This window comes from Sphingobium sp. FW305-3-2-15-F-TSA7 (assembly GCF_058787155.1).
This window is the reverse complement of the sequence record NZ_JBYSZM010000044.1, coordinates 1-55211: the sequence shown is the minus strand read 5'-3', so window position 1 is coordinate 55211 and position 55211 is coordinate 1. Positions and strand designations below refer to the sequence as shown.

The 55211-nt window shown below is 66.2% G+C and carries 56 protein-coding genes and 2 tRNA genes; 23 read left to right on the top strand and 35 right to left on the bottom strand.

Annotation, left to right across the window (positions count from 1 at the left end; translation table 11 throughout):
* The 9 genes from AC3WN8_RS26705 to AC3WN8_RS26665 form a co-directional block, all read right to left on the bottom strand.
* Nucleotides 1-527 (bottom strand): hypothetical protein (locus AC3WN8_RS26705; protein ID WP_492672549.1); only part of this gene is annotated, 527 nt, incomplete at its 3' end.
* Complete coding sequence (locus tag AC3WN8_RS26700) at nucleotides 524-1081, bottom strand: GspMb/PilO family protein (protein WP_492672548.1); 558 nt, start codon at nucleotides 1079-1081, stop codon at nucleotides 524-526. The genes AC3WN8_RS26700 and AC3WN8_RS26705, both read right to left, overlap by 4 nt.
* Nucleotides 1078-2163, bottom strand: a complete 1086-nt coding sequence (locus AC3WN8_RS26695; RefSeq protein WP_492672547.1) for a hypothetical protein — start codon at nucleotides 2161-2163, stop codon at nucleotides 1078-1080. Before AC3WN8_RS26695 ends, AC3WN8_RS26700 begins: the two co-directional genes overlap by 4 nt.
* 59 nt (nucleotides 2164-2222) lie before the next feature.
* Nucleotides 2223-2810: a prepilin-type N-terminal cleavage/methylation domain-containing protein gene (locus AC3WN8_RS26690; RefSeq protein WP_492672546.1), complete on the bottom strand. Its 588-nt coding sequence runs from the start codon at nucleotides 2808-2810 to the stop codon at nucleotides 2223-2225.
* Nucleotides 2807-3190, bottom strand: a complete 384-nt coding sequence (locus AC3WN8_RS26685) for a prepilin-type N-terminal cleavage/methylation domain-containing protein (protein WP_492672545.1) — start codon at nucleotides 3188-3190, stop codon at nucleotides 2807-2809. Before AC3WN8_RS26685 ends, AC3WN8_RS26690 begins: the two co-directional genes overlap by 4 nt.
* Nucleotides 3180-3575, bottom strand: coding sequence for a prepilin-type N-terminal cleavage/methylation domain-containing protein (locus tag AC3WN8_RS26680; RefSeq protein ID WP_492672552.1), 396 nt, complete (start codon nucleotides 3573-3575; stop codon nucleotides 3180-3182). The genes AC3WN8_RS26685 and AC3WN8_RS26680 overlap by 11 nt, the downstream gene beginning before the upstream one ends.
* Nucleotides 3550-3993, bottom strand: coding sequence for a type II secretion system major pseudopilin GspG (gene gspG, locus AC3WN8_RS26675; protein WP_492672544.1), 444 nt, complete (start codon nucleotides 3991-3993; stop codon nucleotides 3550-3552). Before gspG ends, AC3WN8_RS26680 begins: the two co-directional genes overlap by 26 nt.
* A complete protein-coding gene (locus AC3WN8_RS26670) occupies nucleotides 3990-5201 on the bottom strand; it encodes a type II secretion system F family protein (RefSeq protein ID WP_492672543.1) in 1212 nt (403 codons plus the stop codon). Before AC3WN8_RS26670 ends, gspG begins: the two co-directional genes overlap by 4 nt.
* On the bottom strand, nucleotides 5198-6853 hold the full coding sequence (locus AC3WN8_RS26665) for a GspE/PulE family protein (protein WP_492672542.1): 1656 nt from the start codon (nucleotides 6851-6853) through the stop codon (nucleotides 5198-5200). Before AC3WN8_RS26665 ends, AC3WN8_RS26670 begins: the two co-directional genes overlap by 4 nt.
* A 151-nt stretch (nucleotides 6854-7004) precedes the next feature.
* On the opposite strand from AC3WN8_RS26665, the gene AC3WN8_RS26660 reads away from it, so the two are divergent.
* Nucleotides 7005-7895 carry a hypothetical protein gene (locus tag AC3WN8_RS26660; RefSeq protein ID WP_492672541.1) on the top strand — a complete coding sequence of 297 codons (891 nt, stop codon included), beginning with the start codon at nucleotides 7005-7007 and terminating at the stop codon, nucleotides 7893-7895.
* A 322-nt stretch (nucleotides 7896-8217) separates the two neighbouring features.
* On the opposite strand, the gene AC3WN8_RS26655 is transcribed toward AC3WN8_RS26660, so the two are convergent.
* The 5 genes from AC3WN8_RS26655 to AC3WN8_RS26635 form a co-directional block, all read right to left on the bottom strand.
* On the bottom strand, nucleotides 8218-9615 hold the full coding sequence (locus AC3WN8_RS26655; RefSeq protein WP_492672540.1) for a sensor histidine kinase: 1398 nt from the start codon (nucleotides 9613-9615) through the stop codon (nucleotides 8218-8220).
* Nucleotides 9616-10302 carry a winged helix-turn-helix domain-containing protein gene (locus tag AC3WN8_RS26650; RefSeq protein ID WP_492672539.1) on the bottom strand — a complete coding sequence of 229 codons (687 nt, stop codon included), beginning with the start codon at nucleotides 10300-10302 and terminating at the stop codon, nucleotides 9616-9618.
* Between the two features lies 1 nt (nucleotide 10303).
* Nucleotides 10304-10714: a PDZ domain-containing protein gene (locus tag AC3WN8_RS26645; RefSeq protein WP_492672538.1), complete on the bottom strand. Its 411-nt coding sequence runs from the start codon at nucleotides 10712-10714 to the stop codon at nucleotides 10304-10306.
* A gap of 2 nt (nucleotides 10715-10716) precedes the next feature.
* Nucleotides 10717-11277, bottom strand: a complete 561-nt coding sequence (locus AC3WN8_RS26640) for a DUF1003 domain-containing protein (protein ID WP_492672537.1) — start codon at nucleotides 11275-11277, stop codon at nucleotides 10717-10719.
* Between the two features lie 66 nt (nucleotides 11278-11343).
* Nucleotides 11344-11565, bottom strand: coding sequence for a hypothetical protein (locus AC3WN8_RS26635; RefSeq protein WP_492672536.1), 222 nt, complete (start codon nucleotides 11563-11565; stop codon nucleotides 11344-11346).
* Between the two features lie 243 nt (nucleotides 11566-11808).
* Between AC3WN8_RS26635 and AC3WN8_RS26630 the strand changes: the two genes are divergently transcribed.
* From AC3WN8_RS26630 to AC3WN8_RS26600, 7 genes are all read left to right on the top strand, one after another.
* Nucleotides 11809-12177, top strand: a complete 369-nt coding sequence (locus tag AC3WN8_RS26630) for a DUF6491 family protein (protein WP_492672535.1) — start codon at nucleotides 11809-11811, stop codon at nucleotides 12175-12177.
* Between the two features lie 46 nt (nucleotides 12178-12223).
* The gene (locus AC3WN8_RS26625) at nucleotides 12224-13687 is read left to right on the top strand and encodes an AcvB/VirJ family lysyl-phosphatidylglycerol hydrolase (protein ID WP_492672534.1); all 1464 of its coding nucleotides are present in this window, start codon (nucleotides 12224-12226) and stop codon (nucleotides 13685-13687) included.
* Nucleotides 13684-14502 (top strand): AcvB/VirJ family lysyl-phosphatidylglycerol hydrolase, encoded by an 819-nt coding sequence (locus tag AC3WN8_RS26620; protein ID WP_492672533.1) that lies wholly within the window; start codon nucleotides 13684-13686, stop codon nucleotides 14500-14502. Before AC3WN8_RS26625 ends, AC3WN8_RS26620 begins: the two co-directional genes overlap by 4 nt.
* A 35-nt stretch (nucleotides 14503-14537) precedes the next feature.
* A complete protein-coding gene (locus AC3WN8_RS26615) occupies nucleotides 14538-14918 on the top strand; it encodes a DUF2147 domain-containing protein (protein WP_492672551.1) in 381 nt (126 codons plus the stop codon).
* A gap of 4 nt (nucleotides 14919-14922) precedes the next feature.
* Complete coding sequence (gene mprF / locus AC3WN8_RS26610; protein ID WP_492672532.1) at nucleotides 14923-17529, top strand: bifunctional lysylphosphatidylglycerol flippase/synthetase MprF; 2607 nt, start codon at nucleotides 14923-14925, stop codon at nucleotides 17527-17529.
* 61 nt (nucleotides 17530-17590) lie between these two features.
* A complete protein-coding gene (locus AC3WN8_RS26605; RefSeq protein WP_492672531.1) occupies nucleotides 17591-19246 on the top strand; it encodes a SulP family inorganic anion transporter in 1656 nt (551 codons plus the stop codon).
* Complete coding sequence (locus tag AC3WN8_RS26600) at nucleotides 19236-19850, top strand: ParB-like protein (protein WP_492672530.1); 615 nt, start codon at nucleotides 19236-19238, stop codon at nucleotides 19848-19850. Before AC3WN8_RS26605 ends, AC3WN8_RS26600 begins: the two co-directional genes overlap by 11 nt.
* A 19-nt stretch (nucleotides 19851-19869) precedes the next feature.
* Here the strand turns inward: AC3WN8_RS26600 and AC3WN8_RS26595 are convergent, their stop codons facing one another.
* On the bottom strand, nucleotides 19870-20733 hold the full coding sequence (locus tag AC3WN8_RS26595; protein ID WP_492672529.1) for a MipA/OmpV family protein: 864 nt from the start codon (nucleotides 20731-20733) through the stop codon (nucleotides 19870-19872).
* 112 nt (nucleotides 20734-20845) lie between these two features.
* On the opposite strand from AC3WN8_RS26595, the gene AC3WN8_RS26590 reads away from it, so the two are divergent.
* From AC3WN8_RS26590 to AC3WN8_RS26565, 6 genes are all read left to right on the top strand, one after another.
* Complete coding sequence (locus tag AC3WN8_RS26590; RefSeq protein WP_492672528.1) at nucleotides 20846-21052, top strand: hypothetical protein; 207 nt, start codon at nucleotides 20846-20848, stop codon at nucleotides 21050-21052.
* Between the two features lie 26 nt (nucleotides 21053-21078).
* Nucleotides 21079-22281: a M20 metallopeptidase family protein gene (locus AC3WN8_RS26585; RefSeq protein WP_492672527.1), complete on the top strand. Its 1203-nt coding sequence runs from the start codon at nucleotides 21079-21081 to the stop codon at nucleotides 22279-22281.
* Nucleotides 22282-22386: 105 nt separating this feature from the next.
* The gene (locus AC3WN8_RS26580) at nucleotides 22387-23985 is read left to right on the top strand and encodes a DUF4403 family protein (protein WP_492672526.1); all 1599 of its coding nucleotides are present in this window, start codon (nucleotides 22387-22389) and stop codon (nucleotides 23983-23985) included.
* A 332-nt stretch (nucleotides 23986-24317) separates the two neighbouring features.
* On the top strand, nucleotides 24318-25463 hold the full coding sequence (locus tag AC3WN8_RS26575; protein ID WP_492672550.1) for an efflux RND transporter periplasmic adaptor subunit: 1146 nt from the start codon (nucleotides 24318-24320) through the stop codon (nucleotides 25461-25463).
* A gap of 4 nt (nucleotides 25464-25467) precedes the next feature.
* Nucleotides 25468-28656: an efflux RND transporter permease subunit gene (locus AC3WN8_RS26570; RefSeq protein WP_492672525.1), complete on the top strand. Its 3189-nt coding sequence runs from the start codon at nucleotides 25468-25470 to the stop codon at nucleotides 28654-28656.
* A complete protein-coding gene (locus AC3WN8_RS26565; protein ID WP_492672524.1) occupies nucleotides 28653-30068 on the top strand; it encodes an efflux transporter outer membrane subunit in 1416 nt (471 codons plus the stop codon). Before AC3WN8_RS26570 ends, AC3WN8_RS26565 begins: the two co-directional genes overlap by 4 nt.
* Nucleotides 30069-30092: 24 nt before the next feature.
* On the opposite strand, the gene AC3WN8_RS26560 is transcribed toward AC3WN8_RS26565, so the two are convergent.
* Both AC3WN8_RS26560 and AC3WN8_RS26555 read right to left on the bottom strand, forming a co-directional pair.
* Nucleotides 30093-31559, bottom strand: coding sequence for an NCS1 family nucleobase:cation symporter-1 (locus AC3WN8_RS26560; RefSeq protein ID WP_492672523.1), 1467 nt, complete (start codon nucleotides 31557-31559; stop codon nucleotides 30093-30095).
* Between the two features lie 286 nt (nucleotides 31560-31845).
* Nucleotides 31846-31922, bottom strand: a tRNA-Arg gene (locus AC3WN8_RS26555).
* Nucleotides 31923-32042: 120 nt separating this feature from the next.
* On the opposite strand from AC3WN8_RS26555, the gene AC3WN8_RS26550 reads away from it, so the two are divergent.
* From AC3WN8_RS26550 to AC3WN8_RS26540, 3 genes are read left to right on the top strand one after another with little or no spacing between them, the layout of a single operon-like run.
* Entirely contained in the window at nucleotides 32043-32777 is a 735-nt protein-coding gene (locus AC3WN8_RS26550) for a queuosine precursor transporter (protein ID WP_492672522.1), read from the top strand.
* Between the two features lies 1 nt (nucleotide 32778).
* On the top strand, nucleotides 32779-33114 hold the full coding sequence (locus tag AC3WN8_RS26545; protein ID WP_492672521.1) for a hypothetical protein: 336 nt from the start codon (nucleotides 32779-32781) through the stop codon (nucleotides 33112-33114).
* A complete protein-coding gene (locus AC3WN8_RS26540; protein WP_492672520.1) occupies nucleotides 33111-33404 on the top strand; it encodes a hypothetical protein in 294 nt (97 codons plus the stop codon). Before AC3WN8_RS26545 ends, AC3WN8_RS26540 begins: the two co-directional genes overlap by 4 nt.
* Before the next feature lie 487 nt (nucleotides 33405-33891).
* Here the strand turns inward: AC3WN8_RS26540 and AC3WN8_RS26535 are convergent.
* The 7 genes from AC3WN8_RS26535 to AC3WN8_RS26505 form a co-directional block, all read right to left on the bottom strand.
* Nucleotides 33892-33967: transfer RNA gene (locus AC3WN8_RS26535), tRNA-Pro, on the bottom strand.
* Between the two features lie 146 nt (nucleotides 33968-34113).
* Nucleotides 34114-34545 carry a GFA family protein gene (locus AC3WN8_RS26530; RefSeq protein ID WP_492672519.1) on the bottom strand — a complete coding sequence of 144 codons (432 nt, stop codon included), beginning with the start codon at nucleotides 34543-34545 and terminating at the stop codon, nucleotides 34114-34116.
* An 82-nt stretch (nucleotides 34546-34627) separates the two neighbouring features.
* Entirely contained in the window at nucleotides 34628-35293 is a 666-nt protein-coding gene (gene purQ, locus AC3WN8_RS26525; RefSeq protein WP_492672518.1) for a phosphoribosylformylglycinamidine synthase subunit PurQ, read from the bottom strand.
* Nucleotides 35290-35526, bottom strand: a complete 237-nt coding sequence (gene purS, locus AC3WN8_RS26520; RefSeq protein WP_492672517.1) for a phosphoribosylformylglycinamidine synthase subunit PurS — start codon at nucleotides 35524-35526, stop codon at nucleotides 35290-35292. Before purS ends, purQ begins: the two co-directional genes overlap by 4 nt.
* A gap of 73 nt (nucleotides 35527-35599) precedes the next feature.
* Nucleotides 35600-38476, bottom strand: coding sequence for a M16 family metallopeptidase (locus AC3WN8_RS26515; protein WP_492672516.1), 2877 nt, complete (start codon nucleotides 38474-38476; stop codon nucleotides 35600-35602).
* Between the two features lie 304 nt (nucleotides 38477-38780).
* Entirely contained in the window at nucleotides 38781-39560 is a 780-nt protein-coding gene (gene purC / locus AC3WN8_RS26510; RefSeq protein ID WP_492672515.1) for a phosphoribosylaminoimidazolesuccinocarboxamide synthase, read from the bottom strand.
* A 114-nt stretch (nucleotides 39561-39674) separates the two neighbouring features.
* Nucleotides 39675-40586: a DUF4349 domain-containing protein gene (locus AC3WN8_RS26505; protein WP_492672514.1), complete on the bottom strand. Its 912-nt coding sequence runs from the start codon at nucleotides 40584-40586 to the stop codon at nucleotides 39675-39677.
* A gap of 157 nt (nucleotides 40587-40743) precedes the next feature.
* Between AC3WN8_RS26505 and AC3WN8_RS26500 the strand changes: the two genes are divergently transcribed.
* Nucleotides 40744-41682 (top strand): glutaminase, encoded by a 939-nt coding sequence (locus AC3WN8_RS26500; protein WP_492672513.1) that lies wholly within the window; start codon nucleotides 40744-40746, stop codon nucleotides 41680-41682.
* Here AC3WN8_RS26500 and AC3WN8_RS26495 read toward each other — a convergent pair.
* Nucleotides 41663-41842, bottom strand: coding sequence for a hypothetical protein (locus AC3WN8_RS26495; protein WP_492672512.1), 180 nt, complete (start codon nucleotides 41840-41842; stop codon nucleotides 41663-41665). The two genes, AC3WN8_RS26500 and AC3WN8_RS26495, sit on opposite strands and share 20 nt — an antisense overlap.
* Nucleotides 41843-41959: 117 nt before the next feature.
* Here AC3WN8_RS26495 and gcvA point away from each other — a divergent pair, with 117 nt between their 5' ends.
* Entirely contained in the window at nucleotides 41960-42859 is a 900-nt protein-coding gene (gene gcvA / locus AC3WN8_RS26490) for a transcriptional regulator GcvA (protein WP_492672511.1), read from the top strand.
* Nucleotides 42860-43026: 167 nt separating this feature from the next.
* Here gcvA and AC3WN8_RS26485 read toward each other — a convergent pair whose 3' ends face one another.
* The 5 genes from AC3WN8_RS26485 to AC3WN8_RS26465 form a co-directional block, all read right to left on the bottom strand.
* Nucleotides 43027-43545, bottom strand: a complete 519-nt coding sequence (locus AC3WN8_RS26485; RefSeq protein WP_492672510.1) for a CAP domain-containing protein — start codon at nucleotides 43543-43545, stop codon at nucleotides 43027-43029.
* Between the two features lie 117 nt (nucleotides 43546-43662).
* Nucleotides 43663-44709, bottom strand: coding sequence for an aldo/keto reductase (locus tag AC3WN8_RS26480; protein WP_492672509.1), 1047 nt, complete (start codon nucleotides 44707-44709; stop codon nucleotides 43663-43665).
* A 110-nt stretch (nucleotides 44710-44819) separates the two neighbouring features.
* Nucleotides 44820-45182, bottom strand: a complete 363-nt coding sequence (locus tag AC3WN8_RS26475; protein WP_492672508.1) for a hypothetical protein — start codon at nucleotides 45180-45182, stop codon at nucleotides 44820-44822.
* Nucleotides 45183-45295: 113 nt separating this feature from the next.
* Complete coding sequence (locus AC3WN8_RS26470; RefSeq protein ID WP_492672507.1) at nucleotides 45296-45601, bottom strand: type II toxin-antitoxin system RelE/ParE family toxin; 306 nt, start codon at nucleotides 45599-45601, stop codon at nucleotides 45296-45298.
* Complete coding sequence (locus AC3WN8_RS26465) at nucleotides 45598-45867, bottom strand: CopG family ribbon-helix-helix protein (RefSeq protein WP_492672506.1); 270 nt, start codon at nucleotides 45865-45867, stop codon at nucleotides 45598-45600. The genes AC3WN8_RS26470 and AC3WN8_RS26465 overlap by 4 nt, the downstream gene beginning before the upstream one ends.
* Nucleotides 45868-45991: 124 nt before the next feature.
* Between AC3WN8_RS26465 and parC the strand changes: the two genes are divergently transcribed.
* Both parC and AC3WN8_RS26455 read left to right on the top strand, forming a co-directional pair.
* A complete protein-coding gene (gene parC, locus AC3WN8_RS26460; RefSeq protein ID WP_492672505.1) occupies nucleotides 45992-48241 on the top strand; it encodes a DNA topoisomerase IV subunit A in 2250 nt (749 codons plus the stop codon).
* Nucleotides 48242-48370: 129 nt separating this feature from the next.
* Nucleotides 48371-50122, top strand: a complete 1752-nt coding sequence (locus tag AC3WN8_RS26455) for a putative bifunctional diguanylate cyclase/phosphodiesterase (RefSeq protein WP_492672504.1) — start codon at nucleotides 48371-48373, stop codon at nucleotides 50120-50122.
* Here the strand turns inward: AC3WN8_RS26455 and AC3WN8_RS26450 are convergent.
* The 4 genes from AC3WN8_RS26450 to AC3WN8_RS26435 form a co-directional block, all read right to left on the bottom strand.
* The gene (locus AC3WN8_RS26450; RefSeq protein WP_492672503.1) at nucleotides 50098-51303 is read right to left on the bottom strand and encodes a CCA tRNA nucleotidyltransferase; all 1206 of its coding nucleotides are present in this window, start codon (nucleotides 51301-51303) and stop codon (nucleotides 50098-50100) included. The two genes, AC3WN8_RS26455 and AC3WN8_RS26450, sit on opposite strands and share 25 nt — an antisense overlap.
* Nucleotides 51291-51893: a CoA pyrophosphatase gene (locus tag AC3WN8_RS26445; protein ID WP_492672502.1), complete on the bottom strand. Its 603-nt coding sequence runs from the start codon at nucleotides 51891-51893 to the stop codon at nucleotides 51291-51293. Before AC3WN8_RS26445 ends, AC3WN8_RS26450 begins: the two co-directional genes overlap by 13 nt.
* Nucleotides 51890-52441 carry a DUF1285 domain-containing protein gene (locus tag AC3WN8_RS26440; protein ID WP_492672501.1) on the bottom strand — a complete coding sequence of 184 codons (552 nt, stop codon included), beginning with the start codon at nucleotides 52439-52441 and terminating at the stop codon, nucleotides 51890-51892. The genes AC3WN8_RS26445 and AC3WN8_RS26440 overlap by 4 nt, the downstream gene beginning before the upstream one ends.
* A gap of 67 nt (nucleotides 52442-52508) precedes the next feature.
* On the bottom strand, nucleotides 52509-53051 hold the full coding sequence (locus AC3WN8_RS26435) for a GNAT family N-acetyltransferase (RefSeq protein ID WP_492672500.1): 543 nt from the start codon (nucleotides 53049-53051) through the stop codon (nucleotides 52509-52511).
* 128 nt (nucleotides 53052-53179) lie between these two features.
* On the opposite strand from AC3WN8_RS26435, the gene AC3WN8_RS26430 reads away from it, so the two are divergent.
* Both AC3WN8_RS26430 and AC3WN8_RS26425 read left to right on the top strand, forming a co-directional pair.
* Nucleotides 53180-53551, top strand: a complete 372-nt coding sequence (locus tag AC3WN8_RS26430; RefSeq protein ID WP_492672499.1) for a dihydroneopterin aldolase — start codon at nucleotides 53180-53182, stop codon at nucleotides 53549-53551.
* Between the two features lie 7 nt (nucleotides 53552-53558).
* Nucleotides 53559-54323, top strand: a complete 765-nt coding sequence (locus AC3WN8_RS26425) for an SDR family oxidoreductase (protein WP_492672498.1) — start codon at nucleotides 53559-53561, stop codon at nucleotides 54321-54323.
* Nucleotides 54324-54408: 85 nt separating this feature from the next.
* On the opposite strand, the gene AC3WN8_RS26420 is transcribed toward AC3WN8_RS26425, so the two are convergent.
* Nucleotides 54409-55211, bottom strand: an 803-nt coding sequence (locus tag AC3WN8_RS26420; protein ID WP_492672497.1) for a hypothetical protein, incomplete at its 5' end; no start/stop codon positions are given.

Here is a 55211-nt window from a genome sequence, read left to right as displayed (position 1 = left end):
GGTATGGGTGGGGGCATGATCGATGCCGGTGGCGACGGCGGCGGCGATCCATCGGTCTTGTTCTTGAAATCGAGCGTGGCGACGTGGGTCTCGGCGCCCAGGGCAAAGGTCACCTGATCCTGCCCGATCCTGGCCACGCGCCAGCCGTCGACGGTATCGCCCGGCCCCGCGGTAACCGTCGATCCGTCCGCCAACCTGACCAGCGCGACGCCGCGTCCGCGCGCGCGCATGGCGATGCCGACCAGCGCGGGCGCCGCGGCGGGCGGCGGCGGTGACGCCTGCTGCGCATCGGCGCTTGTCGCAGGGGCCTCCGCGGCAGAGGCCACCGGCATACGATCGCGGGTGAACAGCCCCGTCGAATAGGCCAGGCCCAGCGCCGGCATCGGATCCGCCCGGAACGGAGTCACGATCAGGTCCGGCGTCTCCAAAACCATATCGGGCGCGCGCGTGAGCAACCGGTACGGCACCGCCGCCGCCAGCACACCCGCGCCGGCCAGGATCAGCCAATGGCTCTTGATCAGGCTCATTGTCCCTTGCTCCAGCCGGCGATCAGCACGCCGTCCAGGATCAGGCCGGCAGGCTGGCCGGTCGCGGGCGCGGTGTCCGCCGTCACGGACCAGCCGCGAAAGCGCAGCATCGGCTCGGCGCGTTCGATATCGTTGACGAACGCCAGCACCGCGTCGTGATCGCCCTTCACCGCGATCGCCAGCGCGATCTGTCCGTTGCCGTTCTGCCCATTTCCGTTCTGGGCCGGCGGCAACACGCTCAATCCGGTCACTTGCACCTGCGTCCGCGCGACGATCGCGTTGACCGTCGCCATGGCCTGTTCGGCCGCGGCGTCGCCATTGGGCGCCTTGATCAGCAGTCCGGGCGGCACCGGATTGCCCGGTTCGGCAACCGGCTGGTTGCGCAGCGCCTCGACGCGGGCAAGCCCGAAACGCGCATCGGCCAGTTCGGACAGGCTGGTCGACAGCAGCGACAGGGTGGGGGAGATCACCAGGCCGATCAGCCCGAAGATCGCCAGGATCAGCATGCCGACCGCCAGCACCTTGCGCGTGAAGGGGGAGAATTGCTCGATCATTGCGCGGCCTGCACCGTCATGATCGTGCGCCCTTCCTCGCCGGCGGTCTGATCGGTCACCTGCGCCCGTCGCAGCGTTTTTGCGTTGGCGATCGCGGCTTCGACCGCGCCGGAATCGCCGGCATCGATCGTCAGCTTCAGGGTGCGGCCCGCATCCTGTTCGATCGCGCGCAGATAGGCGCTGGCCGGCAGCAATGCGGCGACTTCCTCGATCGCCGCGCTCGCGCTTGGCCGCAACGATATGGGGCGCAGTGCCCGCCGCACCGTTTCCGCCTGTCGTGCGCGGCGATTCGCCTCGATCCTGGGCTGGATCTCACGCTCCAATACCGCGATGCGCCCCTCGGTGATCGAGGTCAGCAGCTTCGCGCCCGCGATCGTGGTGAAGGGAATCGTCGCGATCAGCGCCAGGGATCCGGCGATCGCCAGGCGCTGCGGGTTCGCCATGCTGCGCGCGCCGCGGTTGCGTGCCTTCAGGATGCATATCGGCCCATCGGGCGTCTTGACGTCGATCGAGGGAAGGGCCAGGCCGTTCTCGACGAACAGGCATCGCAGCTCGTCGATGGTGCGCCGACGCACCATCGCAACGCGGACGTCGATATGATCGGCGCCCGCGCCCGCGATTTGCGCGGTCCATTCCAGCAGTTCGGGATCGATGGGCGATGCCTGGTGCAATTGCAGCCCAACGGCAGCGCGCACCCGTGCGCGTGCGGCCTTGGGCAGGGTCAGCCGCATCGAATGGGCCGTGGGCGAACCGATCAGCAGCCGGGTGCGGCAGCCCTCGGTCAACGCGTTCAGTTCCGCCCAGCCCAGATCGTCGAACGCGGCGATCGGTCGTTCGTCGATGAAGCGCTCGCCGATGCCGTCCGCGACTCGCTCGATCTCGACGCGGTCGCGCTCGACCCGGATCTGCGCGGCGGGGGCCGGCTTGCGCCGCAGCAGCCGGTCGGGGACCAGGCCCGCCATCTCCTCCACCCACCAGGCCCAGATGGCCGCGGCGTTCCGGCTCAGGCGGGAATCGCGAACGGCCGTCAGCATCCTTTCCGGCAGGACGGACTCGTCCTCCGGGGCGAGCGGGCGTCCCATCTCGATATCCGGCGCGCTTCCGGGCCGAAGGGCTGGTGCCCATTTTTCCTGGAGATGCTCTAGGGTCTGCATGACATCGAGATCGGATCGAAACGGCAGGCGGCCTGCGCGTTCAGTTTCGGCGCCGCGGCGATGCGGGTGGTGCGCCCCTTGCTGTCGGTGAATCGGATCGTCACCAGCCTGGGTGGCAGATCGGGCTTGTCGGCGGGCAGATAGTCCATCCGGATATCGGCCAGCTGCGCGGCCAGGATGCGCGGCTGCGTGACCGCCGCGGAAAGCCGTATGGCGAGATCGGCCGGTGCCATCGCGATCTCCAGCGCCGTGCCGTCGGTCAGGCGGCGGACCGACAGCGTCATGCGCATCGGGCCCGCCGCGCCCAGCGCTGCGGGTGCGCGTGTCACCGCCTGATATCGGTCGCGCTCGGCGACGATGCCGGCGCCGCCAGGGCGTACCGGATGGCTGCTTTCGATCAGTTCGGTCAGTATCGGGGCGATGGCCTGGATCTCCTCGAACGGCTTGGCGCTGCGTTCGGCGCGAAGCTCGCGCCCGAGCGATGCGACGCTCCAGCTGAGCGTGGCGAGCAGCAGCGCGCCGGCGACCATCGCGACGAGCAGTTCGACCAAAGTGAAGCCGTTCTCTCGCCTCATCGGCCGGGTGCCGGCTTCAGCTTGCGCGTCGTGCCGACGAACAGGCGCGCACCCTGGGCGTTGCGGATCGTCACGACGATCTCCGACAGGATGAAGAATCCGCGCGGGTCGCTTGCCACGATCTGTTCGGAGACCGACCAGGCCAGGCTGCCATCCTTCCCCTTCGCCTCGGTCGGGCTGAAAGGGGCCACCACATGTTCGGTCGCCAGCGTCCCGGCCAGCTGGACCGCGGCGGCCCGCTCGGCGGCGCGCACCGACCGTGTCTTGGCCGTGATCGCGGCATTCATGACGATCGCCAGCAACAGGCTGGTGACCACAAGCGCCACCAGCACTTCCACCAGCGTGAATCCCTGATCGTGCGTGCGGCATCTATCGGCCATCGCGCGCGATTCCGGTCAGCCAGTCGATTTCGGCCAGCACGATGCCGTCCTTTTCGATGCGCCCGCCCGTCGACGATCCGTCGGGATGGAATGTCAGCGCGCCGCCGTCCGCGCTGACGGGCAGGGCGGGGCGATATGTGGCGCCGGGAATGATCTTGGCGGGATCGACCGATGCGGCCGAGCCCTTCGCGAAGGCGTCCGCGCGCGCGCGTTTCAGCGCGTCGGCCAGCTTCGCGCTGTCCTGCTGGCGGACGATCCCCGCCGATGGACGGCCGATATTCGGCACGAAGATGACGGCGAGCAGGCTGAGGACCGCCAGGACGACGAGCAGTTCGATCAAGGTGAATCCGGCCCTGCGATTATTTGATGGCGCTAAGGTCGGCATCATCGCCCGTGCCCCCTTCCACGCCGTCCGCGCCCAGCGTCACCAGCTCATAGGGGCGGCCCGTTCCCGGCGATCGATAGACGAAAGGCTTGCCCCATGGGTCGAGCAACTGGCGTTCCTGGCGGACATAGGGGCCGTTCCATGCCGGCGCGTCCGCCGGGCTCGTCCACAGTGCGGCCAGCCCCTGCTCGGTGGTCGGATAGCCGTCCATGTCGAGCTGGTAGAAATTGAGGCTCTGCGTCAGCGTTTCGAGCTGGATCTTCGCGGCCTTGTGCTTGGCGCTTTCCAGCAGGCCCATCACCTGCGGGATGGCGACTGCCGCGATCAGCCCGATCACGACGAGCACGACCAGCATCTCCATCAGGGTGAAGCCGCGCTCTCCGGCCTTTCCTGGCATGTCGCGCGTTTCCAAGCTCATTCCGCAAAATCTCCCAGCGCGAATATTCCGAGCATCACGCCCGCCACCAGCGTTGCGACCACCCCGCCCAGCACGACGATCGCGATCGGATTGGCGAGCGTCACGATCCGCTCGATCCGGGCCTTGGCCGCGTCGCCCATGATCATGCTTGCCTTCAGGCAGGTATCGGCCAGGCCGCCCGATCGCTCGCCCACCTCGATCAGGCGGACGGCGGTGCGCGGTACGAAGCTGCCCGCCGCCAGCGCGCGCGACAGGCTGAAACCCTCGCGCACGCGCTGCTCGACATCCTCGATATGGCGCTGCCAGCGGCGGCTGCCGATGGTCGATCGCGCCAGCGGCAGGGCCTTCACCACCGCGACGCCGTTTTCGATGAGCGTGCCCAGCACGCCCGTGAACTGCGCCGCCAGATATTGGTCGCGCAGGCCCAGGCCGGGGATATGGTCGCGATAGCGCTCGATCACGGCACCGCCGACGCGTGAACGCAGCGCGATCATGCCCGCCAGCGGCAATGCCGCCAGCATTGCCAGCAGGACGAAGCCATATTGGTTCACCACCGCCGCCAGCGCGAGGACGGCGCGGGTCAGCGCGGGCAGCCGCGCCTCCTCGCCCAGGAAGACCGGTTCGAACTGCGGGACGACGACGGTCAGGACCAGCACCAGTGCCAATATCGTCGCGGTCAGCACGGCGGCGGGATAGGTGAGCGCCGTCACCAGCTGGCGCCGGGTCGTCGCGACGGCGGTCAGCCTTTGTGCCACGGCTTGCAGTGCGTCGCCGAGATTGCCCGATCGTTCGGCGGAACGGATGACGCCGATCACATAGTCCGGAAACGCCTTTTGCCGCGCCAGCGCCTGTGCCAGGCCATGCCCGGAGCGGACCTGGGCCAGCATCTGCGCCAGCAGGTCGCGCTGAGCGGGCTTGATCGATTGTTCGCGCAGCAGGTCGATCGATCGATCGACCGGCAGGCCCGAGCGGATGAGCATGGCAAGCTGGGTCAGGATCAGCGACTGCTCGCCGATTCCAAGCGACCGGCCGATCCGGATCGGCTGGTTCAGCCGCTCGAACAGGCCCATCCGGCCGGTCTTGATCTCGATCGGCGTGACACCGTCCGCCAGCAGATGCGCGATCGCCTTTTGCTCGCTCAGCGCATCGACGACGCGCCAGGCACTTCGGCCTTCCGCCGACAGGACCAGGCATCGATATTCGGTCATCCCAGCTGCACCGCGCGCTGGACTTCGACCAATGTGGTGCGGCCCGCCGCGACCAGTGCCAGCCCGTGATCGTAGAGCGTTTCCCCCGATCGGTCGTCGCTGGTCAGCGATTCGGTGTTCCCGTCGCGGATATGCTGGCGCAGCCTGTCATCGACCTCGAGGACCTCGATCAGCGGCGTGCGCCCGCGAAAGCCGCTCTGGTCGCATCGTGGGCAGCCAGCCGGATCGTGGATCTGCGCCGGTGCCGCCATGCCCGCCTGGATGAAGATGTCGCGTTCCGCGTCGCTGGGCGCGCGCGGCGTCCGGCAGTCGGCGCACAGCGCGCGGATCAATCGCTGCGCGATCGTCGAGATCACGGTGGAGGCGGTCAGATAGGGTTCGATGCCGATATCGGCCAGTCGGGTGAAGGCGCCGAGCGCGCTGTTGGTGTGCAGCGTCGAGAGCACCAGATGGCCGGTCAGCGCCGCGCGCATCGCGATCTCCGCGGTTTCGTGATCGCGGATTTCGCCGATCATCAGAATGTCCGGATCCTGGCGAAGAAAGGCGCGCAGCGTCGCGGCGTAGCTCAGGCCGATCTCGGCACGCACCTGGACCTGATTGATCCCCTCCAGCAGCACTTCCACCGGATCCTCGACCGTCAGGATCTTCACCTCGGGGCGTCGCAGCCGGTTGATCGCGGCGTAGAGCGTCGTCGTCTTGCCGCTGCCGGTGGGGCCGGTCAGCAGGATGATGCCATGCGGGCGGTCGAGTGCACGCTGGAGTTTGGCGAGCGCCGATTGCGGCAGCCCCAGCCGGTCGAGATCCAGCGGCACCTCGCTGCGGCCGAGCAGCCGCATCACGATGCTTTCGCCATAGGCGATCGGCGACGTCGCGACACGGACGTCGACGTCGCGGCCGCGTACCGTCAATTTGAGCCGGCCGTCCTGAGGGAGACGCGATTCGGCGATGTCGAGTCCGGCCATCACTTTTACACGCGATGCGATCGGGCCGGCGACGCTGTCCGGGTGGCGTTCGATCTCGATCAGCCGTCCGTCGATGCGGTAGCGCACCGAAAGATAGCGGGCCATCGGTTCGATATGCACGTCGGATGCGCGGCGGTTGACCGCATTGGTCAGTACGCGCTGGACCAGCCGGATGATCGGCGCGTCGGATTCGCCCTCCAGCAGCCGTTCCATATCCTCGATCGATCCGGCACCGGACATTGCGTCGAAGGGGGCGGCATCGTCCTCGTCGAACGCTTCCGCGCCCAGCGCCGTCTCGATATCGGAGAAAGTGGCGAGCATCGGCTCGACCGTGTCGGCGTCCGCGGCGAAGCGCAGCGCCTCGATCGCGTCGTCGTCCTCCGGATCGGCCATAGCCACGGTCAGCCGACCGGCGTCCAGCGCAAGCGGAACGATGCTGTGACGGGCGAGAAAGCGCCGGTTCAGCCCCTCGATCGCTATCGGAGTGGCGGGGAAATCGTCGCGGCCGGCGATGGCGCGACCCGTGATCGCGGAAAGGATTTCGACCAGGTCGGTTTCCGAAAGAAAACCAAGCCGTGTCAGCGTTGCGGGCAATCGTCCGCCGGTGTGGCGGCGCACGTCCTCGGCACGCGCCAAGTCGTTGGGACCGAGTATGCCGCGCTCGATCAACAAGTCTGAAAACGCGACCATTTACTCTTGATTCTTGCCCTATCCCTGTGCTCCGAACGTATCGGAGCCAATTGATGGCAGCGAGATATTTTCTTGGGTTCGGAGCGGCAGTTTGCTTCAAAATGGATGTAAATCCGGAGCGGATCCGATCCGTGATGTCGAGGTGATTTGAGTGGGCTTCGCGCGCGTCGATACATGGTCTGAACCACCGGCGTTGCGATGGTCGCTGCGCGTTTCGGATAGCGCACCGATCGCATCCGCAACGGTCACCGGCGTCTATGTCGAAAGGCAATTGCTGCGCGTCGCGGCGTGGGCCGGCACCGCTGTCATCCATTGTGTGCTGATCTGGTTTCTGCTGTCTCGCCTGGGCGCCGATGTGGCGATCGATGGCGGTACGCGCAACGATAGCGCGATTGCCGTATTCGGCCTGGCGCCATCCAGCCCGGCCGATGCCGCTCCCAGTCGTGTCGTCCCGCCGCCGGTTCCGTCACAGCCGCTGGAAAGCGAGGTCGATACGGGGATCGAGACCGGATTGCCGCCGCCCGAATGGACGGTGTCGCGCATTCGCGCGCCAAGGCCGACCGAGGTTCCCGCACCGAGCTCACCCGCCGTCCTGGCATCGGCGGCATCGGGCGTATCCGCTGGCGTGCCTGCGGGAGCGGGGGGAGAGGTATATGATCCCTATGCCGGCGCTTCGCCGATGCGACAGAAGCCGCCTGCAACCGTGCAAACCGTGCAAACCGTGCAAACCGCGCAAGGCGACGGGATAGTTGATCGCTTGTTCAAGCTGTTCGATACGAATCGCTCGGCAAATGGACTCGACCGGCAGGTGACTCGCCGCGTCGTAGCGTTGGTCAAGCGAGCAAATCCGAATGCCCGCGGAACTGTGGAAGTGGAAATCCGAACGTCGCCTGACGGAGTCATCACCGATGCCAAACCGGTAGGGGGTGACGCGGCTGCGAGTGTGAAACATGCTCTGTGTGCTGCGCTTATCGGTCAACGCCTCGCCAATGGAGTATCGTCGACTTCCTATATTCGGCTATCCCCCTTCAATATCGCCTGAGATCGTCACGATGTTTTTGGATATTGGCTTGGTGCGATCATAGCTTTGGGAGCCAGATGGAATCGTCTTTCCATCGACTGGAAAGATACTCTAGATCTCCGAAAATCCGGAGCTGCGTTCGTTGCTGTGGCTCTCACGCTCCAGTGATCAACAACCAGCCAAAATGGATGCAATTCCCGGGCGCGATTATGGAATGGGCGGACCGAATTCCATAACAAAACTTTAATATTCCGGGTAGCTTGGCCTTAGCTCACGTCGATTATCATCGTCTCGGTCGGCGGTGCCCCCTTTCACCGCCGACAATGAAAGGCGGCGGTCGGTTTCAACCTCCAGAAATCGACCGCCGCGGCATTGCCGGGCCGAGCGTGATCGTCACGCAAAGGCCCGGCTGATTGTCCCCGAGTGCGATTCCGCCGTGATGCAGTCCCGCCACTGCCTCGACCAGCGACAGTCCCAGCCCCGATCCGGGGCGGTGGCGCGACGGATCGAGGCGGCCGAAGCGGCGCAGCGCGTCGCTGCGTCGATCCGCCGGGATGCCTGGGCCGTCATCGGCCACCTCAACCGATAATGTCCCATCGACCTCGCGCGCGGCAAGCGTGATGCGGCTGCCGCCTTCGCCGTGGTTGAGCGCGTTCTCGATCAGATTGCCGATCGCCTGGCTGACCAGTTCGCGGTGCAGCCGCCCCGTCAGCCCTGGCGGCGCATCCGCGGCGATCGTGAAACCGCGATCCTCGACCAGCGGGCCATAGATTTCGACAAGATCGGTCAGCAGCGTGGACAGATCGGTCTCGACCAGGGATTCGCGGCCGATCCCCGCTTTCGCGCGGCCGATCAGCAGTGCGGTGGAGAGCATCGACAGCAATGTGTCGGCCTCCGCCGAGACCTTTTCCAGGGCCGTGAGCGCGTCGGTGTCGCGCGTCTCGACGATCGCGCGTTCGAGCACCGATTTGAGCCGGGTGACGGGCGATCGCAGGTCATGGGCAAGGCCGTCGGTCATCATCCGCAGTTGCGAGACCAGCGCCTCGATCCGCTGGAGCATCGCGTTGATCGACTGGCCGAGCGCATCGAAGGCGTCGCCGCTGCCGTCGACGGGAACGCGCCGCCCCAGCGCGCCGTCGCCGACCGCGGCGGCAGTGGCGACCACGCCCTGGATCTTGCGCGACAGTAGCCGGCCGAATGCGAGCGTGCCGATCAGTATCAGCGACAGCCCGATCAGCAGCGCCAATGCCATCGCCTCGGTATTGACGCGGGTAAGGCGCAGATTGGCGTCGATGACATGACCGGTCAGCAGCCGCGATCCGTCAGGCAACCGCACGGTTGCGACACCCATATGTTCGGGGCGGTCGGCGCCCATGCGATAGAGATCGATCGTCCGCCAGTCGGTCTCGACCGGGACCACCGTCGGCCAGGCCGCGATATTGCCCGCGATCGGCTTGCCCGCGCGATCGGCGAGCAGGATCACCACCGCATCGCTGCGTACCGAACGCAGCCGCGTCACGATCAGGCGCTTCACCTCGGCCTGGCCGCCGCTGCCATAGGCGCCGCGCAACTCGTCGCGAAGCTCGCCGACCAGCGCCTGCTGCTCCTCGGTCAGCGCATGCTGGCTCGCCTGCTGGACGAACAGCAGCACGCCGGCGGTCACCAGCATCTGGAACAGGAATGCCAGGACGACCAGCCGGGCGGTGGTCGATCGGGTCAGCGTGCGCCAGCGCGATCCCATTCAGGCAACGGGTCCGAGCCGGTATCCCGCGCCGCGGATGGTATGGAGGAGGGGCGTGTCCGATCCGTCGTCGAGCTTGCGGCGCAGGCGGCTGACATGGACGTCGATCACATTGGTGCCGGGATCGAAATGATAATCCCACACCCCCTCCAGCAGCATCGTCCGGGTGACGACCTGATCGGCATGGCGCAGGAAATATTCGAGCAGCCGGAACTCGCGCGGTTGCAGCTCGACCGCCCTGCCGCCCCGCCGGACCTTGCGCGACAGCAGGTCCATTTCGAGATCGGCGCAACTGAGACTGGTCACCACCGCCGATCCCGATCCGCGATGGCGCAGCATCAGCCGCACCCGCGCCAGCAGTTCGGCAAAGGCGAAGGGCTTGACCAGATAATCGTCCGATCCGGCGGTGAGACCGCCGACGCGATCCTCGGTCGAGCCGAGCGCGGACAGGATGATCACCGGAGTCTCGATCTTCGCGGCGCGCAGCGCGCCGAGCACCGCCATGCCGTCCATGCCGGGCAGCATGCGATCGAGGATGATCGCGTCGTAGCTGCCGTCGCTGGCAAGGAACAGGCCGTCGCGGCCATTGTCGGCGCGGTCGAGCAGGAAACCCTCTTCGCCCATGCCCTTGGCGATATAGCTGGCGGTCGCTTCGTCGTCCTCGATCAGCAGCAGCTTGTGCCCCATCTCAACCCTCCGCCCCGTTCCGCATCACGATGTCCACGATGCGCGCCTGGCGATCATGGATGATGCCGAGCGCGATCGCCGCGCCGGCATGGTTATGGAGGCAAGCCGCCGCTTCATCCAGTGTTGCGACGCGATGGCCGTCGATCGCGTCGATCGCGTCGCCGACCGCGATGCCCCGGGCCGCGGCTTCGCCGTCGGAGCGAAGGCTCGTGACGACGAGGCCGCGGCCGGACGCCATGGGTTCGACGGTCATGCCGGGCAGCAGGTCGGATGGCCGGATCGGCTCGATCTCGCGTGCGGGGGTGCGGTCGCCATGGAGAGTGAGCAGCAGCGGCGCGGCGGCGAGCGGCACGCAGCACAACAGCCAGATGCCCCACCATGCCATCCGATCGCTCTGCCGCCGGCGCGCCATGATCATGCGGTCCGCGGCGTGTCGCCGGGGCGATCGAGGCGGCTGACGATCCCGGCAAGCTGCAGGGAAAGCTGGTCGAGCCGGTCGGCGACGCCGCGATCGAGCTTTTCGTGCAGCCGCAATATCTCGAGCTCGGCGCGCAGATTGACCTCGAAATCGAGGCTGGCGGCGACGCGATCCTTCGATGCCTGGCGGTTCTGGCTCATCATGATGATCGGCGCCTGGATGGCGGCGAGCATCGAGAGCATCAGGTTGAGAAAGATATAGGGATAGGGGTCGAACGCCTTGCCCCAATGGCCGAGAATATCGGTGTTGAGGATCATCCAGCCGAACAGGACGACGGCGAAGGCGATGATGAAGCCCCATGAGCCGCCGACCGCCGCCACCCGGTCCGCCAGCCTTTCGCCGAAACTGGAGCGCTCGTCGGCGATATCGGCGGCGTCGCGGCTGATCGGGCGCTGGGCATGGATGGTGGTCAGGACATTGTGCTCTTCGGGCTCCAGCGCCTCGATCGGCTTGCCGAAGAACCTGGTCGCGAGCGCCTGCATGTCATGGCCGGTCATCTGATATCCCCTGTCCAATATGCCCGGAGGGCCATTTACGTACCCTCCGGACAATGGGCCGTTCGATCATCCGTGGGTAGATGCGATCCGCCGCTTCGCCGCGACATGATGGTGACGGGCATGATGCGCCGTCCCTGTGGCTTGCGACGGATTCATGCATTCGTCGGTGACCGTCTTCGAACAGAGCGGCACGTCGCCCTGCGGTGTGGCGACCGTCCGTGGCGTGGCGGCCTGGGCCGCGGTTGCGCCGCTCAGGAGCAGCGCGGTGGCGAGCAGCAACGTCTTCATGGCATGTCCTTTCACGATGTGCGCGAGCGGTCCCGTCGGGGTCGGCGGTTCGTCCCGCGACCAAGGATATGTGCAATCGGTCGCGGCGAGTCATGTTAAGCTTTGGTCATCCGCCGGTCATCAGGGCCGGCCGGCGGCAACCTGTCCAAAGCTTAATCCTGCGCCCAGCGCACCGACAGGCGGGCCGGCCCATCGTCCAGCCATGCCGGACATGATGTCCGGTCGAGACGAAAGGAACGCGACATGTTTCGCAACCTCCTCATGGGCACCGTCGCAGCGCTCACGCTGGCCATCGGCGCCGTTCCTGCCACCGCCGCCACCCCGTCGCCGGCAAAGCCGGATCGGCAGGCGACCATCCCCTTCGTCAATCTCGGCGGAATCCAGGATTGGCGCGCGGATGGCACCAAGGGCGTCTGGATCGAGGACGCGCATCGGCAATGGTATCACGCCACATTGATGTCGCCGGCCTTCGACCTGCCCTTTGTCGAGCATCTCGGCTTCGATACCGGGCCGATCGCGACGCTCGATCGCTTTTCTTCGATCGTGGTGCATGGCCAATCCTATCCGCTGGTTTCGCTGGTGAAGAGCGATCCGCCGCCGCCCCGGCGGTGAAGTGCAGGCGTCGAGCATCGGACAGGACTCCACAGGGGGAACAGACATGCGCATGTCGTTTCTGAAGATCGGATCGGCGGTGGTGCTGGCCGCGACGGCAGCCGTGCTTGCCTATCCGCGCGCACATGTCGCGGCGAATACGGCGCCCGCGATCGAGCAGGACGCGCAGCGCCCCGCCATGGACGGCACGATGCGGCTGGCGCAGGTCGGGCCGGTCTCGACCTATCTGCCGGCCGGCTCGATCCGCGGCGTCGCCCTGTTCATGTCGGGTGATGGCGGCTGGAATCTGGGTGTCGTCGATATGGCGAAAGCGCTGACGCGTCAGGGCATCGCCGTCGCCGGCTTTTCCACGCCGGCTTTTCAAAAATCGCTCGAGGGCGGCGCCGACCACTGCGTCAATCCCAACTATGCGCTTGCCGCACTGGCCCAGGATTTCGAGCATCGCATCGGGCTCGATCGTTACATCAAGCCGATCCTGGTCGGTTATTCCTCGGGCGCGACGCTCGCCTATGGCGCGCTGGCACAGGCCCCCGCGGGCGCCTATCGCGGCGCGGTCTCGCTCGGTTTCGGCCCCGATATCGGGGGCAAGAAGCCATGGTGCGCCGCGCCCGGCCTGTCGGTCTCGCGGATCACCAAGCCCGAGGCGGGCTGGCTCTTCGCACCGGTCCCGCATCTCTCGGCGCCCTGGCTCGTGCTCCAGGGGCTCGACGATCAGGTCGTCGCACCCGCAGTCACGCGCAGCTTCACGGGCAGGATCCCCGAAGCCCAGCTGATCGAACTGGCCAAGGTCGGCCATGGCTTTTCGGTTCAGGCGCACTGGATGCCGCAATTCACCGCCGCCTTCGCGCCGATGCTCGAAAGCGGGGATGCGGCGATCGGGCCGGCCGCGAGCGTCGACGATCTGCCGCTCAACATCGTGACCGATCCCACCGCCCGCCGGACCAACCTGATGGCGGTGATGTATTCGGGCGATGGCGGCTGGGTCGGTCTCGACCGCGCGGTCGCGACGCGGCTGGCCGCATCGGGCGTGCCCGTGGTCGGTATCGACAGCCTCGACTATTTCTGGAACGCGAAGAGCCCGCAACAGGCCGGCAGCGATCTCGGGCGGATCGTCAATCATTTCAGCCAGCAATGGCAACGCCCCAGGCTGCTCCTGCTCGGCTATTCGTTCGGCGCGGACGATCTGCCCTTCATCGTCGATGCGATGCCGCAGGTCCTGCGCCCCGCGCTTGCCCGCGTCAGCATGCTGGGATTGAGCGGAAGCGCGGATTTCCAGTTCCATCTTGCGTCCTGGCTCGATGTCGAGGGCGCCAACGCGTTGCCGACCGTGCCCCAGATCCGGCGGCTGAAGCATGTGCCGTTCCAGTGCATCCGCGGCACGCAGGAAAGCGACAGCGCCTGCCCCTCGCTGCCGGCGGGCGTCGTGCAGGCCGTGCTGCCCGGCGGCCATCATTTCGGCGGCAATGCCGATCTGGTCGCCGCCACCGTGCTTCGCGGGATTCGCGCATGAGCCGGCGATGGGGGCTGACCCTGGGCCTGCTCGCGGCGATCATGGCCGCGATATTGGGGTTCGCCGCCCATATCGGCTATTTCGGTGGTCCGGTGTTCACCGAGGTTCCGGCGACCGCACGGCCATCGGCGGGTCGCGGCGATGTCGCGGCGGTGATCCTGTCGGGTGACATGGGCTTTCGCGTCGGCATGGGGCCGAGGATCGCCAGGCGGCTGGCGGCCGACGGGATTCCGGTGGTCGGCGTCAATTCGCTCACTTTTTTCCGCCGTCAGCGGACGCCCGATGAAGTCGCCGTGCTGGTTGCTTCGGCGGCGCGGCGTGCGCTGGCCATGGGCCATGCCGACCGGCTGATCCTGATCGGCCAGTCCTTTGGTGCGGACATGCTCCATGTCGGCCTGACGCGCCTGCCGCCGGCGCTGCGCGCCAGGGTGCGGCTCGTCGCGCTGGTCGTGCCCACCGACACCTTGTTCTTCCGCGCCTCGCCGTCGGAACTGCTCAACTGGGCCAGGCCCGATGCGCCCGCGCTCCCGACCGCGCGCGCGCTGACCTGGGTGCCGGTGCTCTGCGTCCATGGCGTCGAGGAGATCGAAAGCCTTTGTCCGCTGCTCAGCCAGCCCAATGTCCGCAGCATCGCGTTGCCCGGGGGCCATCCGCTCGACGGCGATGTCGATGCGCTCCATCGCGTGTTGCGCGTCGCGATCGATCGGGTGCTCGCCACGCGCGCCAACATTACCAAAGTTTCGGAATTCCCCCATGCCGCTGTCATCGCACCGTCGCTAGTCTCCATCCCTGCCATTGGACGGAGGATGCCATGAGGTTCAGGCAAATTTCCGCGCTTTCCGCCGCGATCATGCTGTCGCTGACCCCCGTCGGCGCCGATGCGACCGTCGCGTCCGGCACCGGCGTCATCGGCACCTGGGTCAATCCCAAGGGATCGGTGAAGGTGCAGACCGGCGGATGCGGGGACAAGCTGTGCGGCTGGGTGATCTGGGCCAATCCACAGGCCACCGCCGATGCGCATGAAGCCGGGATCGACAAGCTGATCGGCATCACCCTGCTGCAGGACTATCATGCGACCGGCCCGGGGCGATGGCAGGGCCGGGTCTATGTGCCCGACATGGGCAAGACCTATTATTCGACGATCAGGCAGCTCGATCCGAACAGCCTGAAGATCAGCGGCTGCATATTGGGTGGCTGGATCTGCAAATCGCAGACCTGGCAGCGGGGATGACATCATGGGTATGGCGGTGGGGCACGCACGACGGATATTCGAACGTTATGGCGTGGCGATCAGGGTCGCGGCGATATTGGGGGTCGCGGCGCTCGGCTTCTTCGCACTCCATCAATTGCTCATGGACGTCCATGCCAAGGATGTCCGCGCGGCGTTTCACAATGTCGGCCTGGGCCAGGTCGCCGCGGCGATCGCACTGACTGCCTTCAGCTATTTCCTGCTCACCCTCTACGACGTGCTCGCGCTTCATATCATCGGCCGGCCCTTGCCCTATCGCACGGCCGCGCTCGCTTCGCTGACCAGCTATACGCTCAGCCATAATTTCGGCTTTGCATTGTTGACCGGTGGTTCCGCGCGGTACCGGATCTACAGCGCCGCCGGCCTCGAGACCGCCGACATCGTCCGCGTGATCGCGACCGCGAGCATCACATTCTGGGCCGGAATCGTAGTAATGGCGGGGGCAGCACTTGCCGTTCACCCCATGCCGCTCGCATTCGGCGCGCTGACGGTGCCGCTCGCGGCGCAACGCATGATCGGGATCGCGATCCTCGCCGCGGCCGGCCTTTTCATCCTCACATTGCGCGGCGAGGCGCGGAGCATCACGCTGTTCAAATGGCATTTTCCGCGACCGACGGCGGGGCAGGCATGTTTGCAGATCGCGGTTGCCGCACTCGATCTCGCCGCGGCCAGCGCTGCCTTGCTCGTGCTGGTGCCCGGCGCCGGCGTCGGCGCCTTTCCGATGATCTTCCTCGGCTATGCGCTCGCGATCGTCGTCGCGCTGCTCAGCCATGTCCCCGGCGGCGTCGGCATATTCGAAGCAGTCATCATCGCGGCGCTGCCCGGCGTCGATCCCTCGAAGCTGCTGGCCGCGCTGATCCTCTACCGGATCATCTATTATCTGCTCCCGCTTGGCGTGGGCGCGATCCTGCTCGCCGTTCATGAGCGCCGCACGATCCGCCAGCCGATCGCGACCGCGATCGGCGCGCTGCGCTTCGCGCTCCACGGCATCGCGCCGACCTTCCTGTCCGGGCTGGTCTTTGTCGGCGGCATCGTGCTGCTGGTATCGGGATCGCTGCCCGCGATCCCGGCGCGGCTTCATCTGCTGCGCGACCTGGTGCCTCTGCCTTTTGTCGAGGCGTCGCATATCGCGGCGAGCCTGGCGGGAACCGCGCTGCTGCTGATCGCACCCGGCCTGTACCGCCGGCTGGATGCCGCGTTCCTGATGTGCAGATTGCTGCTGCTGGCGGGCGCCGCTTTCTCGCTGTCCAAGGGTATCGATTATGAGGAGGCCTTGATCCTGCTCGGCATTGCCGGCCTGCTCCAGCTTTCGCGCCCCGCCTTTTATCGGCGCACCGCGATGACCGGCGCGCTGGGGACGCCGCGTGCACTGGTGACCGTCATCATCGCGCTCGCGCTATCGACCTGGATCGGTTTCTTCGCCTTCAAGCACGTCGCCTATCAGGACGATCTGTGGTGGCGGTTCGCATGGAGCGGCGATGCGTCGCGTTTCCTGCGCGCCAGCTTCGTTGCGGCGGTCGTGCTGATCGGTTTCGCAATCCATGGCTTGTTCGGCCATGCGCATCCGCCCGCGAGCGAACCGTTGGTGGACGATGGCGGGATCATGCCGCCCGCGCTCGCCCACAGCCCGCGGACCGATGCGATGCTCGCGCTGACCGGCGACAAGCGTTTCCTGTTCTCCGCAAGCGGAGAGGCGCTGCTCATGTACCAGGTGCAGGGCCAGAGCTGGATCGTGATGGGCGATCCGGTCGGCCTCAAGGCGGAATGGCCCGATCTGCTCTGGCGGATCCGCGAGATGGCGGATGCCGCGCAGGGCCGGCTGCTGCTTTACCAGATCTCGCTCGCGTCGGTGCCGGTGGCGATCGACCTTGGCCTCCAGTTGGTCAAATATGGCGAGGAGGCCCGGGTCGCGTTGCCGGGCTTCACCACCGACACGCCCGAAATGAAGTCGCTGCGCCATGCCGAGCGCCGTGCGGAGCGTGAAGGGGCGGCGTTCGAGATCGTTGCGGCGGCCGATGTCCCATCGATCCTCGCCGAGCTGCGCGCGGTGTCCGATGCCTGGCTGCACGCCAAGCGGCAAACCGAAAAGGCGTTCTCGATCGGCCGTTTCGATCCGGCCTATCTCGCCCGCTTCGACTGCGCGATCGTTCGGCAGCATGGCCGCATCGTCGCCTTCGCCAATATCTGGAAGACCGAGAATCGCGAGGAATTGTCGGTCGATCTGATGCGCCATGCCGACCAGATCCCCTATGGCACGATGGACTATCTATTCGTCCGGCTGATGAAATGGGGAAGCGGGCAGGGCTATCGCTGGTTCAACCTCGGTCTTGCACCGTTGTCCGGCATCGAATCGCGTCGGCTGGCGCCGATGTGGGCGCGCGCGGGCGCACTGCTTTATCGGCATGGCGACGCCTTTTACGGCTTCGAGGGCCTGCGCGCCTATAAGGACAAATTCTCGCCGATCTGGGAACCGCGCTATATCGCCGGGCCGCATGGCGTCGGTCTGGCGCGCGGCCTGATCGACCTGCAGACGCTGGTCGGCGGCGGGACGAGGAGCGTCGCCGGGCGCCGGCGGCTTGCGCTGGTCGCATGACGCGCCTGCGTCGATTCCGGCGATGATGGCCAAGCCGGCGACCATGACATAGGCTTGCGCCATGGATTCGACGGCCCCCGACACGCACCGGACCATGCCCGTGCGCGATCTGATCGCCGGCGTGTCCGTCGCGGGGCTGCTGCTGCCCGAAGCGGTGGCCTATGCCTCGATCGCGGGGCTTCCGCCGGAACGCGCGATCCTGGCGGGGATCGTCGGCGGACTGGTCTATGCCGCGATCGGGCGCAGCCGTTTCGCCATCGTTTCCGCCACATCCTCTTCGGCGGCGATCCTCGCCGCGATCCTGGCCGGCATGCCCGGCGGCCCGAGCGAAAAGGGCATGGTCGCCACGCTGGTCGTGGCAATCGTCGGCCTGTTGCTGCTCGGTGCGTCGCTGCTGCGGATGTCCGCGCTCACCGATTTCATATCGCGGCCGGTATTGCGCGGCTTCGCCTTCGGTCTGGCGATCACGATCACGGCACTGCAACTGCCCGGATTGCTCGGCCTGGCGATGCCGGCGGAGGCCGGTCCGTTCGGCCCGATCGTCGATGCGGTGTCGGCGTTGCCCGGCCTGCATCCGATGAGCGCGGCCATCGGCCTGGCGTCGCTGACCGGCCTGTTGCTGCTGCGCCGCCTGCCCGCGATACCGGGCGCGTTCCTGGTGCTAGCCGCTGGCGTGGCCGCTTCGCTGATCTTCGATCTGGCGGGGCAGGGGGTGGCCACGGTCGGCCGCTTCGCCTTTGCGATCGACTGGCCCAGCGTGCCGCATGTCGATTGGGGAACATTCTCCCGCCTGTGCCAGCTCGCGCTGCCGCTCGTGCTCATCCTCTTCGCCGAATCCTGGGGAACGATCCGGACATTGGCGCTGCGTCACGGTGACGCCATCGACGGCGGACGCGAGCTGAAAGCACTGGGCCTTGCCAATATCGCCAGCGCGCTCGTGCGCGGCATGCCGGTGGGGGCCGGTTTCTCCGCCGGATCCGCCAACGAAGCGGCGGGCGCGCTGTCGCGGATCAGCGGCGTGGTCGCGGCCATCGGGCTTGCCGTGCTGGTCCTTGCCGCCGCGCCGCTGATCGCGCATTTGCCCAAACCCGTGCTGGCGGCCGTCGTCGTCGCCGCGGTATCGCATGCGCTCGATCCCCGCCCGATCCTCCGGCTCTGGTCGCTTCGGCGCGACGCGCTCATCGCGATCGCCGCCGCCGCGGGCGTGCTGTTCTTCGGGATCGTCAACGGCATGATCGCGGCGATCGCCCTGTCCATCGCCGCCGTGATCCAGCGGTTCGCCACGCCGCATGTCGCCCGGCTCGGCCGATTGGGCGCGCATGATTATGTCGATCTCGCCCGCCATGCCGATGCGGTTCCGCCCGGCGCCATGGTGATATGGCGACCGTCGACGCCGATGTTCTTCGCCAATGCCGGCCGGATCCTCGGCCTGATCGCCAAGGGCAGCGAGGATTCCGGGGTTCGCGGCATCGTCATCAGTTTCGAGGAGAGTATCGATTTCGACAGCAGCGCGATCGACGCGCTGGTCGAATTCGATGCCGCGATGCGTGCGCGCGGATTGCGCGTGCATTATGCGCGGGTCCATGATCGCGTCCGCGACCTGATGGAGAGCGCGGGCGGCGAAGCGCTCGACCGCCGGAGTCATTTCAGCGTCGACGATGCGGTCGTCGCGCTGGCCGCCGAACTTGGCAAGGAAAGGCGATCCGATGGTGCATGACCTGGAACCGATACTGCGTCCCGTGCCGATCGCCGCGCTGCGGCCGACGCAGATCACGCTCGGCTATCGCGAGGTCGCGCGCAAGCGCGTGGAATGGCGTGCCCGCGCCGAAAGCGAAGGCGGCAGCTTTCTCGGCTCGCACATGATCCCCGCGATATTGGGGCATGGCGGACATCATTATATCATCGATCATCACCATCTCGTCCGGGCGCTGCATGACGAGGGCATCTCCCATGTCCTCGTTTCCGTGGTCGCGGATCTCGGGGAACTTTCGAGGCGCGCATTCTGGACGGTGATGGACAATCGCAACTGGCTGCATCCCTTCGATGAGGACGGGCATCGCAGGGATTATGACGAGTTGCCGAAAAGAATCTCCGGCCTGACCGACGATCCCTATCGCTCGCTGGCGGGCGAGTTGCGGCGCCAGGGCGGTTACGCCAAGAGCGCCACGCCCTATACGGAGTTCCTATGGGCCGATTTCCTGCGTCGCCGGGTGCGGCGCAAGCTGCTCGACCGCGATTTCGAAGCGGCGCTGGCCAAGGCGTTCAAATATGCGCACGGTCGCGATGCCGCCTATCTGCCGGGCTGGTGCGGGCCGGATTGATCGCGCGTTTCCGGAGCGGTCAGAATGTATAGGCCAGGCCGATCGCGCCGCTCCACTGGCCGGGCCGGCCGGCCATGTCGACGATGGGGGAACGGCGATAGGCGCCCAATATGCGGGCATAGCCGCCGGTCACGAAGACGCCCAGGCCATGCGTCAGATTGCCCGTCAGCGAATGGGCAAGCAGCATGCTCGCATTCCAGTCCTTCCACCCGGCCTTGTCCGCCCCCGAATAGACGGGCAGACCGCTTGCCGCGCTGCCGGCGGGATCGATGTCGTAATAATAGCGCCCGAAGCCCTTGCCGACATAGTCGGCCGACAGGGAGACGCTCGCATAGGCGGTGTGCGACAGCGGCGTCGCATAATCGAGGCTCGGGCTGACGACATAGCTGCGATGCGCGCCGTTCACGTCATGTTGGTACGACAGGCCGAACGACAGCGTGTCATAGGGGCTGGTGACGACGCCGGTCCGCTGGATGCCCGCCCATCCACCGAGCTCCAGCGCCTTTTTGCGGGTGCCGAGCGCGGCGACGGCGGGGTCGTCGATCATGCTGTTGCGATCGAGCCGCAACGCGGCGAGGGGGCCGAGCTGGAGCTTCCAGCCGGGCTTGCCGGTGTCGGGTATGGCATCGACATAAAGCGATGTCCCCTGGCTGTTGAAGGCTATGCCGGAAACCTGGCCCTGAACGGCGAAGGTCGGCAGGACGATCGAGGAATCCGAACCGATATAGCTCGGAACCACCGCAAGCCCGGCGCCGATCGTCACGCGGTCGCCGCCGATATCGATATTGTCGCCCGATTGTCCCGTCGCATCACGCGCCATTGCCGGAGCAGCCGTCATGCAGAGCAATGACAGCCAGAGCATCGGCAAGGCGATCGTCTTCATCCGGCACGCTCCCGTTGCCGGCGCGGTCCGCGCCGATCGCTCGGGAATAGGCGCTGCGTCCGCTCGGCGCGCTGACGAGCGGGTTAAACATCGGTCATTTTCCGACAGCGCCATGCCGACAGGGCGCGCGCTCGGCATCGATCGCATCCTCGTCGTTTCCGCCTGTTCGGGGCATGGCTTCAAGCATTTGGCGGGTATCGGCGAGTATGTCGCGCAAGTGCTCGACGGTGAGGACAGCCTTCGTCCCGCTTTCGCGCTCGATCGTCTCGCGCTCGAACCCTTTCGGATGCGCGGGCACGGCAAACCGGTTAGCTCATGAGCCTGACACAGGATGAGGAGCAGGTGATGGCGTATCGGGGCGACGATCTGGCGACGCGGGCAAAGGCGATATTGCCGCTGATGGTGTCGCTGCGGCGGGCGATTCATGGCGAGCCCGAGATCGGCCTGCATACGCCGGCGACGATGGCCAAGGTTCGCGATGCGCTTGCGGACCTGCCGCTCGAATGGCGCGAAGGAACGTCGACCACCGGCGCGGTCGCGCTGCTCAAGGGCGGCACGACCGGGCGCCGCGTGCTGTTGCGCGGCGACATGGATGCGCTGCCGATGCAGGAACGCACCGGGCTCGATTTCCAGTCCAGTATCGCGGGCGCCATGCATGCTTGCGGCCATGACGCGCATACCGCGATGCTGGTGGGCGCGGCGCGGATGCTGGCGGAACGGCGCGACCTGCTGGCGGGCGAGGTCGTTTTCATGTTCCAGCCCGGCGAGGAGGGCTGGCACGGCGCGCGCTTCATGATCGACGACGGGCTGCTCGATCCGCTGCCCGATGCTGCCTTCGCCCTGCATGTCATGCCCAATGCGCCGCATGGCGTGATCGCCGGCAGGGCGGGGCCGCTGCTCGCTTCGTCCGACCGGCTGCGCATCACGGTGCATGGCGCGGGCGGCCATGCATCGATGCCGCACGATGCACTCGATCCGGTGCCGATCGCCTGCGAGATCGTGACGGCGATCCAGAGCTTCGTCACGCGGCGTGTTTCGGTATTCGATCCCGCAGTGGTCACCATTGCCCGGATCGAGGCGGGAACCACCGACAATGTGATTCCGCAAAGCGCGTCGATGGCGGGCACGGTGCGCACATTGTCGCCCGAGCGGCGCGCATCGGTGCAGGAGGGGCTGACGCGGCTGGCGACGGGCATCGCGGCGGCGCATGATGCGCGCGCCGAAGTGTCGTTCGATCCCGGCTTTCCGGTCACGCGCTGCGACCCCGCCGCGGTCGCGTTCGGCAGGGGCGTGGCGCAGGCGCTGTTCGGCGACGAGGCCTGGATGGTGCTCGATGCGCCGATCATGGGCGCGGAGGATTTCTCCTATGTGCTCGATCGCGTGCCCGGCGCGATGTTCTTCCTGGGGGCGGCGGAGGCGGGTGCCGACTGGACGCAATGCTGCGGCCTCCACTCCGATCATATGGTGCTCGACGAACGGGTGATGGCGCGCGGCGGCGCGCTGCTCGCGGGTCTCGCCGAGCGCTTTCTCGAAAAGGGGTTCGATTGATATGGGCGGTGCAAGGCTGGCGGCATTGGCGGAGCGTTTCTGGACCTGACCCGCCATCACCGTTGCGATCGACTTGCAGCGTCAAATCCGGTTATCACCCTGTGGATGACAGCCTGCGGACAGCAACCGGCCGCTTCGCATTCGCCCCTGTGGCTTGGGGCCGGTGCGGCGTGCGCGCGGCTGGTTCGGCGTTGGGCATGGGCCGCCGTCCTATTCGGCCTGGCGGCATGCGATCGTCCGCCCGAACGCCCGCCGCCGCCGCGCGTCGAGACACCCTTCGTCATGCCGCCAAGCCTGTCGACCGCCAGCATACCGGTGCGCTTCGATCTCGATCAGCTCGAGCGGGAGATCAACCGCGCCGCGCCGATGTCGCTATGGTCGATCGACGAACGGCGGACCTGCATCCCGCCGGTCCGCGCGACCGTCTGTCTGCGCCACGTCCGCAAATGCAAGGGCGAGGAATGCCGAAATGTCCCCTGCAAATTGGGGGTCAAACGCGCGCAGATCGCGCCGCCGATCAGCTGCCGCATCGTCGGTCGGGTGACGCGGGGCCGCATCAGGCTGGGCGGGCAGGGGGACACCATCGCCTTGACCATGCCGGTCAATGCCGTCGTCAGCGCGCGCGACGTCGGCGGCATCATCCGGCAGGAAACCGCGACCGGGGCTGCGATCGTCCGGGCGCGGGTCCGGCTCGGCATCCGGCCCGACTGGACGCCGCGGATCAAGCTCGACCTTGCCTATGACTGGACCGATCCGCCCGGGATCGACCTTCTCGGGCAGCGGATACGCTTTGTCAGCCGCGCGGACGCGGCGCTGCGGACCGTCATGGCCGGGCTGGAGCGCGACCTGCCGCGCGCCGTGCCTTCGGCGATGATCCGGCGCAATGTCGAGGGGGCCTGGCGCGAGGCCTTCACCGTCATCGAGCTCAATCGCGCCAGGCCGCCCGCCTGGATGCGCGTCGTACCGAAGGGACTCGGGCTTGCGAGCTATTCCGTCCGGGGCCGCAGCCTGGAGGCGGTCATCGCCGCCCAGGCCGTCACCGAGAGTTTTATCGGCGAGCGCCCCCCGGCCAGGCCCGCGCCGACATCGCTGCCGCCGCCGCTCGACAAGGTGGCCGTGCGCGGCCTGCGTTTCCAGATTCCGGTGCTGGCCGACTATGCCGAACTCGTCCGGCCGCTGGAGCGGGCGCTGGGCAAGCTGGCGCGCAAGGGCATCACGCTCGAACGGCTCGGCCCCGTCCAGGTCTCGTTCGGCAAGGTGACGATCTATCCGACCGAAGGCGGGCGGCTGGCGGTGGGCATCGAGGCTGCGGCCGATCTTGTTCGCGGTCCCTTGTCGGCGACCCGCGGCACCGTCTGGCTGACGGGCCTGCCCTATAACGAACCCGGCTCGGAGCGGGTTCATGTCCGCGACCTCAGGATCCATGGGCGCACCGATCGCGCCGCGGTCGACCTGCTCGTCAGCCTGTTCCTCGACGCGCGGGTGATCGCCGAGATCGAAGCCGCGCTGACGCATGATTTTCGCGGCGATTATGAAAAGGTCCTGATAGCCGCCCGAAAGGCTATCGCTTCGCGGCGGGAAGCGGGCTTTCTGATCGAGGCCGATATCGCGCGCGTCCAGCATGGACAGGTACAGGTGACCGGGGCCGGACTGTACATGCCCACCGAAGTGATCGGCCAGGCGCGGATACGCAGACTTCCTTGAAACGGAAATTTTTTGGTGCGTATCAGCGGTCGTTCAGCTTGGGTTTCGGTTGGCCCGCTAGAGCCGGTCCGCCCCGTTCCGGGGCGCCGCGATTTTGGCAAGAGTCCCGACAATGCCCGACGACGCGATCCCGTTTCTCAGATGCCGAATACGGGGCAACGGAATCGGCGCTTTCCGGTACAGATGCGAAGAGGTTCAATAAGGCAATTGCGGGTCGATGTCCGCGCCGCGGATAGCGACCGGCCGTGCCGATATTTCAGATGGGTCCACCATTGACTGCGACGCTATCAAGCTTCCGGCGCGTGTCGGCCCTGTGGGCGCTGACCGGCATCATGTTTCTCTCGGCCTGTTCGGGCGGGCAGGGGAATGAGGCGAAGGGCGGGCGCGGTGGACCGGTTCAAGTGGGCTATGTCGTCGTCCAGCCGACCTCCGTGCCGATGGTCACCGAGCTGAGCGGGCGTGTCACGCCCTATGAGATGTCCGAAGTGCGGCCGCAGGTCGCGGGCGTCATCCAGCGGCGCTTCTTCACCGAAGGGACGATCGTCCGCCAGGGGCAGACGCTCTACCAGATCGATCCGAGCCTTTACCGCGCGGCCGCCAGCGAGGCGCAGGCCAATCTCCAGAGCGCAAGGGCCAATGCCGAGGCGACGCGCATCCGCGCCGACCGCTATCGCCCGCTTGCCGAGATGGAGGCGGTTTCCAAGCAGGATTATACCGATGCCGCAGCGCAGGCACGCCAGGCGGCAGCGAGCGTCGCGCAGACCAGCGCCCAACTCCAGACCGCGCAGATCAACCTGCGCTTCACCAATGTTCCCGCGCCAATCACCGGGCGCATCGGCCGCTCGCTCGCAACCGTGGGCGCATTGGTGACGGCCAATCAGGCCGATCCGCTCGCGGTGATCCAGCGGCTCGATCCGATCTATGTCGATATCCAGCAATCGAGCGCCGAACTGCTCGCGTTGCGCCGCGCACTGAGCCAGGGCGGTGCCGCGCCCACGACCGCGAGCGTCCGGCTGAAGCTGGAGGACGGTTCGGACTATGCGGTTGCGGGCAGCATCGAATTCTCGGAAGTGATGGTTGACCAGAATACCGGCACGGTGACGCTGCGCGCGCGCTTCGCCAATCCGTCGGGCCTTTTGCTGCCCGGCATGTTCGTGCGCGCCTCCTTCGCGCAATCGATCGATACCCAGGCCTTTCTGATCCCGCAGGCGGCATTGTCGCGCGACGCCAAGGGCCAGGCGAGCGTGTTCGTTATCGGCCCCGGCGACAAGGCGGTGCAGCGCAAGGTGACGGCGGTACGCGCGCTGGGAACCAACTGGGTGGTGACCGACGGGCTGAAGCCCGGCGAGAAGCTGATCGTGCAGGGTGGCGGAACGTTGCGCCCCGACGCGCCGCTGAAGCCGGTTCCCGCCAGCGCGCCGCAACGTATAGCCCCGCCCGGGACGGGCAAGGACGGCAGCCCGGCCAGAGGCAACTAGGCCGATGTCGCGCATCTTCATCGATCGCCCGATCTTCGCCTGGGTGCTTGCGATCATCGTGATGCTGGGCGGCATCGCGTCGATCTTCGGCCTGCCCGTCGCCCAATATCCGGACGTCGCCCCGCCGCAGGTGAATGTGCGCGCCAACTATCCCGGGGCATCGGCGGAGACGATCCAGAACAGCGTCACCCAGGTGATCGAGCAACAGCTGACAGGAATCGACGGGCTGCTCTATTTCTCGTCCTCGTCCAGCTCGCGCGGGCAGGTCTCGATCAGCGCCACGTTCCAGAAGGGGACCGATCCCGACATCGCCCAGGTCCAGGTCCAGAACCAGGTCCAGCAGGCGCTCAGCCGCCTGCCGGCGCAGGTGCAGCAGCAGGGCGTGCGCGTCACCAAATCCAATCCGGACCAGCTGCTGATCGTCGGCGTCTATGACGAGACCGACAAGCTGACCAACCAGGACGTGTCCGACTGGATGGCGTCCAACATGCAGGATCGGCTCGGGCGTGTGGCGGGCGTCGGGGAAAGCAACGTGTTCGGTGCGCCCTATGCGATGCGCATCTGGCTCAATCCCGATCGCCTGGCATCCTTCGCGCTGATGCCCGGCGACGTGGTGTCGGCGATCCAGGCGCAGAACACCGAGGTTGCGGCGGGCGAAATCGGTGGCCAGCCGCAACCGCGCGAGCAGATGCTGAACGCGACGATCACCGCCCAGTCGCGCCTGCAGACGCCCGCCGAATTCGCCGCGATCATCCTGAAGACCCAGACCAGCGGCGCGAGCGTGCGGCTGAAGGATGTCGCGCGGGTCGAGCTTGGCGCCGACAATTACAATTCGGTCAGCCGCATCAACGGTCATCCCGGCGCGGGCATCGCCATCTCGCTCGCCCCCGGCGCGGATGCGCTCAAGACCGCGAACCTGGTCAAGGCCGAGGTCGAAGCGATCGCCGAGGAATTCCCGCCCGGGCTTGCCTATGCCTATGCCAACGACACCACCGATTTCATCAAATTGTCCGTCGAGGAGGTCGTGAAGACGCTGGTGGAAGCGGTCATCCTGGTGGTGATCGTGATGTTCGTCTTCCTGCAGAGCTGGCGCGCCACCCTCGTCCCCGCGATCGCGGTTCCGGTGGTGCTGCTCGGCACGCTCGGAATCTTCTATCTGCTGGGTTTTTCGATCAACACGCTGACGCTGTTCGGCATGGTGCTGGCGATCGGCCTGCTCGTCGACGACGCGATCGTCGTCGTCGAGAATGTCGAACGGCTCATGGAAGAAAATCCGGAGATGACGCCGCGCGAGGCGACGATCCAGTCGATGAAGGAAATCCAGGTCGCGCTGGTCGCGATCGCGCTGGTGCTGTCGGCCGTGTTCCTGCCCATGGCGTTCTTCGGCGGATCGACGGGCGTGATCTACCGGCAATTCTCGGTCACCATCGTGTCCGCCATGCTGCTGTCGGTGCTGGTGGCGCTGATCCTCAGCCCCGCGATCACATCGACGCTGCTCAAGCGCAAGGGGGAGACGCAGTCGCCCGATCAGGGTTGGCTGGGCCGCACTTTCCCGAGCTTCGGCCGCGGGCTCACCCGTGCCCGCGATTCGTTCAACCATGGCTTCGAGCGCATGGTCGACGGCTATGCCAATGCGGTGACGAAAGTGGTCGATCGCAAATGGATCTTCCTCCTCATCTACGCGATCGTCGCGGCGTTGCTGGTGGTGATGTTCCTGCGGCTGCCGACGAGTTTCCTGCCCACCGAGGATCAGGGCGCGGGCAGCATCCAGATACGTCTGCCCGCCGGCGCGACCCAGGGCCGCACCACCCAGGTCCAGCGGCAGGTCGAGCAATATTTCATGCAATATGAAAAGCCCAACGTGCGCACGCTGTTCACCGTCGCGGGCGGCGGCGGCGGCAATGCGACCGGGCAGAATACCGGCCAGGGCTTTCTGAACTTCACCGATTGGTCGACCCGCAAGGGTACGCAGAACGGCGCCGATGCGATCGCGGCGCGCGCCAGCGGGGCCTTTCGCAACCTGCGCGACGGGCAGGTGTTCATCCTGCTGCCGCCCGCGATCCGCGGGCTCGGCCAGTCCAATGGCTTCACGATGGAGCTGCAGAATGCCGGCGGCATGCCCTATGACCAGTTCATCGCGGCGCGTGAGAAGCTGCTCGCGCTCGCATCGAAGGACCCGATCCTCGCATCGGTCCGGCTGAGCGAACTGCCCGACGTGGCGACGCTCAAGGTCGATGTCGATCAGGAGAAGGTTGCCGCGCTGGGGCTCACCCAGTCGGACGTGAACAGCACGCTTTCGACTGCCTATGGCGGCCGCTACGTCAATGATTTCGTCGATCGCGGGCGCGTGAAGCGCGTTTATGTCCAGGGCGACGCGCAGTTCCGGGCAGCACCCGACAATATCAATGAATGGTTCGTGCGCGGCGGCAACGGACAGATGGCGCCCTTTTCCGCCTTTTCGAGCACGAGCTGGTCGACCGCGCCGACGACATTGTCGCGTTTCCAGGGCATTCCTTCGTTCGAGTTCCAGGGCCAGGCTGCCCCGGGCCACAGTTCGGGCGCGGCGATGGATCGGATGCAGGAACTTGCCGCGCAGATTCCGGGCACCAGCATCGCCTGGGCCGGCCTTTCCTATCAGGAGCGGCTGTCGTCGGGGCAGGCACCGATCCTCTACGCGCTCTCGCTGCTCGTCGTGTTCCTGTGCCTTGCCGCGCTGTATGAAAGCTGGTCGATCCCGGTCGCGGTGCTGCTGATCGTGCCGCTGGGCCTTGTCGGCGCGGTCTTTGCGGTGACGCTACGCGGACTGGAGAACGACATGTTCCTCCAGATCGGACTGCTCACCACCATGGGGCTGGCGGCGAAGAATGCGATCCTGATGATCGAGTTCGCCGAACAGGCCGAGAAGCAGGGCAAGCGCGTGATCGAAGCCGCGATCGAGGCCGCGCGCATCCGCCTGCGGCCGATCCTGATGACCAGCCTCGCCTTCATCTTCGGCGTGCTGCCGCTCGCCATCTCGACCGGAGCGGGCGCGAACAGCCGCATCGCCATCGGCACGGCGGTGATCGGCGGAATGCTGACCGCCACGATCCTCGCGATCTTCTATATCCCGCTTTTCTTCGTGCTGGTGCGCCGCACGACGCGCGATGCGTTGAAGCGGCTGCACCATGCGCCGCCGCCGGAGGCGCAGGCATGACCCGCAAACCGATCCTTATCGCGCTGATGCTGGCCACCGCCGCCTGTTCGATGGATCCCAAATTGGCGCAGCCCGACCTGCCGGTGCCGCCGTCATGGCCCGTGGGTGACGCCTATCTGCGCCAGGCCGAGGCGGTGCTGCCGCAAATCTCCTATCGCGGCATCTTCCGCGACCAGCGGCTGCAATCGCTGATCGATCAGGCATTGGCGAACAATCGCGACCTGCGCATCGCCGCGGCCAACATCGCCGCCGCGCGCGCGCAATATCGCATCCAGCGCGCCGAGCAATTGCCCCAGCTCGATGCCAGCACGCGCGCCACCTATAGCGACACCGGCAGCGCGCCGGGGAGCGGCAGCTTTTCGGCCGATATCGGCGTGACCGCGTTCGAACTCGACCTGTTCGGCCGTCTCGCCTCGCTCACCCGCGCCGAGCAGAATCGCTATTTCGCGACCGAAGCCGCGGCGCGCGCGACCCGCCTCACGCTGGTCGGCGACATTGCCGACACCTGGCTCAACCATGCCGCCGACGCCTCGCTGCTCAAGATCGCCCAGGACACCGCGACCAGCGCCGAGCGGAGCGTGCGCCTCACCCGTGCGCGGCTGGAGGGGGGGATCGCGCCGCGATCGGACCTGCGCCAGGCCGAGCAGGTGCTGGCGACTGCGCAGGCCGACCTCGCCGCGCAGCGTACCGCGATCGCGCAGGATATCAACGCGCTCCAGTTGCTCGTCGGCGCACCGATCGATCCCGCGCTGCTGCCGGCGGCGATCGAGCAGGCCGGAACCACCATCGCCGAGCTTCCTGCCGGGCTCGATTCGCGCATCCTGCTGCGTCGACCCGATGTGGTGCAGGCGGAATATGACCTGCGCGCCGCCAATGCGGAGATCGGCGCGGCGCGGGCCGCCTTGTTCCCCACCATCTCGCTGACCGCGGCGCTTGGCTTCGCCAGCACCGCCTTGTCGTCGCTGTTCACGGGCGGTGCGTTCACCTGGTCGGGTGGGGGCAGTGCCGCCTATCCGATCTTCCGTGCCGGTGCCGGGCGCGCCGGCGTTGCGCAAAGCGAGGCGCAGCGCGATGCCGCGCTCGCCACCTATGAGCGCGCGATCCAGATCGCCTTTCGCGAAGTCTCCGACGCGCTGGCTCGGCGCGGTACGATCGACGCGCAGCTGCGCGCCAACGCCGCGCAGGCCGATGCTGCGGCGGACAATTACACGCTGGCCGATGCGCGCTATCGCGGCGGGATCGAACCCTTCCTCAACAGCCTCGACGCGCAGCGCTCGCTCTATTCGGCGCAGCGTACGCTGGTTGCGACCCGGCTGATCCAGGCGAGCAATCTCGTCACTCTCTACCGGACGCTGGGCGGCGACGCGACGATCGAGGCTCAGCCGGATCCGCCTGGGCAGAACGGGCAGTGACCCGACCGGCCGGGTGAACCGGCCTTACGCGTTGACCTTTGCGGTCGCGGCATTGCGCGTGCGAACGTCCTTCATGCCGATATAGTAGATCATGGCCGCCAGTGCGGCGCCGACGAACCATGCATAGGGGTAAAGCATGGTCAGGAAGCCCGGCATGCCGCCAAAGACCTGTGGGAAGGCAATTGCAAGAAAGCCGGGCAGGGTCGGCACCATCGCGATCAGCAGCGCGACCAGGGCCACGGGATTCCATCCGTTGCGATAGCCGTAGATGCCGTTCGCGTCGAACAGATCGTCCACGACCAGCTTCGTACGGCGGATCAGCCAGTAATCGGTGATCATGATGCCGGCGATGGGACCCAGCAGCGCGGAATAGCCGACCAGCCAGGTGAAGATATAGCCGCCGCTGCTTTCGATGAGTTTCCAGGGCAGGATCATGGCGGCGATCACGGCGGTGATCAGTGCGCCCCTGCGATAGCTGATGCGGCGCGGCGAGAGGGCGGCGAAATCATATGCGGGGCCGACCAGATTTGCCGCGATGTTGCACGAAATCGTGTCGACCGAGATGATGAGCAGGCCGATCAATACGCCGAGATTCGGCATGTTGCTCGCCAGTTCCACCGGGTCCCAGATCGCCCGGCCGAATGCGATGCGGGTTGCCGCCGTGGCCAGGACCGCGATGAAGGCGAGCAGCGCCATCGGGACCGGCAGGCCGATCGACTGACCCAGGATCTGGTCTTTCTGGCTCCGTGCGAACCGCGTGAAATCGGGGATGTTGAGCGCCAGCGTGGCCCAGAAGCCGACCATGGCGGTCAGGCTCGGCCAGAAGATGGTGGAAAAGGCGGGGACGTCCGCTTGCGACGGCGCCTCGATCAGCGAGGTAAGCCCGCCGCTATGCCGCATCGCCCATATCAGCAGGGCGATACAGATCGCGATCTTGATCGGCGCGGTCCAGGTTTCCAGCTTGCGGACCATCTCGATGCCTTTCGACACGAACGCCATCTGGATGAGCCAGAAGGCGGCAAAGGCCAGCAGATGGGGAAGCGAAATACCCAGGATCGGCAATGGCGGCCCATAGTCGCGCCAGCCGGTGAGCACCGTGACCAGCGCCAGCAAGGTGGTGCCGCCGACCCAGGTCTGGATTCCGTACCAGCCGCACGCGACGAGCGCCCGGGCAATGGCGGGCACGCGGGCGCCGGTCGTGCCGAACGCGCTGCGCACCAATACGGCATAGGGAATGCCATAGCGCGCACCGGCGTGGCCGATGAGCAGCATCGGCACCAGCACGATCATGTTGCCCAACAGGATGGTGACGATCGCCTGTAGCGGCGTCATGCCCTGATCGATGAGCCCCGCGGCCAGCATATAGGCCGGAATCGACACGACCATGCCGATCCACAGGGCCGCGAAATGATACCAGCGCCAGGTGCGCTGGGACACGCCCGTGGGCGCGAGATCGGCATTGTTGAGATCGCTCGTTCCAGTGGCCGTCATGGGGTTCGGGACTCCGCCTGCGCCGATAGGGCTGTTGCCGATGAACCGGCCTGGCCGGTGTGTGGACGAGACGCTCTACTGGATTGGATGGCCGGCCTTGACGATGCCTTGATCCTTCGCACGGACTTTGGGGCCGTAAGTCCTAAAAGTTCAAGAAGGGGATGATGCGGTCCAGCGCTCGATGCCCGTTATGAAGCCGCCATGATCCGGAAGTGGCGCAGAACCGGGTCGATAGGCCGTGCGCTCCGGCGGGTATTTGCGGAAGCCGGGTCCGTCAGGGAATGGCTGGCGCGCCCGGCAGGAGTCGAACCTGCGGCCTCAAGATTAGAAGTCTCGTGCTCTATCCAGCTGAGCTACGGGCGCGCGCCGGACATCCGCTTAGTGTCTGATCGTCCGCGGGGGAAGCGCTTTGCGATCCGAAACGGTTGATGTCCGGCATGGATTGCGCAGGCGCGAAAGCTCGATCATCATGGCGACATGAGCATGCGGGGCATAGGGGTGGGCATTGGCGCGCCAAAGGCGGTTTCGGCCGATTCGCTGACGGGCGGGCATTTCCGCTGGTTCGATTTCGTCATGGCGGCGTTCGTCACCGTGCTGCTGCTGTCCAACCTGATCGGCGCGGCGAAGCTGTCCACTGTCGGGGGCTTCACCTTCGGCGCGGGCATATTGTTCTTCCCGCTCGGCTATGTGATCGGCGACGTGCTGACCGAGGTCTATGGCTATGCGCGCGCGCGCCGCTGCGTCTGGGCCGGGTTCGGCGCGATGCTGTTCATGGCGGTGATGAGCTGGGTGGTGGTCGCGATGCCGCCCGCCGATGGCTGGACGGGGCAGGCCGCTTACGAATCGGTGTTCGGCAGCACCTGGCGCATCGTCTTCGCCTCGCTTTTCGCGTTCTGGGCGGGCGAGTTCGCCAACAGCTTCGTGCTTTCCAAGATGAAGATCCTGACCAAGGGCAAGCATCTGTGGAGCCGCACCATCGGTTCGACCGTGGTGGGGCAGGGCGTCGACAGCCTGATCTTCTATCCGCTCGCCTTTCTCGGCGTCTGGACCACTGGACAGGTGCTGACGGTGATGGTCACCAACTGGGCCCTGAAAGTCGCCTGGGAAGCCGTGCTGACGCCCGTCACCTATGCGGTGGTGGGATGGCTGAAGCGCCAGGAAGGCGTCGACGTCTATGACGAGGGGACGAACTTCACACCGTTCAGCGCAAGGGTCTGAGATGAGTCCGCTACAGTCGGCGAAGCTGTGGCTGGTCCAGCATGTCCATCTCGCGAAGGATGCGCTCCATATCTATATCGCGCTCCTGCTGTTCCTCGGCTCGGCGCTGCTGTTCAAATGGCCGCTGCGCAGCTGGAAACCCTGGACGGTCGTGCTCGCGGCGGCGCTGATCGGTGAGGGCTGGGATCTGCGCGACAGCCTGACCTATGGCACGTCGATCGATCTGACCGCGAATTTCAAGGATATCTGGAACACCTTGTTCTGGCCGACGGCGTTGCTGATCCTCGCGCGGACGACGCGGATCTTCGAACGCGGCGCCAGGGAGGATATGCGATGATCCTGTCCGTCCTGCTGATGCTGGCGGGTGATGCGCCGACGCTGCGCCAGCGGCTCGATGCCATGCCGCGCCCGGTGGCCGCATTTGTCGAGCGCCGCGCCGATTGCAATCACTGGACGGGCGAGGAGCCTTATGACGCGGAGCGGCGAGCGGAGATCGAACGCGCGATCCGCAGCCTGCGCTGCGCACGGATCGAGGAAGATGAAGCGCGGATGCGCAAGCGCTATCGCAATGATGCGGCCGTGATCGCGATCCTCGACGAGACCGCGGACCTGCCGGGAATTGACTAAGGCGCGGCTAGCGAAGGTCGCGAGGCATAAGGCGGTGGAGAGGCCGGGATGAAACGATCGATCGGCGCGTTGCTGGTGATCCTTATAGGCGCCGATCTAGCGCTAATTGCGAGTGGGCGGGCGCTCTTGGTCTTTCAAGGCGCGTCCATTTACGGGGCAAGCTGTTCGTATTGGACCGGAATCGGGTTTGCGAAAGCCGGCTTGGCGGACGCCAATGCGCAATGCCCATTGCTACCTCTCATTCCGACGAGTTTGTAAACTACACAATCGCCCATTTATAACCAAATAGGATGAAAACCTGATCACCTGCGGCGTGGAAACCGGAGAGTATGTCGATCATCTGAAGTCCGAACACACGCCAGTGATGGCGCTGCTGCCCTTAGGAGTGACCGGCGGGACTTGCACCCGCTAGCATCGGAATCACAAACCGACCGCGCACTGCATTGCGTTCGGCCACGCCTAAAGGCAGCAGAAAAGCTGGATTATCTGGTCAAGGTGGCAGGGCTCAAACCTGCAGCCTCCCGCTCCCAAAGCGGGCACTCTTCCTCTTGAGCTACACCCTGAAAGATGGGCGCAGCTCGGGCGTCCATCAATGTCGGTGGATGCTGGGTCGCGGTCGCGCGATAAGGAGAGTCGTGGGCATGGCGCGCCTTATGTCATGCCAAAGGTGACGTCGCAAGAGCCTATTTGGAGAAATCGGCGCAAGCGTTCACGCGACGGGCGGAAGCTGCGCCTCATGCTGCGGGATCGCCGGATCGAAACAGGCCCAGTCGGGGGCTGCACTCGTCCAGATCGTCGCCTGTGGGCCGATCAGGCCCGGATCGTCGAGCGCACCGGCGCGGATGAAGGTGAGGTGGGGGCGTGCTTCCGCATTGCTGAACAGCGGCGTGCCGCATTCGGGGCAGAAGCCGCGCTGCATCCGGTTGCCGCTGTCCGCGACGCTGGCATGCCAGCGTATCTCGCCCTCGACCGACAGCTTGTCCGCGGGAAAGGCGATATTGACCGTTGCGGAGCCCGCGCCGAGATATTGGCACAGCCGGCACCAGCAGGTGCGTGCGGCGAGCGGTTCGGCGTCCACCGTGAAGCGCACCGCGCCGCACAGGCAGCCGCCGGATACCAGGCTGCGATGAGCCTGACTCATTGCAGTCTGGTCAAGCCCGCGCGGCACTTGAGCGTTCCAAGATGCGGATGCGTCAGCATCCCTGCATCTTGGCATAAGGCGCTCACGCGACGGCTTCCAGCAGGCCTTCGAACAGGCGCCGGCCATCGGTGCGGCCATGCGCCGCTTCGACCATGCGTTCGGGGTGCGGCATCATGCCCAGCACATTGCCCTGCGCATTGAGGATGCCCGCGATATTCCTGGCCGATCCGTTGACGGTTTCGGCATAGCGGAACGCGACGCGGCCCTCGCCTTCGAGGCGGTCGAGCGTTTCGTCATCGGCGAAGAAATTGCCGTCATGATGCGCGACGGGGAGCAGGATTTCCTCGCCGGCATCGTAACGGCTGGTGAAAGCGCTCTGGGCGTTTTCCACCGTCAGCCGGACGTCGCGGCAGACGAAATTGAGGCCGCCATTGCGCATCAGCGCACCGGGCAGCAGTCCCGCCTCGGTCAGCACCTGGAAACCGTTGCACACGCCGAGCACCGGCATGCCGCGCCCGGCTGCCTCGACCACGGCGCGCATGATCGGGCTGCGCGCCGACATCGCGCCCGCACGCAGATAGTCGCCATAGGAAAAACCGCCGGGCAGCGCGACCAGCTCGACGCCGTCGGGCAGGGCATCGGCGCCGTGCCACACCATCTCGGCCTTGCGTCCGGTCACCTGCTCCAGCGCGACGGCCAGATCCCGGTCGCAATTGGACCCGGGGAAGACGATGACCGCGGTCTTCATCCCTGCACCCGTTCGATGCGGTAATTCTCGATCACCGTGTTGGCGAGCAGCTTGCGGCACATCTCGTCGATGTGCGCGTCGGAGACGTCCTCGTCGAGATCGAGCTCGATCAGCTTGCCGGCGCGCACGTCGTTCACGCCGTCGAAACCGAGCCCTTCCAGTGCATGGTGGATCGCCTTGCCCTGGGGATCGAGAACGCCGCCCTTGAGGGTGACGAAAATGCGCGTCTTCATGGCTGTCCTCGGGCCGCTGTTGAATGCCGCCCCTATGACGCCGCGGGCCCGAAGGTTCAACCCGATTCCCGCCTTATCGCGCCGGAGACGTGTCCGCCGGCATCACGCGAATGCGCAGCATGGCGTCGGGATCCAGATAGCGCCGCGCCATCGCCTGAAGGTCGGCGGCGGTAATCGCCTGATAGATCGCCTTGTTCGTCCGGAACCGGTCGAGATAGCGTGGTGCGGATTGCGCCTGGTCGACGATCGCCAGCCAGTTCGCGTTTTCGCGCCGGCTGCGCTCGATCCGTTCCAGGATCGGCTGGCGCGCGCGCAGCAGAAGGTCGGCGTCGACCGGCGTGTCGCGCAATGTCCTGGCGATTTCGGCGATCGCCGCCTCGACCGCGGGCGCGTCCTTGGGGTCGATGCTGCTCGAGATCGAGAATTGACCGAAACCGGGATAGACGTCGGACATGTTCGACGACGCGCCGGGCGAATAGGTGGCGCCCAGCCTTTCGCGCAATTGCTCGGTCAGCATCAACCGCATCACCCCGGCAAGCAGGTTCAGCCGCGCGACCTGCGGATAATCGGCGTCGTCGGTCGTCGGCCAGTAAGCGAGCGTCATCGCCTGATCGGCCTTGCCTTCGTGATGGAGCGTCACCGGCGCGCGGTCGTTCGGAAAGGCGACGCGCCGGGCTTCGGCGAAGGATGGCGGCGTGGCGTCACGCATCGGCAATGCGCCCAATGTGCGTGCGACCAGGTCGATCGCATCCTGTTCGGCGATGTCGCCGACAATGCCGATCTCGATCGCACCGGTGCGGAACGCCCGCGCGGTGGCGGCGCGCAGCTCGGCCGTGTTCCGGCGCAGCAGCGTATCGAGCGGCGGCACGCCGAAGCGCGGATCGCCGCCGGCGACGATCCGGCCGACATCGCGCCCGACGATCGCGCCGGGCGAGGCGTCGAGCGTGTCGTAGAAAGTGGGCGCCATGCGTTGCCATTGCGCATCGGCCTCGCCGCGAAATCCCGGTGCGGTCAGGAATGCCGTGAACAGCTGCATCTGCAGTGGCAGGTCGCGCGGGTTGGTCGTGACGGTCCCGCCGAAATGATCGTCGGATGCGGCCAGGCCCAATGTCACCGTCCGTCCTGCCAGCATCGACTGGAGCGCGTCGAAGCTGTGCTTTTCCAGTCCGCCCGCCGAAAAGACGCTGTTCATGAACATCGCCAGTCCCGGCTGGTCGGCGGGCAGTTCGAGCATGCCGCCGCCGACGCGCAGCGACACGCGCACCCGGTCTTTCTCGAATGCGGTGGTCTTGACCGACAGGCGGACATTATTGGCAAAGCGTATGGCGCGGATGCCGAGATCGGCGACGCGCGTGTCCGTCGCGATCGTGCCGGCGGGGCCAAAATCGGTATAGCCGAAGCTGTCGAGTCCGATATCCGGAAGCGCCTTCACCGCGATGGAACGGCTTGCGGCCAGCGCCGACAGGATCGTCGCTTCGGGATCGGTCAGCGCCAGCTTGCCCGACACATGGACGAGCGGATTGGCGCCCGCCCATTGCGAGCGGAATGCGGCCTCGACCGCATCGAGCGTCAGCGTCGGCACGAAGCGCTCGAACAGGTCGAGCCGATAGCCGGGTGTCGTCACCACGCTGTCCTGTTCGATTGCCGAGGCGATCGCGGTCGCCAGCGCGTCGCTGCGCCGGGTATCGGCCTGGCGCGCGGCATTTTCGAAGCCGGTCCTGAGATTGGCGAGCTGCTCGGCAAGTTCGGCCCGCGTGAAGCCATGCTCGAGCGCGCGGCGCAATTCCTGGTCCGCCACACCCAGCGCGCTTCGCCAGTCGTCGCCCTTGGCGCCGATCGTGATCGCGCTTTGCTCGGCGGTCGAGACTATCTCTCCGCTGCTCGCGCCGCCGCCCAGGATCGTGGCATCGGCCTCGCGCGCCAGCCGCGCGATGCGCCGGCTGACAATGGCGTTGGCGAGGGTGCGGAGAATATCGTCGTGCCGCTTGGCGATGTCATCGGGCCGATCGTCGCGCGGCTTGATCACGAACAGCGACACGCTGGTCGGCACGTCGGGATCGCGGAAATAGGCGGCGGCGCTCGGCCGGGCCGGGTCGATATGCGCGGCGACGGGATCGCCGGGGGTTTCGCCGGCGCCGCGCCAGTTGGAGAAACGCGCGCGGATCTTTGCCTCGACCGTGCGGATGTCGATATCGCCGGTTATGACGATCGCGGCGCGGCCGGGGGTGTAATAGCGTGTGTAGAGATCGCGGATGCGGTCTGCGGGCGCATTGCCGATCACGTGCGGATCGCCGATCGGCAGGGCGCGCGACACGGGCGTTCCGGGCAACGCGAAATCGATGAAATGCTCCAGCCGCCGCAGCGCGAACTGGTCGCGCGCACGGCGCTCGGACAGGATCACGCCGCGTTCGCGATCGACGGCATCGGGCGCGATGGTCAGTTCGCCCGCGATCTCGCGCATCAGCATCAGCCCGGTATCCAGCGTCGCATTGCCGGCATTGGGCAGGTCGAGCGAATAGACGGTCTGGGTGAAGGAGGTGGAGGCGTTGGTGTCCGGGCCGAAGGCCAGGCCATGGCGCTCCAGGATCTTGATCATCTCGCCTTCGGGAACGCGTTTCGATCCGTTGAACGCCATATGTTCCAGGAAATGCGCCAGTCCGCGCTGGTCGTCCGCCTCTGCGGTCGATCCGATATCGAAGCGCAGCCGGATCGATGCGGCGCGCAGGGGGGTGGTGTTGCGGCGAATGGCATAGAGCATGCCGTTGCGCAGCACGCCGTAGCGAATATCGGGATCGGGGGTCAGATCGCCGCGATGAAGACCCCAGGCGCGTGCGACGCGATCGGACGGAGGCATGGCCGCACCCGCGCCGGGCGGACGCTGGGCGGGAAACTGGCAGGCGGCAAGCAGCAACAGGCCCGACAGGGCGAGCATCGGGGCGGATCGCGTCATCGGGATGCGATCAAGCACGGCGCGGGGCAAGCGGCAAGCGGAGTCGGGAGGTATACGGCGGGGGCAATGCGGGTCGCTGGAGCATTGCCCCCACCAGGCCCGAAGGGCCCGGCGCGGCAATAGCCGGTGCATGCGAATCGGAATTGGACGTTTCGGACGGGCGTGGCCGATTAGAGCGATTTGTAGTTCGATGGAATCATCGAGCGACTCGAAAATCGCGGTAAAACAAGCATCTAGAGCAGGTGATCCGCTTCCGTCGGATCACAGCCTGCTCTAGTGATGGCCCCGCCTGTCCGAACCCGGCTTATTTGCCGCGCTTCTTGCGGTGGCTTTCCAGGTCGAGCACGGGATTGTCGCCGCCCTCGGGCAGCAGGCCCAGCCGGCGCGCAACTTCCTGATAGGCTTCCACCTCGCCGCCAAGGTCGCGGCGGAACCGGTCCTTGTCGAGCTTTTCGTTGGTGGTCATGTCCCACAGCCGGCAGCCATCGGGGCTGATCTCGTCGGCCAGGATGATCCGGGCATAGTCATTGTCCCAGATGCGGCCGAATTCGAGCTTGAAGTCGACCAGCCGGATGCCGATTCCGGCGAACAGCCCGCTCATGAAGTCGTTCACGCGAATCGCCATGTCGGCGATGTCGTGCATCTCTTCCTGGCTGGCCCAGCCGAAACAGGCGATATGCTCGTCGGAGATCATCGGATCGCCGAGCGCATCGTCCTTGTAGCAATATTCGATGATCGTGCGGGGAAGCTGGGTTCCCTCCTCGATGCCGAGCCGCTTGGAAAGCGTGCCGGCCGCGACGTTGCGCACCACCACTTCGATCGGCACGATCTCGACCTGACGGATCAGCTGCTCGCGCATGTTGAGACGGCGAATGAAGTGGTGCGGAATGCCGATATTGCCGAGCAGCGTGAAGATATGCTCGGAAATCCGGTTGTTCAGCACGCCCTTGCCGTTGATCGTGCCCTTTTTCTGGGCATTGAACGCGGTGGCGTCGTCTTTGAAATACTGGATCAGCGTGCCCGGTTCGGGCCCCTCATACAGAATCTTGGCCTTGCCTTCGTAGATCTGGCGACGGCGGGTCATCGGCACGAACCCCTGGAAACAAGCTGCCCCGGCCGCGCGCCGCTAGGCGATGCGCAGGCCGGGGCTGGAAGGGGGCGCCTATAGCTCAACGACACCGGGGGTGCAATTGGGCGTTCAGCCGGTCGTGGGCGGTGTTGCGGTTTCGGTCGTTTCGGGGCGCCATCTGCGCACGATCGGGCGCAGCAGCCGCCAGAGTCCCCAGGTCAGAGCGGCCAGCAGCAGCAGCGGCAGCAATGCGCCGAGTATGACGATGAATACGGCGATGGCGCCGACAAATGTCTCGCCGGCGGTGCGGAACGCCTCGCGTAGCGGGGAGCGGGCATCGAAGCCGGGTACGACCTCTCCCGATCCGTAATTGAAGACCATCGGCGTGTTGGCGAGCGATTCCTGATTCTCTTCGCGCGTGACATTGGTCGATTCGATCTGGCGCGCGATGTCTTCCAGCCGGCCGCGAATCTCCGCGCGCTCGGCTTCGGTGAGTTTGGGCTGCTTCAGCCGTTCTTCCAGCCGTGTCCGCTCGTCGCGCAGCCGCCCCTGGGCGCGGCCGGCGGCGCTGATCGCCGAGCCCGCGTCGACACCGCTGATCTCGCTGCGGACCAGCATGCCCTCCGCGGCCTTGACCAGTCCGATCCCGTCCTTGCCGAATTGCCGCGCCAGCGAAGGCTCGAGCTTGAAGGCGAGCATCGCGGCGATGTCGCGGTCATTGATCAACTGGTACGACATGCCGGTGATCCGGCAGCGGTCGATGCCCAGCTTCTCGCAGGCCTGGGCGTGCTTCTCCTGGGTTTCGCCGATCTTCGCGGCGTCCATGCGGAAATCGTAACGATAGTTGAAGGCGACTCCGGGCGCGGCGGTAGGCGCGATGCCGGGTGGGCTGGCTCGCCCCGCTGCGGGCGCTTCGCTCGTGTCTTGGACCGACAGTGCCTGCATTTCGACCGCATTTTCCGACGGGGCCGGTTTGCTGCAGCCGGCAAGCGCCAGCGTCGATACGAGCGATATCAGGGCCAGTCCGGAAAGCTTGCGCATGCACCTTCTCCTCTTCAATGATGATATATTAGCTCATTGGTTGAGATTGCGGTCAATCGTGCAAATATGTCGATGAGCTGTTGCTGATAGGCCACGCGCGCAAATCGGGTGATGCGCGGCCGCGAAGTGGTTAAGGGAGCGATGAAGGGGAGGCGGTGTGCCTGATATCCAACGCATCATCGATGCGATCGCCGACGAGATCGCTGGCGCGCCGGATCGCGGTCGTGTGGCGGATTATATTCCGGCGCTCGCCAAGGTCGATCCGAAGCGCTTCGGCATTGCGGTGGCGACGGCGGATGGGCGCCTCTTCATGGCGGGCGAGGCCGATGCCGCATTTTCGATCCAGAGCATTTCCAAGGTGTTCACGCTGACGATGGCGCTCGGCAAGGTCGGGGAGGCGCTGTGGAAGCGGGTAGGGCGGGAGCCGTCAGGGTCCGCATTCAACTCGATCGTCCAGCTCGAACAGGAGCATGGCATTCCGCGCAACCCGTTCATCAACGCGGGCGCGCTGGTGGTGAGCGATGTGGTGCTCGGCCGCGGCGATCCGCGCGCGACGATCGGCGAGATCCTGCGCTTCGTCCGCTACCTCGCCGATGACGACCATATAGAGATCGACATGGAGGTCGCGGGATCGGAGGCGGAGACCGGGTTCCGCAACATCGCGCTGGCCAATTATATGAAGGCGTTCGGCAATATGGAGCGGCGCGTCGAGGATGCGCTCAACGTCTATTTCAATCAGTGCGCATTGGCGATGAGCTGCCGGCAGCTCGCCATGGCCGGACGGTTCCTGGCGCATGACGGGGTGCATCCCGGCACGGGGCGGCTGGTGGTCCCGGCGCTCCGCGCGCGGCGGATCAATGCGCTGATGCTCACTTGCGGCCATTATGACGGATCGGGCGAATTCGCCTTTCGCGTCGGCATTCCGGGTAAATCGGGGGTCGGCGGCGGCATTCTCGCCATCGTGCCGGGGGAGGCGTCGATCGCGGTCTGGTCGCCAGGACTCAACGACCGCGGCAATTCTCAGCTCGGTTCGTTGGCCCTGGAACGACTGTCGGACGCCACCGGCTGGTCCGTCTTCACCGCGCGGGGCGGATAGTCTTGCGAACCGGCTTGGCACGCACCTGCCACGGTGCGGCGAACTGAATCTCGTTCAGCTTGGTCAGCGCGACCATGGTCGCGTCGATCGCCCTGCCGATCGTGGCAGTGAAGGACTGGTGGTGGTCCGCCCACATCCGGGCATCATAAGCATCGCGCATGGGATGTTCCTTTCATGAATTCCGGAGGCTTCCGGCTGACACCCAAATGGCGAATTGACGGGCGTCGCGCCAACAAAAGGCTGGACCGAGATCATAAGGCTGCCTTATGAATAGGCGATGCGTCGCTTGCCGCCTCTCGCTGCCGTCCGGGTGTTCGAAGCCGCCGCTCGTCACGGCAATTTCACGCGCGCCGCGGACGAACTGGGCATGACCCAGGCGGCGGTCAGCTATCAGATGAAATTGCTCGAAGAGCGGCTGGGCGTCGCGCTGTTCCACCGCGTCCGGCGACAGGTGACGCTGACCGAGGCAGGGCGCCGCATCGCGCCCCTGGTGTCGCGCGCATTCGACACGCTCGACAGCGCCTTTGCGACCGTCCGTTCGGAGGACGAGTCGATGCTGACGATCTCAACCTCACAGACCTTTGCCAACACGTGGTTCGCCTGGCGGCTGGGCGGATTCCAGGTCCAGCATCCCGACATGGCGGTGCGGCTGCTGGCCAATGACGCGCTCACCGATTTCACCGACGATGTCGACGTCGCGGTGCGTGTCGGGCTTGGCTCCTGGCCGGGGCTGGCGACGGACTTGCTGCTGCGCATCGATTTCACGCCGATGTGCAGCCCCGAATTCCTGGCGCGCCATGGCGGCAGGATCGAACCCGCCGACCTGCTCGACCTTCCGCTGATCAGTCCGCAGGATCCCTGGTGGGCCTATTGGCTGCGCGAGGCGGGCGTCGACGTGCCCGATGGCACGATCAAGCCGGGCGTGCGCCTCGATTCACAGGCCAATGAAGGCAATGCCGCGATGGCGGGGCAAGGCGTCGCGATGCTGACGCCCTTCTTCTGGCGCAACGATCTGGCCGAAGGGCGGCTGGTGCGACTGTCCGGCCAGCTTTCCTCGCGCGGCTATGGCTATTGGCTGGTTTGCCCCGAACAGCGCCGCAACGTACCGAAGATCAAGCGCTTCCGCGAATGGCTGCTGGCGGAGATCGCGAAGGATCAGGCGGGGCGGGAGGTGTAGGGACTAATCCAACCCGTCATCCTCGCGAAAGCGGGTATCCAGCTTTTCCGTGAAGTATCCGAAGAGAGAAGAAGAAGCGGGATCCCCGCTTTCGCGAGGATGACATAGTGAGGGCACCGTCGCCGCGCGCCAAGGTCTCGCTTTCGCCGGTATGATGTCAAACAGCCTCAATAGGGCCGTTCGCCCATCACATTGCCGCTCGCCGCATAGCGGCAGACCAGATAATCGTCCTCGTCATTGCTGACGATCGCGCAACCGACGGCGCCGGTGTCGCGCCAGACGATCTGGGTATAATGGCCGACATCCTCGAGATCGCCCGTGCGGCTATTGTCGGGGAAGGTGCCGTAGACGAAATCCTTCTTTTCCTGCGCCCAGTGGCCGACCATCGTTTCCGGGCTGAACGCACCGCGCGTGCCCATCCACAGATTCTCGCCCTGGGCATTGGGATCGTCCGACTCTTCCTCGAAATGCTCGAACTCGCCGCTCGCCGCGAGATATTGCGCCCATTCGCGCGCATCGACGGCGAGCTTCGCATCCCAATGCATGGCAGGCAGGTGGAGCATGGCGCGCTCGCGATTATGCGACGCAAGGATCAGCGTATCGCGATCCGCCGCCACCGCGCCGATCAGTGCCGGGGCCAGCCCCAGCAACAGCGCGGTCTTCGCCAGCCATGTCCGCTTCGTCATATCCTGGTCCCCATGCGCGCGATCCCCCAGGACGCGCGCGGGAGTCAGTATAAGGGGACGGGATATTGGCTATTGGTGACCGGGGGCGGTGAACGGGGCGTTAGGGGTGTTTGTGATTCAGCCTTTCGGCACGAAGGGCTCCGGCACCCGGCCGCTGCCCTGGCGCGAGAACATCCAGCCGGGATATTCCTCGGGAAGCGCGCTCACCGTGTCGAGGCGCGTCATGTCCTCCGCGGTCAGGGCCAGTGTGGACGCGCGCAGATTGTCGTCGAGCTGATCGATCCGCTTCGCGCCGATAATGACGCTGGTGACGAAGGGTTTGGCGAGGATCCATGCCAGTGCGACTTGCGGAACGGTGGCATCATGGGCGGCCGCCACCTCGCGCATCACCGCGATCGCCTGGTCGGCGCGGTCGCGATCGACCGGCGGGAAGTCGAAACTGGCGCGGCGGCCTTCGCCTTCGCTGCCGCCCGGGCCGTATTTGCCCGACAAGAGTCCGCCGGCGAGCGGCGACCAGACCATCAGCCCCATTTTCTCGGATTCGAGGAAAGGCACGATCTCGCGCTCCAGGTCGCGGCCGGCGATCGAATAATAGGCCTGCGCGCTTTCGAACCGGGCGAAGCCGCGGCGTTCCGAGATGCCGAGCGCTTTCATCATCTTCCAGGCCGCCCAGTTGGACACGCCGACATAGCGGACGAGGCCGCGGCTCACGAGATCGTCGAGCGCGCGCAATGTCTCCTCGATGCCGGCGACGCTGTCATTGCCGTGGATCTGGTAGAGATCGATATGATCGGTCTGCAGCCGTTCCAGGCTTTGCTCCACCGCATCCATGATGTGCCCGCGCGACGCGCCGGCGTCGTTGGGGCCAGGCCCCATGCGCCCGAATGCCTTTGTCGCGACGACGACATCGCTGCGCCTGACACCGAGGTTGCGCAACGACTGGCCGAGCAGCCGTTCGGATTCGCCGCCCGAATAGACATTGGCGGTGTCGATGAAATTGACGCCGGCGGCCAGCGCGCGTTCGACGATGCGATCGACGCCGTCCTGGTCGAGTCCGGCGATCTGACCCCACAGACTCTCCTGGCTCGACGCGCCGAAGGTCATGGCGCCGAGGCAGATTTCCGAAACGAACAGGCCGGTATTGCCGAACTGATTGTAGCGCATGGCAGGTCTCCAGAGCCGGAGGAAGGACGGTGCGGAGATAGGAGGTGCCGGTGCGCGCTCCAAGCCGCGCGCGCAGATTTATCCGGGCCGGCGCACGCTCGGAAACGCGATCAGAATGGTGTCTTGAGCCGGATCATCGCGCGCTTGCTCTGGACGGCGCTTGCCCCGCTGCCGATCGTCGCGCTCTCCACGTCGATCGCGACTTTGCTGTTGCCGAACGCCCCCATCTCGGCGCGCACCGGTTCGGCCGCGTAAGCGGCGTCCGGAAGCGCAGGCAGCCGATGGCGCTGCTCGCCGCTGCGGCGGGCGCAGACGACGATCTCAAGGCCATCCTCCGATCGGCAATGCCGCGATCCGGTGACGTCGAGCGGTTCTTCATGTTCGGGGAGCTTGCGCAGGTCGAAATCGGCGGGGATGCCAGGGTCGGCCAGCGCAGCAGCGGCCTGGAGGCTGAACAGGATAAAGGCTGCCACGCGGATCTCCCGACCGTCGAGCATGCAGCCTCACATGCGAATGTGGCGCAGAAAGGGCGGGCCGGCGAAAGCCTCGCGGTGGCGATCGTACAGGGCTGCAGAAACCTCTGCTCCTACTGGCCCATCCCTTCCCCGGTCGCGATGGGGCGATCCTCCCGGCTATGCCACAATCGGAGGACGAAGATCGTCATATCGGCGATCTCGTAGCGGAGCTCATAATTGCCAACGATGACGCGGCGGACTTCACGCGGTTCATACCCTTCCAGCTTCTCCCCGATCCTGGGAAAGGCGATCAGGCGATCCGGTGCCCGCGCCAATTGCTGGACGATCCGGGTGGCTGTTTCGGGCGCCACGGGGGCCAGAAAGGCGTGGAGGCGGACCAGGTCGTCCGAGGCGGCGCCGGTCCAGCGGATTTTCATATGGCTGGCGGCGGCAGCGGCTCGTCGGTCGTCAGGCTGTCCGCCCAGGCGAGAATATTGCTATGATCGATCACGCGCCCGCCATCGACATCGGCCAATGCCTGGAGGGTCATTCGGTGACGCTCCTCCTCCTGATCGACCCAGGCAGAGAGAGCCTGCTTGACCACCCAGCCACGCGATCGATCGAGCCGTGCTGCCATTGCATCCACCTTCTCCGCCAGGTTGAGCGGAACATGCGCGGTCACGACTTTGGTCGGTGCATTCATCTCAATCATCCGTAATCGATATGATTGAAATATAATCGCTCAGGCCTCGCCGCGCAATCGACCAGTCCATGGTTGCGACGTTGTACCCCTCGCCACGTCGAATCTGCGCTGCTATCGCCTGTCTATGGCCACCGAATTTTCCGACCCCCTCGACCACATCATCGACGCGCCCTTCGATACCGCGCTCAGCGAACGCTATCTGGTCTATGCGCTGTCCACCATCACCGCACGGTCGCTGCCCGATGTGCGCGACGGGCTGAAGCCCGTGCATCGACGGCTGCTCTGGGCGATGCGGCTGCTCAAGCTCGATCCGAGCCAGGGCTACAAGAAATGCGCGCGCGTCGTCGGCGACGTCATCGGTAAATATCACCCGCATGGCGACCAGTCGGTCTATGACGCCATGGTGCGCCTGGCGCAGGATTTCGCGCTCCGCTATCCGCTGGTCGACGGTCAGGGCAATTTCGGCAATATCGATGGCGATAACGCCGCGGCCTATCGCTATACCGAAGCCCGGCTGACCCAGGTCGCGATCGACCTGATGGCCGGGCTCGACGAAGGCACGGTCGACTATCGCCCCACCTATAATGGCGAGGATGAAGAGCCGGAGGTGATGCCCGGCCTGTTCCCCAACCTGCTCGCCAACGGCGCGAGCGGGATCGCGGTGGGCATGGCGACGAGCATTCCGCCGCACAATGCGGCCGAGCTGATCGACGCGGCGATGCTGCTCATCGACCAGCCCGCAGCCGAGACGGCGCAATTGCTCGAGCATGTGAAGGGCCCCGATTTCCCGACCGGGGGCATCGTGATCGACAGCTCCGCCATGATCGCGGAGGCCTATGCGACCGGGCGCGGCGGTTTTCGTGTCCGTTCGCGCTGGGAGAAGCAGGACGAGGGCAGGGGCACCTGGGTCGCGGTGGTCACCGAGATTCCCTATGGCGTCCAGAAATCCAAGCTGATCGAGCAGATCGCCGCGCTGATCAACGACAAGAAGCTGCCGATCCTGGCCGATGTCCGCGACGAATCGGACGAGAAGATCCGGCTGGTGCTCGAGCCGCGCAGCCGCACCGTCGAACCCGAGATGCTGATGGAAAGCCTGTTCCGGCTGACCGATCTCGAGTCGCGGATCTCGCTCAACCTCAACGTGCTCGACGCGAACCGCACACCGCGCGTGATGGGGCTGAAGGACGTCCTGACGTCCTGGCTTCGACATCAGATCGAAGTGCTCATCCGTCGTTCGCAGCATCGGCTGGCCAAGATCGACGATCGGGTCGAGCTGCTCGACGGCTATCTCGTCGCCTATCTCAATCTCGATCGCGTGATCGAGATCATCCGCACCGAGGATGAACCCAAGGCGGTGATGATGGCCGAATTCGGGCTGACCGACCGTCAGGCCGAGGCGATCCTCAACATGCGGCTGCGCTCATTGCGCAGGCTGGAGGAGATGGAGATCCGCAAGGAGCGTGACGATCTTGCCAAGGAGCGTGAAGGGCTGGTCGCGCTGATCGAGAGTCCGGCACGCCAGCGCACCCGGCTCAAGCGCGATCTGGGCGTGCTGCGTGACCGTTATGGGCCGGAGACGCTGTTGGGTGCCCGCCGCACGACGATCGAGGAAGCGGCGCCCGCGCGCGAGATTCCGCTGGAGGCGATGATCGAGCGCGAGCCGATCACGGTGATCATGTCGCAGCGCGGCTGGATCCGTGCGATGCGCGGACATATCGACCTCGCTTCCGCCGATGCCGTCAAATTCAAGGAAGGCGACGGGCCGGCTTTCTCCTTTCATGCGCAGACCACCGACAAGATCCTGCTCGCGGCCGATACCGGGCGTTTCTATACGCTGGGGGGCGATAAACTGCCCGGCGGACGCGGCTTCGGCGAACCGGTGCGGCTGATGATCGACATGGAGGCCGATGCCGGCATCGTCGCGCTGATGCCGGCCTCCGCATCGGCCAAGCTGCTCGTGGCATCGTCGGACGGCCGCGGTTTCGTCGCCGCGACCGCCGAAGCGGTGGCAGAGACGCGCAAGGGCAAGCAACTCGTCAATGTCCGCCCAGGCGCGAAGCTGAAGGTGGTGCGGCCGGTCCCCGGGGATGCCGATTATGTCGCGGCCATCGGCGACAATCGCAAGCTGGTGGTGTTTCCGCTGAACGAGCTTCCCGAGATGGGCCGGGGCCAGGGTGTCACCATTCAGAAATATCGCGACGGCGGCCTTTCGGACGTGATCGCCTTCCGCTTCGAAGAGGGATTGAGCTGGACGATGGGCGGTGAAACCGGGCGTACCCGGACCGAGACCGATCTGACGCCATGGCGTGTCGCGCGTGGTGCCGCCGGGCGGATGCCGCCGACCGGCTTTCCGCGTAACAATCGCTTCGTTTGAGGACGCGGGCATTGCCGGTGGAAACCCCCGTTCGGGCTTTCTGAAACAGGGTTTCAGCCATCGCGGCCATTAACCTCGTTTCACGAAGAATTTACCTGATCCGGGTTAGTTCAAACCCGCATGCGTGTGGTGTCCAGAATCAGGGGCGATAAACGCCTCGAGCCGCAAGCCGGAATTCCGGCGCAGCTACCGCTTGGCCTGCGCATGGGCAATACGCCGCTCCACCAGTTTTTCGAGGCGCGTCAACAACTTCTCGACACATTGCCGATTGCCGCGGCGCTCGTCGCGATCAGCAAAGCGGGCAGACCCTTCGTCGAATGCAGCAACCCGATCTTCAAGCGGTACGAGACCCCGATCTCGCCCCTGGACGAAGAGAATGGGCAGATCCTCGAACGCAATGGCCTGGGCGTCCGCATCAGGGCGTTTCTGGCGAGCGGCGAGGCGAGCGACGAGTTCTCGTGGAATGACGGCAGCCCGATCGAGCAGCGGCATTTCACGGTCAAGATGACGCAACTGGTCGATGCGCCCGACGACAAAAGACGTTGCATGGTCTTTCTGCTCGATCAGACCGCGCAGGTGCGCACCGAGCAGAATCTTCGTCGCGAGATGCTGTCCGACAGTCTGACCGGCCTGCCGAATCGTGCCGGTTTCACCGAATTGCTCGAGCAGGCGGCGGACGAGGAAGGGCATTTCGCGGTGCTCGTGATCGATCTGGTCCGGTTCAGCCGGATCAACGAATGCATCGGCACCATTGCCGGCGACGAACTGATCATCACCGTCGCACGCCGGTTGCTCAAGGCGATGCGCGCCGGCGACCGCCTGGCGCGTACGGGCGGTGACGAATTCGGCATGCTCATCCGGCTTGTCGACGGACCGGGCGACGCGCTTCATGTCGGACGGCGGATCAAGGAGGCGCTGGCATCGCCCTTCCGGCTGACCGATCTCGAGATCCGGGTCGATTGCAGCGTCGGCTGCGCGCTGATGCTCGACGAACAGAGCGACGTGGAGAAGCTGGTCCGCCACGCCCAGTTCGCGCTGAAGCGCGCGAAGGAGACGGGCAAGATCGAAATCTACCAGCCCACCGCATTCCATCTGGCGCGTCATCGCTTCAGCATGGAAACGGAGCTGCGTCGCGCGGTGGAAGGCGGCCAGCTTCATCTCGCTTTTCAGCCGCTTATCGACCTTTCATCGGAACAGGTGTCGGGATTTGAGGCGCTGGCGCGCTGGGAGCATCCCGAACACGGCACGATCGGCCCGCAGGATTTCATTCCGGTCGCCGAGGAATCGGGGCTGATCGTTCCGCTCGGTCGCTGGGCGCTGGCGAATGCCGCGCGGACGTTGGCCGAATGGGACAGGCGCGCGGGATCGCCATTGCCGGTGCGCATGAGCGTCAACCTGTCGGCGATCCAGATCGCGCGCGACGACATGTGTTCGGCCGTGGCGGAGGTGCTGGCGGCGACCGGCATCGCGGGCAATCGCCTGACGCTGGAACTCACCGAAAGTGCGATCATCGCCGATCCGGAACGCGCGGTGCGTGTGCTCGACGGGCTGAAGGCGCTCGATACCACCATCGCCATGGATGATTTTGGCACGGGCTATTCGAGCCTCGCCTATCTCCAGCGGCTGCCGATCGACATATTGAAGATCGACCGCAGCTTCATCACCGGCATGCTGCTCGACAAGAACAAGATCGCCATCGTCCGCGCGGTGCTGTCGCTTGCCGATGCGCTGGGGATGAAGACGACGGCGGAGGGTATCGAATCCTTCGAGCTGTCGCGCACCCTGGCCGCGCTCGGCTGCGCGACGGGCCAGGGTTATTATTATTCCGATCCGCTCGATACGGATCAGGCCTATGATTATCTGGTCGCGCGCAACAGCTGAGCCACTTCGGCATCGGCGAGTTCGCCGACGCGGTCCTCCCCCGGAAAACCCTCTTCGATCCAGCGGCGCTCGATCGCCTGCATCGCCTGCGCCACGCGCGGGCCGGCGGTGAGTCCGCGCGCGACCAAAGTGCCGCCGCGCAGCGGGAATATCGGCCGCTCGCGATCGCGGATCTCGGCCCATCGCGCCGCGGCATCGGTCCTGAGCAGCAGCCGGTCGAGCGCGCCCTGATGGCCGAGCCGATACAGCGCCTCGACCGGATTGTCCGGCTCGGGCGCGAGTGCTGCGGCAATGCGCTTGCGCTGCGCGTTCGAGAGCTTGAGCCGTGCCGCCACCCCGTCCGCGGCGGCGGCGTCCGGCGGCAGCAAGGCGGCAAGGCGGCGCAGCGGATCGGGAGTTGTGGCGGTGTCCCGCTCGCGCGCGAGCAATGCGCGGAGCCGATCCAGCCCGGTCTCGTCGATCTCCGGCAGCGCGGGCGCCAATATGCCCTTGTCGAGCATCAGCGCGACGGTGGGGAAGGGGTCGGCCAGCGCGAGCAGCTTGGTCAGCTCGTCCGCGATCCGCTCACGCGAGAGCGCCATCAGGTCGCGCGCGCGTGCCGTGCAGGCGGAAAGGGCCTCCGCATCGGGGGCGCCGCGGCCGAACCGCGCGTGGAAGCGGAAGAAACGCAGGATGCGCAGATGATCCTCGGCGATCCGGGTCAGCGCGTCGCCGATGAAGCGGACGCGGCCCGCCTCCAGATCGGCCAGCCCCCCGAAATAATCGAACACCGCGCCGCTCAGCGGATCGGCATAAAGCGCGTTGATCGTGAAGTCGCGCCGGGCCGCATCCTCGCGCCAGTCGCCCGAAAAGGCGACGGTGGCGCGCCTGCCGTCGGTGGAGACGTCGCGGCGCAGCGTGGTGACCTCGATCGGCCCGTCGGGAAGCACCGCGGTCACCGTGCCATGGGCGATGCCGGTGGGCACCACCTTGATGCCGGCATGTTTCAGCCGCCGCATCGCCTCTTCGGGCTGGAGCGGCGTGGCGATGTCGATGTCGTTGACCGCGATTCCCATGATCGTATCGCGCACCGCGCCGCCGACATAGCGCGCCAGATCCTCGCCGGCGCCGAGCGCCGCGAGCAGCGTATCGAGCCCGTCGCGTTCGCGCCACGCGGCGGCGGGCAGCGTCACACCGTCCATGACAGCCTGCGTGCCAGATTGACGATCATCGCCGCAGTCGCGCCCCAGATGCGGCGCTCGCCATAGGTGATCTCGTAATAATGCCGTTCGCGCCCCTGCCATTCCACCGCCTGTTCGAGATGATTGGTGGGTTCGAGCAGGAAGGACAAAGGCACTTCGAACACGGCGGCGACCTCCGCGTCATTGGCGCGCAGCGCGAGATCGGGCGGCACCACGCCGACCACGGGCGTCACCTGGAAACCGGTGATCGTGCGATAGGGATCGGTCTCGCCGATGATGGTGACGGCCGATGGCGGCAGCGCGATCTCCTCCTCGGCCTCGCGCAGCGCGGCTTCGATCGCGCCCGAATCCCCGGTGTCGATCCGCCCGCCGGGAAAGGCGATCTGTCCGGCATGCTTGCGCAGCGTCTCGGTCCGCTGGGTCAGGATCACGCCGGGGTCGCTGCGGTCGGTGACCGCGACCAGCACGGCGGCCGGGACCCATATGTCCTGATCGCCCAGCACGGCGTCGCGATTGTCGCCCGCCAGCAGGATCGGCGATCCCTTGTGCCCGGCCTCGAGCGCGCGGCGCAGTCTGTCGGCCAGTATCATTCCGTCTCTCCGATCGCGAAAAAAATCCCCTGGCTCCAAAGGCCGGGCGGGTCGTGATCGAGGGCGAGGTTGGCGAGTTCGTACCAGACCGGACGCGCGAGGAGCGCTTCGAGCCCGCCGCGAACGTGCAGGTAGAGATGGGGGCCATCGGCCCGGGTCGCGACGCGCAGCGGATGCTCCGCCCCGGCCAGGATCACGTCGCCGGTGTTGAGCCGGAAGGCAAGCGCATCACCCTCCGCCTTCACCTCGACCGCGACGAAAGGGGCGTCCTCGACCGCGATGTCGAGCTTCTCGGCGGGGGTGACCAGCACATAGCCGCCATCGGGCTCGCGGCGCAGGATCGTCGAGAACAGGCGCACCATCGCCGCGCGGCCGATCGGCGATCCCTGATGATACCAGGTGCCGTCGCGCGCGATCCGCATCTCGCTGTCGCCGCAATGCGTCGGGTTCCATTTTTCGACGGGCGGCAGGCGGCGGGCTTCGGCGAGTTGCGCGATCTCCGCAAGCGAAAGGCCGGTCAGGTCGGCGGGCGGTTCGATCGAAGGCATGGCGCGGACGTAGGGCGTGACGCAGGCGGACGCAATGTCATGCGCGTCGGCGGCGGGCCGCTGCGGCCTATTCGGCCGCCGGCAGGATCTCGCCCACCTCCGGCATGGCCTGTCCCGTCCGCGCGCGGGCCAGCAAGCGGTGACGCTCGACCGGGCCGTCCACGATCCAGCCGCCGGTCGCGTCCGCACTGAACCCGAAAAAGCGCCCGTAATATTCGGGGTCGCCGATCATCATCAGCGGCGGCCATCCGCCGGCATCGGCCGCGTCGAGCATCGCCTGCATCAGCGCGCGGCCGATTCCGCCGCGCTGCACCGCGGGTTCCACCGCGACCGGGCCCACCATCACCAAGGCCGCGTCGCCGATCCGCACCGGCCAGCTCTGGATGGTGCCGAGCAACGCGCCTGCGCCGTCCAGTGCCGCGAAGCTCAACGCCGGAATGGCGCGTGTGCCCGCGCGCAGCCGATAGGCGGTACGCCCGTGGCGATCCGTGCCGAAGGCGTGATCGAGCAATGCCTCGACCGCCGCTTCCGCGACATGGGCGATTGGGACGATATCGATCGCGTCCGCCGCGTTTGCGTTCGCGGCGTCGATCTCGGCGGGATGCGACACCCTGATCCTTTCGTGGAGGCCCTCGGGCCGGTGGTCGCGGGCATTTAGCGTTTCCACCGCGCAAGAAAAGCGTGAATCGCGCGCCAGCCGTGATACGGAGGCCGAAACAGCCTTGGAACAGGGTCTCGATGGACGATCGTCTTCAGTTGCGCGTGCTTGATCTCGAAGTGCCGGTGCTCACCGGTATCTATTCGGAGGAAACGCATCTTCCCCAGCCGCTGCGGATCTCGGTCCGCGTCGATATCGACTGTCATGACCGCTTCGCGCCTGACACGCCCTTGTCCGCGTCGAAAAACTACATGGACCTGAAGCATGCGGTGACATCGGCCCTGCCCGAAGGACAGCATTTCACGCTGGTCGAGGCGATCGCCGACCATATCGTCGAGACGCTGATGGTGCAGGACAGCCGCATCGCCCGTGTCGAGGTGGAGATCGTCAAGATCGCGATCGCCGAGGCCGGCGAATCGATCGGCATTTCGCTGGTCAGGCACCGGCGATGAGCGGACGGTGAAGCTCGCGTTGATCACCGGCGGCTGCCACAGGCTGGGTGCCGCGATCGCGGGCCGGCTCGCCGAGGCGGGCTGGGCGCTGGCGCTGCATTCGCGCGAGCATCCCGAACCCGATCCCGCGCTGCGGGCGCGACTGACCCAATGGGGCGCGATCTGGGACGGTTTCGCCGCCGACCTGTCCGATGCGGGGCAGGTGGCGGGGCTGGTCGAGCGCGTGGCCACGCATTTCGGCCAGCCGCCGACCCTGCTCGTCAACAATGCGTCGATGTTCGGGCTCGATGGGCCGGAGGATATGACCGCCGAGACATTGCTCGCGCATTTCACGGTCAACAGCGCCGCGCCGGTGCTGCTCGCGCGCGACGTGGCGGCGCGCGCGGTGAGCGGGCAGCCGGCGGTCATCGTCAACATCCTCGATCAGCGGATCGCCCATCCGGCCGGCGACCAAGCAAGCTACACGCTGTCCAAGCTCGCGCTGGCCGGCGCCACCGACATGCTGGCGCGTGCGCTGGCGCCGCAGGCGCGGGTCTGCGCGGTCGCGCCCGGCCTCACGCTGCCCACCGAGGATTATCTGCCCGCGCAGATGGTCCGGCTGGAGCGCGAGATGCCGCTGGGCATGCTTCCCGATCCCGAGGATGTGGCGGATGCCGTCGTCTATCTCGCGGGCGCCGGTGCGGTCACCGGACAGACGATCTTCGTCGACGGCGGCGCGCACCTGCGCAGCTTCGGTCGCGATTTCCTCTATCTGGGGCGCGACGAGGCCTGACGGCAATGTGCAGGGATGCTGACGCATCCGCACCTTGGCACGCTCAGGCGCCGCGCGGGCTTTATCAAGGTTCGATGAGCATGACTCATCGAACCTTGATCGCCGGATGCTTGCGTTCGCAGGCGCCCAGGCCGTCGCGCACCACGCGATAATCCTCGCGCGCGCGATCCGCATTGGCCGGATCGCCGGGGTCGATCGCGCGCTCGGGCAATTGCGGCGGTAGCGAGCAAGCGAGCCTGTACCAGAGCAGGGTGCCCGGCTTGGGCGGGCCGGCGGCTTCGTCGACGATCTCGCCCAGCGCGACCGACCAGCGCGCGATCTCCCCGGGCCGGCGCAGGATCGAGAAGGACACCGGGTTGCCGGACTCGGTCTGGATGAAGATCTGGGTTTCGCCCTCGCCCTGGACGGTGCCGGGCACATGAAAGGCGCTGCGAATGCCGGTGATCCTGGGCGGTGCGCCGGCGGCGGTCAGTTCGGCCAGAATGGTGCGGAGCTGGGTGTCCACCGGTTGACTCCACGGGATCTGGGCGTGCGGAGCAAGGAGCTGGAGCGCGCCGGGTTTGCCCGTGACGGGACGCGCGAGCAGCAGGACGCGCATCTTCTTGAGCTTGGGCGGGCGCCCGCGCGCGTCGAGCGGCACGTCGGTGACATAGGTGATCAGTGCCGGGCTGCCGGCGGGCCCGCGAATCAGCGTGCGAACGGTCGCTTCGACATAGAAACGGGCCATATTGGCGGGTGCACCCTGCTCGATGCGAATCGCCGACTTGATCTGAGCGTCGATGACAACGGGCGCATTGACCGAAAGATCGGCCAAATCGGCATAGGTGTATGCCGTGGCGGCATAACCCGAGGGGGCGGCGGAGGGCGCGGACGGGGTCTGTGCGGCGA

Coding starts and splice junctions, on each gene's coding strand:
- AC3WN8_RS26700 (WP_492672548.1), bottom strand. CDS start 1,081: ATGATCGAGCAATTCTCCCCCTTCACGCGCAAGGTGCTGGCGGTCGGC.
- AC3WN8_RS26695 (WP_492672547.1), bottom strand. CDS start 2,163: ATGGGACGCCCGCTCGCCCCGGAGGACGAGTCCGTCCTGCCGGAAAGG.
- AC3WN8_RS26690 (WP_492672546.1), bottom strand. CDS start 2,810: ATGAGGCGAGAGAACGGCTTCACTTTGGTCGAACTGCTCGTCGCGATG.
- AC3WN8_RS26685 (WP_492672545.1), bottom strand. CDS start 3,190: ATGGCCGATAGATGCCGCACGCACGATCAGGGATTCACGCTGGTGGAA.
- AC3WN8_RS26680 (WP_492672552.1), bottom strand. CDS start 3,575: ATGCCGACCTTAGCGCCATCAAATAATCGCAGGGCCGGATTCACCTTG.
- gspG (WP_492672544.1), bottom strand. CDS start 3,993: ATGAGCTTGGAAACGCGCGACATGCCAGGAAAGGCCGGAGAGCGCGGC.
- AC3WN8_RS26670 (WP_492672543.1), bottom strand. CDS start 5,201: ATGACCGAATATCGATGCCTGGTCCTGTCGGCGGAAGGCCGAAGTGCC.
- AC3WN8_RS26665 (WP_492672542.1), bottom strand. CDS start 6,853: ATGGTCGCGTTTTCAGACTTGTTGATCGAGCGCGGCATACTCGGTCCC.
- AC3WN8_RS26655 (WP_492672540.1), bottom strand. CDS start 9,615: ATGGGATCGCGCTGGCGCACGCTGACCCGATCGACCACCGCCCGGCTG.
- AC3WN8_RS26650 (WP_492672539.1), bottom strand. CDS start 10,302: ATGGGGCACAAGCTGCTGCTGATCGAGGACGACGAAGCGACCGCCAGC.
- AC3WN8_RS26645 (WP_492672538.1), bottom strand. CDS start 10,714: ATGGCGCGCCGGCGGCAGAGCGATCGGATGGCATGGTGGGGCATCTGG.
- AC3WN8_RS26640 (WP_492672537.1), bottom strand. CDS start 11,277: ATGACCGGCCATGACATGCAGGCGCTCGCGACCAGGTTCTTCGGCAAG.
- AC3WN8_RS26635 (WP_492672536.1), bottom strand. CDS start 11,565: ATGAAGACGTTGCTGCTCGCCACCGCGCTGCTCCTGAGCGGCGCAACC.
- AC3WN8_RS26630 (WP_492672535.1), top strand. CDS start 11,809: ATGTTTCGCAACCTCCTCATGGGCACCGTCGCAGCGCTCACGCTGGCC.
- AC3WN8_RS26625 (WP_492672534.1), top strand. CDS start 12,224: ATGCGCATGTCGTTTCTGAAGATCGGATCGGCGGTGGTGCTGGCCGCG.
- AC3WN8_RS26620 (WP_492672533.1), top strand. CDS start 13,684: ATGAGCCGGCGATGGGGGCTGACCCTGGGCCTGCTCGCGGCGATCATG.
- AC3WN8_RS26615 (WP_492672551.1), top strand. CDS start 14,538: ATGCTGTCGCTGACCCCCGTCGGCGCCGATGCGACCGTCGCGTCCGGC.
- mprF (WP_492672532.1), top strand. CDS start 14,923: ATGGGTATGGCGGTGGGGCACGCACGACGGATATTCGAACGTTATGGC.
- AC3WN8_RS26605 (WP_492672531.1), top strand. CDS start 17,591: ATGGATTCGACGGCCCCCGACACGCACCGGACCATGCCCGTGCGCGAT.
- AC3WN8_RS26600 (WP_492672530.1), top strand. CDS start 19,236: ATGGTGCATGACCTGGAACCGATACTGCGTCCCGTGCCGATCGCCGCG.
- AC3WN8_RS26595 (WP_492672529.1), bottom strand. CDS start 20,733: ATGAAGACGATCGCCTTGCCGATGCTCTGGCTGTCATTGCTCTGCATG.
- AC3WN8_RS26590 (WP_492672528.1), top strand. CDS start 20,846: ATGCCGACAGGGCGCGCGCTCGGCATCGATCGCATCCTCGTCGTTTCC.
- AC3WN8_RS26585 (WP_492672527.1), top strand. CDS start 21,079: ATGGCGTATCGGGGCGACGATCTGGCGACGCGGGCAAAGGCGATATTG.
- AC3WN8_RS26580 (WP_492672526.1), top strand. CDS start 22,387: ATGACAGCCTGCGGACAGCAACCGGCCGCTTCGCATTCGCCCCTGTGG.
- AC3WN8_RS26575 (WP_492672550.1), top strand. CDS start 24,318: ATGTTTCTCTCGGCCTGTTCGGGCGGGCAGGGGAATGAGGCGAAGGGC.
- AC3WN8_RS26570 (WP_492672525.1), top strand. CDS start 25,468: ATGTCGCGCATCTTCATCGATCGCCCGATCTTCGCCTGGGTGCTTGCG.
- AC3WN8_RS26565 (WP_492672524.1), top strand. CDS start 28,653: ATGACCCGCAAACCGATCCTTATCGCGCTGATGCTGGCCACCGCCGCC.
- AC3WN8_RS26560 (WP_492672523.1), bottom strand. CDS start 31,559: ATGACGGCCACTGGAACGAGCGATCTCAACAATGCCGATCTCGCGCCC.
- AC3WN8_RS26550 (WP_492672522.1), top strand. CDS start 32,043: ATGCGGGGCATAGGGGTGGGCATTGGCGCGCCAAAGGCGGTTTCGGCC.
- AC3WN8_RS26545 (WP_492672521.1), top strand. CDS start 32,779: ATGAGTCCGCTACAGTCGGCGAAGCTGTGGCTGGTCCAGCATGTCCAT.
- AC3WN8_RS26540 (WP_492672520.1), top strand. CDS start 33,111: ATGATCCTGTCCGTCCTGCTGATGCTGGCGGGTGATGCGCCGACGCTG.
- AC3WN8_RS26530 (WP_492672519.1), bottom strand. CDS start 34,545: ATGAGTCAGGCTCATCGCAGCCTGGTATCCGGCGGCTGCCTGTGCGGC.
- purQ (WP_492672518.1), bottom strand. CDS start 35,293: ATGAAGACCGCGGTCATCGTCTTCCCCGGGTCCAATTGCGACCGGGAT.
- purS (WP_492672517.1), bottom strand. CDS start 35,526: ATGAAGACGCGCATTTTCGTCACCCTCAAGGGCGGCGTTCTCGATCCC.
- AC3WN8_RS26515 (WP_492672516.1), bottom strand. CDS start 38,476: ATGACGCGATCCGCCCCGATGCTCGCCCTGTCGGGCCTGTTGCTGCTT.
- purC (WP_492672515.1), bottom strand. CDS start 39,560: ATGACCCGCCGTCGCCAGATCTACGAAGGCAAGGCCAAGATTCTGTAT.
- AC3WN8_RS26505 (WP_492672514.1), bottom strand. CDS start 40,586: ATGCGCAAGCTTTCCGGACTGGCCCTGATATCGCTCGTATCGACGCTG.
- AC3WN8_RS26495 (WP_492672512.1), bottom strand. CDS start 41,842: ATGCGCGATGCTTATGATGCCCGGATGTGGGCGGACCACCACCAGTCC.
- gcvA (WP_492672511.1), top strand. CDS start 41,960: ATGCGTCGCTTGCCGCCTCTCGCTGCCGTCCGGGTGTTCGAAGCCGCC.
- AC3WN8_RS26485 (WP_492672510.1), bottom strand. CDS start 43,545: ATGACGAAGCGGACATGGCTGGCGAAGACCGCGCTGTTGCTGGGGCTG.
- AC3WN8_RS26480 (WP_492672509.1), bottom strand. CDS start 44,709: ATGCGCTACAATCAGTTCGGCAATACCGGCCTGTTCGTTTCGGAAATC.
- AC3WN8_RS26470 (WP_492672507.1), bottom strand. CDS start 45,601: ATGAAAATCCGCTGGACCGGCGCCGCCTCGGACGACCTGGTCCGCCTC.
- AC3WN8_RS26465 (WP_492672506.1), bottom strand. CDS start 45,867: ATGAATGCACCGACCAAAGTCGTGACCGCGCATGTTCCGCTCAACCTG.
- parC (WP_492672505.1), top strand. CDS start 45,992: ATGGCCACCGAATTTTCCGACCCCCTCGACCACATCATCGACGCGCCC.
- AC3WN8_RS26450 (WP_492672503.1), bottom strand. CDS start 51,303: ATGGACGGTGTGACGCTGCCCGCCGCCGCGTGGCGCGAACGCGACGGG.
- AC3WN8_RS26445 (WP_492672502.1), bottom strand. CDS start 51,893: ATGATACTGGCCGACAGACTGCGCCGCGCGCTCGAGGCCGGGCACAAG.
- AC3WN8_RS26440 (WP_492672501.1), bottom strand. CDS start 52,441: ATGCCTTCGATCGAACCGCCCGCCGACCTGACCGGCCTTTCGCTTGCG.
- AC3WN8_RS26430 (WP_492672499.1), top strand. CDS start 53,180: ATGGACGATCGTCTTCAGTTGCGCGTGCTTGATCTCGAAGTGCCGGTG.